This window comes from Thermobaculum sp. T2p (genome assembly GCF_059335935.1).
The window spans coordinates 173,015-215,204 of record NZ_JANZYQ010000010.1 but is presented as its reverse complement, the minus strand read 5'-3'; the positions used below and the strand labels follow the sequence as shown (position 1 = coordinate 215,204).

General features: G+C 45.5%; 41 protein-coding genes (1 of these 41 only partly in view). 26 read left to right on the top strand and 15 right to left on the bottom strand.

Features of this window, described 5'->3' with window-relative positions; translation table 11 throughout:
• The first annotated feature begins 77 nt into the window (after window positions 1–77).
• The 7 genes from N2245_RS06230 to N2245_RS06200 are packed head-to-tail and all read left to right on the top strand — an operon-like array spanning window position 78 to window position 4,442.
• Window positions 78–821, top strand: coding sequence for an ABC transporter ATP-binding protein (locus tag N2245_RS06230; RefSeq protein ID WP_494535863.1), 744 nt, complete (start codon window positions 78–80; stop codon window positions 819–821).
• On the top strand, window positions 818–1,489 hold the full coding sequence (locus N2245_RS06225; RefSeq protein ID WP_494535862.1) for a heme exporter protein CcmB: 672 nt from the start codon (window positions 818–820) through the stop codon (window positions 1,487–1,489). Before N2245_RS06230 ends, N2245_RS06225 begins: the two co-directional genes overlap by 4 nt.
• A gap of 4 nt (window positions 1,490–1,493) precedes the next feature.
• Window positions 1,494–2,213, top strand: coding sequence for a cytochrome c biogenesis protein CcsA (ccsA, locus tag N2245_RS06220; protein ID WP_494535861.1), 720 nt, complete (start codon window positions 1,494–1,496; stop codon window positions 2,211–2,213).
• Complete coding sequence (locus N2245_RS06215) at window positions 2,206–2,373, top strand: CcmD family protein (protein WP_494535860.1); 168 nt, start codon at window positions 2,206–2,208, stop codon at window positions 2,371–2,373. The genes ccsA and N2245_RS06215 overlap by 8 nt, the downstream gene beginning before the upstream one ends.
• Window positions 2,374–2,396: 23 nt before the next feature.
• Window positions 2,397–2,963, top strand: a complete 567-nt coding sequence (locus N2245_RS06210) for a peroxiredoxin family protein (protein WP_494535859.1) — start codon at window positions 2,397–2,399, stop codon at window positions 2,961–2,963.
• Between the two features lie 22 nt (window positions 2,964–2,985).
• On the top strand, window positions 2,986–3,918 hold the full coding sequence (locus tag N2245_RS06205) for a BtuF-related (seleno)protein (protein WP_494535858.1): 933 nt from the start codon (window positions 2,986–2,988) through the stop codon (window positions 3,916–3,918).
• Window positions 3,919–3,965: 47 nt separating this feature from the next.
• The gene (locus tag N2245_RS06200; RefSeq protein ID WP_494535857.1) at window positions 3,966–4,442 is read left to right on the top strand and encodes a hypothetical protein; all 477 of its coding nucleotides are present in this window, start codon (window positions 3,966–3,968) and stop codon (window positions 4,440–4,442) included.
• A 6-nt stretch (window positions 4,443–4,448) separates the two neighbouring features.
• Here the strand turns inward: N2245_RS06200 and N2245_RS06195 are convergent, their stop codons facing one another.
• Window positions 4,449–4,859, bottom strand: a complete 411-nt coding sequence (locus N2245_RS06195) for a sigma factor-like helix-turn-helix DNA-binding protein (RefSeq protein ID WP_494535856.1) — start codon at window positions 4,857–4,859, stop codon at window positions 4,449–4,451.
• 81 nt (window positions 4,860–4,940) lie between these two features.
• Here N2245_RS06195 and malQ point away from each other — a divergent pair, with 81 nt between their 5' ends.
• Window positions 4,941–6,440: a 4-alpha-glucanotransferase gene (gene malQ, locus N2245_RS06190; protein WP_494535855.1), complete on the top strand. Its 1,500-nt coding sequence runs from the start codon at window positions 4,941–4,943 to the stop codon at window positions 6,438–6,440.
• A gap of 7 nt (window positions 6,441–6,447) precedes the next feature.
• On the opposite strand, the gene N2245_RS06185 is transcribed toward malQ, so the two are convergent.
• Together N2245_RS06185 and N2245_RS06180 are read right to left on the bottom strand one after the other, a co-directional pair.
• Complete coding sequence (locus N2245_RS06185) at window positions 6,448–7,161, bottom strand: anti-sigma factor domain-containing protein (RefSeq protein WP_494535854.1); 714 nt, start codon at window positions 7,159–7,161, stop codon at window positions 6,448–6,450.
• The gene (locus N2245_RS06180; RefSeq protein ID WP_494535853.1) at window positions 7,158–7,772 is read right to left on the bottom strand and encodes a sigma-70 family RNA polymerase sigma factor; all 615 of its coding nucleotides are present in this window, start codon (window positions 7,770–7,772) and stop codon (window positions 7,158–7,160) included. Before N2245_RS06180 ends, N2245_RS06185 begins: the two co-directional genes overlap by 4 nt.
• A gap of 178 nt (window positions 7,773–7,950) precedes the next feature.
• On the opposite strand from N2245_RS06180, the gene N2245_RS06175 reads away from it, so the two are divergent.
• Complete coding sequence (locus N2245_RS06175; protein ID WP_494535852.1) at window positions 7,951–8,424, top strand: cupredoxin domain-containing protein; 474 nt, start codon at window positions 7,951–7,953, stop codon at window positions 8,422–8,424.
• A 19-nt stretch (window positions 8,425–8,443) separates the two neighbouring features.
• On the opposite strand, the gene N2245_RS06170 is transcribed toward N2245_RS06175, so the two are convergent.
• Together N2245_RS06170 and N2245_RS06165 are read right to left on the bottom strand one after the other, a co-directional pair.
• Window positions 8,444–10,339: a S9 family peptidase gene (locus N2245_RS06170; protein ID WP_494535851.1), complete on the bottom strand. Its 1,896-nt coding sequence runs from the start codon at window positions 10,337–10,339 to the stop codon at window positions 8,444–8,446.
• A 24-nt stretch (window positions 10,340–10,363) separates the two neighbouring features.
• Window positions 10,364–11,275, bottom strand: a complete 912-nt coding sequence (locus N2245_RS06165; RefSeq protein WP_494535850.1) for an NAD-dependent epimerase/dehydratase family protein — start codon at window positions 11,273–11,275, stop codon at window positions 10,364–10,366.
• 130 nt (window positions 11,276–11,405) lie between these two features.
• Between N2245_RS06165 and N2245_RS06160 the strand changes: the two genes are divergently transcribed.
• Together N2245_RS06160 and N2245_RS06155 are read left to right on the top strand one after the other, a co-directional pair.
• Window positions 11,406–12,560 carry a DUF429 domain-containing protein gene (locus N2245_RS06160; protein ID WP_494535849.1) on the top strand — a complete coding sequence of 385 codons (1,155 nt, stop codon included), beginning with the start codon at window positions 11,406–11,408 and terminating at the stop codon, window positions 12,558–12,560.
• Window positions 12,557–12,871, top strand: a complete 315-nt coding sequence (locus N2245_RS06155) for a hypothetical protein (RefSeq protein ID WP_494535848.1) — start codon at window positions 12,557–12,559, stop codon at window positions 12,869–12,871. The genes N2245_RS06160 and N2245_RS06155 overlap by 4 nt, the downstream gene beginning before the upstream one ends.
• A gap of 13 nt (window positions 12,872–12,884) precedes the next feature.
• Here N2245_RS06155 and N2245_RS06150 read toward each other — a convergent pair whose 3' ends face one another.
• The 4 genes from N2245_RS06150 to N2245_RS06135 form a co-directional block, all read right to left on the bottom strand.
• The gene (locus tag N2245_RS06150; protein ID WP_494535847.1) at window positions 12,885–13,418 is read right to left on the bottom strand and encodes a flavin reductase family protein; all 534 of its coding nucleotides are present in this window, start codon (window positions 13,416–13,418) and stop codon (window positions 12,885–12,887) included.
• 104 nt (window positions 13,419–13,522) lie between these two features.
• Window positions 13,523–14,608: a methyltransferase domain-containing protein gene (locus tag N2245_RS06145; protein ID WP_494535846.1), complete on the bottom strand. Its 1,086-nt coding sequence runs from the start codon at window positions 14,606–14,608 to the stop codon at window positions 13,523–13,525.
• Window positions 14,609–14,719: 111 nt separating this feature from the next.
• Complete coding sequence (locus N2245_RS06140; RefSeq protein ID WP_494535845.1) at window positions 14,720–15,232, bottom strand: ferritin-like domain-containing protein; 513 nt, start codon at window positions 15,230–15,232, stop codon at window positions 14,720–14,722.
• 60 nt (window positions 15,233–15,292) lie between these two features.
• Entirely contained in the window at window positions 15,293–16,501 is a 1,209-nt protein-coding gene (locus tag N2245_RS06135) for a M20/M25/M40 family metallo-hydrolase (protein ID WP_494535844.1), read from the bottom strand.
• Window positions 16,502–16,591: 90 nt separating this feature from the next.
• Between N2245_RS06135 and N2245_RS06130 the strand changes: the two genes are divergently transcribed.
• Together N2245_RS06130 and N2245_RS06125 are read left to right on the top strand one after the other, a co-directional pair.
• Complete coding sequence (locus tag N2245_RS06130) at window positions 16,592–17,752, top strand: pyridoxal phosphate-dependent aminotransferase (RefSeq protein WP_494535843.1); 1,161 nt, start codon at window positions 16,592–16,594, stop codon at window positions 17,750–17,752.
• Between the two features lie 103 nt (window positions 17,753–17,855).
• Entirely contained in the window at window positions 17,856–18,362 is a 507-nt protein-coding gene (locus N2245_RS06125) for an acyltransferase (protein WP_494535842.1), read from the top strand.
• A gap of 2 nt (window positions 18,363–18,364) precedes the next feature.
• Here N2245_RS06125 and N2245_RS06120 read toward each other — a convergent pair whose 3' ends face one another.
• Entirely contained in the window at window positions 18,365–20,089 is a 1,725-nt protein-coding gene (locus tag N2245_RS06120) for a cation:proton antiporter (RefSeq protein WP_494535841.1), read from the bottom strand.
• Window positions 20,090–20,124: 35 nt separating this feature from the next.
• Here N2245_RS06120 and N2245_RS06115 point away from each other — a divergent pair, with 35 nt between their 5' ends.
• The 8 genes from N2245_RS06115 to N2245_RS06080 all read left to right on the top strand — a co-directional run bounded on the left by N2245_RS06115 (window position 20,125) and on the right by N2245_RS06080 (window position 30,002).
• On the top strand, window positions 20,125–21,249 hold the full coding sequence (locus tag N2245_RS06115) for a site-2 protease family protein (RefSeq protein WP_494535840.1): 1,125 nt from the start codon (window positions 20,125–20,127) through the stop codon (window positions 21,247–21,249).
• A 62-nt stretch (window positions 21,250–21,311) separates the two neighbouring features.
• On the top strand, window positions 21,312–21,440 hold the full coding sequence (locus N2245_RS06110; protein WP_012874217.1) for a hypothetical protein: 129 nt from the start codon (window positions 21,312–21,314) through the stop codon (window positions 21,438–21,440).
• A gap of 163 nt (window positions 21,441–21,603) precedes the next feature.
• A complete protein-coding gene (locus N2245_RS06105; RefSeq protein ID WP_494535839.1) occupies window positions 21,604–22,770 on the top strand; it encodes a hypothetical protein in 1,167 nt (388 codons plus the stop codon).
• 188 nt (window positions 22,771–22,958) lie between these two features.
• Complete coding sequence (locus tag N2245_RS06100) at window positions 22,959–24,011, top strand: outer membrane protein assembly factor BamB family protein (protein ID WP_494535838.1); 1,053 nt, start codon at window positions 22,959–22,961, stop codon at window positions 24,009–24,011.
• A gap of 359 nt (window positions 24,012–24,370) precedes the next feature.
• Window positions 24,371–25,036 carry a carbohydrate ABC transporter permease gene (locus N2245_RS06095; RefSeq protein ID WP_494535837.1) on the top strand — a complete coding sequence of 222 codons (666 nt, stop codon included), beginning with the start codon at window positions 24,371–24,373 and terminating at the stop codon, window positions 25,034–25,036.
• A gap of 23 nt (window positions 25,037–25,059) precedes the next feature.
• Window positions 25,060–25,983, top strand: a complete 924-nt coding sequence (locus N2245_RS06090) for a carbohydrate ABC transporter permease (RefSeq protein ID WP_494535836.1) — start codon at window positions 25,060–25,062, stop codon at window positions 25,981–25,983.
• A gap of 128 nt (window positions 25,984–26,111) precedes the next feature.
• Window positions 26,112–27,656 carry an extracellular solute-binding protein gene (locus N2245_RS06085; RefSeq protein WP_494535835.1) on the top strand — a complete coding sequence of 515 codons (1,545 nt, stop codon included), beginning with the start codon at window positions 26,112–26,114 and terminating at the stop codon, window positions 27,654–27,656.
• 96 nt (window positions 27,657–27,752) lie between these two features.
• Complete coding sequence (locus N2245_RS06080) at window positions 27,753–30,002, top strand: spermidine synthase (RefSeq protein ID WP_494535834.1); 2,250 nt, start codon at window positions 27,753–27,755, stop codon at window positions 30,000–30,002.
• Window positions 30,003–30,086: 84 nt separating this feature from the next.
• Here the strand turns inward: N2245_RS06080 and N2245_RS06075 are convergent, their stop codons facing one another.
• Genes N2245_RS06075 through N2245_RS06055 form a run of 5 tightly spaced genes read right to left on the bottom strand, consistent with a single transcriptional unit; the run spans window position 30,087 to window position 35,211 of the window.
• Entirely contained in the window at window positions 30,087–31,403 is a 1,317-nt protein-coding gene (locus tag N2245_RS06075; RefSeq protein WP_494535833.1) for an L-fuconate dehydratase, read from the bottom strand.
• A 49-nt stretch (window positions 31,404–31,452) separates the two neighbouring features.
• On the bottom strand, window positions 31,453–32,205 hold the full coding sequence (locus N2245_RS06070) for an SDR family NAD(P)-dependent oxidoreductase (RefSeq protein ID WP_494535832.1): 753 nt from the start codon (window positions 32,203–32,205) through the stop codon (window positions 31,453–31,455).
• Between the two features lie 6 nt (window positions 32,206–32,211).
• A complete protein-coding gene (locus tag N2245_RS06065; RefSeq protein WP_494535831.1) occupies window positions 32,212–33,054 on the bottom strand; it encodes a fumarylacetoacetate hydrolase family protein in 843 nt (280 codons plus the stop codon).
• Between the two features lie 16 nt (window positions 33,055–33,070).
• Entirely contained in the window at window positions 33,071–34,045 is a 975-nt protein-coding gene (locus N2245_RS06060; protein ID WP_494535830.1) for a C-terminal binding protein, read from the bottom strand.
• Between the two features lie 2 nt (window positions 34,046–34,047).
• Complete coding sequence (locus tag N2245_RS06055) at window positions 34,048–35,211, bottom strand: extracellular solute-binding protein (protein ID WP_494535829.1); 1,164 nt, start codon at window positions 35,209–35,211, stop codon at window positions 34,048–34,050.
• 98 nt (window positions 35,212–35,309) lie between these two features.
• Here N2245_RS06055 and N2245_RS06050 point away from each other — a divergent pair, with 98 nt between their 5' ends.
• The 5 genes from N2245_RS06050 to N2245_RS06030 all read left to right on the top strand — a co-directional run.
• Window positions 35,310–36,278: an aldo/keto reductase gene (locus N2245_RS06050; protein WP_494535828.1), complete on the top strand. Its 969-nt coding sequence runs from the start codon at window positions 35,310–35,312 to the stop codon at window positions 36,276–36,278.
• 55 nt (window positions 36,279–36,333) lie between these two features.
• The gene (locus N2245_RS06045) at window positions 36,334–37,170 is read left to right on the top strand and encodes a sugar phosphate isomerase/epimerase family protein (protein WP_494535827.1); all 837 of its coding nucleotides are present in this window, start codon (window positions 36,334–36,336) and stop codon (window positions 37,168–37,170) included.
• A gap of 5 nt (window positions 37,171–37,175) precedes the next feature.
• Window positions 37,176–38,213: a Gfo/Idh/MocA family protein gene (locus N2245_RS06040; protein WP_494535826.1), complete on the top strand. Its 1,038-nt coding sequence runs from the start codon at window positions 37,176–37,178 to the stop codon at window positions 38,211–38,213.
• Between the two features lie 252 nt (window positions 38,214–38,465).
• Complete coding sequence (locus N2245_RS06035) at window positions 38,466–39,611, top strand: efflux RND transporter periplasmic adaptor subunit (RefSeq protein WP_494535825.1); 1,146 nt, start codon at window positions 38,466–38,468, stop codon at window positions 39,609–39,611.
• A gap of 27 nt (window positions 39,612–39,638) precedes the next feature.
• Window positions 39,639–42,190 carry the 5' portion of an ABC transporter permease gene (locus N2245_RS06030; protein ID WP_494535824.1) on the top strand. 340 nt of this gene lie beyond the right edge of the window, so the window shows 2,552 of its 2,892 coding nt (coding positions 1–2,552); its start codon is at window positions 39,639–39,641; its stop codon lies beyond the right edge, outside the window.

Here is a 42,190-nt window from a genome sequence, read left to right as displayed (position 1 = left end):
CAAGTTCCAGTCCAAATCATCCCAAGGAAATACACAGTGATTTCCATATCACATAGGGAAAAGCCTCCTGTACATGTATGTTTTCTACCAAAGCCTCACAATCTATGAGTGATCCCTTACCTGTTATAGAAGCCCAAGGTATAGGAAAGCTTTATAACCGTCGTTGGGCGCTAAGGAACATAAATATCAAAATCTTTGCGGGGGAGAGGGTTTTATTATGGGGACCAAATGGCTCCGGCAAAACCTCTCTATTGAGGATTTTAGCTACTCTGTCCAGAGCCAGCAGAGGAGAGCTAATGCTCTTTGGACTTGAAGCGATAAAGTACAAGCGTGACCTACGAAATAGGATAGGTTATCTAGGTCACAACCTCACCCTCTATGACGACCTCACTGCGAGGGAAAACCTTAACCTGTACTCGAAGCTGTACTCAGTAAAGGATCCTGAAAAATTCTACATGCCCTTGATATATACATTTGGCCTGGTATCTTTTCTGGATTCCAGAGTGCGCAATTACTCCCGAGGCATGCAACAGAAGCTAGCGATTATCAAGACCCTGATTCACCAACCAGAAATACTACTGCTGGACGAGCCCAGTACAGGACTCGATGCAGAGTCTACTCACAAACTGGAAGAGGTTCTTACCCAGTACGACGGCACGATAGTCTTCAGCAGCCACGACCGTGAATTTGGATTAAGGGTAGGTAATCGTGTGCTGGTATTATCTAATGGGAGCATAATAGCAGATAAGAACGTACAGGAGATTGATTCAATAGACCTACAGTATCCCGCGCAGAGCCATAAACTAACTATCCAACCATGAAATTTTGGCAACAAGTCATAGCTTTAGTTCACAAAGACCTGGTTCTCGAGATAAGACGAAGAGAAATCATTATCTCGATGTTCGTATTTGCCCTCCAGATACTTGTCATATTCAACTACGCTTTCGATCTTCGGGTAGAAAATGTAAAATCAATAGGACCTGGAATAATCTGGGTGTCAATATTTTTCAGTTGCGCGGTAAACGTGGGGCGCACTATATTTCTTGAGAAAGAACGCGGAGGTTGGGAAGGTCTTATAACGGCACCCCTAGAGCTGGGTGCTTTGTACATAGCAAAGCTTATAGGTAACATACTTTTCATGTTGTTTGCAGAAGCCCTGATACTACCAATGTTTGTGGTGCTGTTCAACCTGCAGATTATTACATTGCCCATAGTAGCTATCTTGATATTGGGTACTATAGGTTTTGCGTCAATCAGCACCATGTTCGCAGGACTTCTAGCCAGTACCAGAGCAAGAGAGATCATGCTGCCAGTACTTATATTTCCAATACTGTTGCCTGTAACCATAGCCACCGTGGAAGCCACAGCTAATCACTTGACTGGCACGACGGCTATGAACAGAGCTCCATGGACTGGCCTTCTAATAGCCTTCGATGCGCTATTCATATGCGCTGGGTACATCTTATTTGATCAAGTCTTAGAGGAGTAAGACCTTGGCACAACTAACAGCAACAGTACAATCTACACGTTCTTATGGCTGGGTGGACAAGCTAAGCCAAGTGCTAGCGTTTGTTACCTTGCCACTCATGGCACTAACTCTTTATATGACACTGCTATATGCTCCCACAGATGCCACGCAAGGTGACGTGCAACGTATCTTCTACTATCATGTTCCTACTGCATGGAATGGCTTCCTAGCATTTTTCTTAGTGTTCGTGGCTAGCGTCGTGTACCTCTTCAAGAGCAGCCGCTTTTGGGATGCGTTAGCGCGTGCTTCTGCGGAGGTAGGGCTTGTCTTTACAACCATCATGATCATCACTGGATCCCTTTGGGGCAAGCCAGTATGGGGCACATGGTGGAGTTGGGATCCAAGAATGACCACCACTCTAATCCTGTGGTTTATCTACCTTGGATACCTCATGCTAAGAGCTTATGCTCCTAGCAAGCAACAAGGCGCACGATATGCTGCAGTGCTAGGAATAGTTGGTTTCGTGGATGTACCTATAGTCTATATGTCCACTAAGTGGTGGAGAACCCTTCATCCACAACAGGTTGTAGAGCCCGGCCAGGTTAGCATGCCTCCTGAGATGCTGCAGGCATTTATGGTGTCTCTATTAGCTTTCACATTGCTCTTCATATGGATTCTTATTATAAGAACAAGAATAGCGATAATAGAGGATGAGTTAGAAATCAGGAGTATCGAAAATGGATAATTTTGGATTTCTTTTCGCTGCGTTACTTGTCGTATGGATAGGTATCTTCGTCTATATCTACTACATTGGGCAGAAACTCAACGACCTACGTCAGCAACTATCAGAAGTTGAAATTCGAGAAAACCAAAATACAGCGGTACAGAGTAAGGACGATCAGTAAAATTTGGAGTTATCTGAAGACCTATGAACGCTGCTAGGTGGCTGGTAGCTGGTATACTTGCCGGCGTCTTAGTACTACTAATATTGTTCGGCTATGGACTTGCTAAGCAGAGAGAAGGAGATACCCTCGAGCAAGGAGCGAGGATCGTATCTGTAGGTGGAGATGTGCCTATAAAGCCTCACCCAGCGCCAGACTTCACCCTAAAAGGGTTTGACGGGAAGCAGGTAAAGTTGTCTGATTATAAAGGTAAGGTCGTGATAGTTAACTTCTGGGCCTCCTGGTGTCCACCTTGTGCCGAAGAAGCTCCCACACTTGAGTCAGGTTGGCAAAAATTCAAAAATGAGGGTGTGGTTTTCCTCGGCGTTAACTTGTGGGATGACCCACAAAACGCTGAGCAGTTCATAGAAGATAATGACCTAACCTACATCAATGGCACTACTAAAACTGGTACAGCTACTGAGTACGGCCTGACCGGCATACCTGAAACCTATGTAATAGACAAAAATGGACAAGTGATACGTCGGTGGAGAGGCCCGCTAACAGATCACGAACTTGCAAACTTAGTTGAGGCTGGACTAAGCTCGAGATAGTTGTATTGTAAGGAGTACCAAAGTGCGTATAGTGTCCCTGCTACCAAGTGCTACCGAGATTGTTTGCTCTCTCGGGCTAATAGATAGCCTGGTGGGAGTGACACATGAATGCGACTACCCACCAGAAGTAAAGGGTAAGCCAGTCCTCACTAGATCATTGATTGATACTGCTCAAGATAGTTATTCAATAGATAGGCAAGTAGTAGAGAGCCTCCATGAACATCGAACACTATACGCACTAGACGAAGAACTACTTAGAGAGCTATCTCCAGATCTGATCCTGACTCAGGAGCTATGCGATGTATGCGCAGTGTCATATACGGTTGTGGAGAAAGCAGCACGCATACTCCCAGCTGAAACACCAGTAGTATCCCTAGAGCCTAACACCCTGTACGATATACTCGAGACCATCCTGCTTGTAGGTAGACTTACTGGCACAGAGGCAAGAGCGCAGAAGCTGATAGATGAAATGATAACGCGCATTAGAGCTGTAGAATCTAAGGCCTCATCGGTAGCCCACAAACCCAAGGTGTATTGTATGGAATGGGTAAACCCTCCCTATAAATCTGGCCATTGGATCCCCGAGATGGTTAGGCTGGCCGGGGGAGAAGAGATCTTTGATCTTGAGGGTGTACCTTCGAGCAGAGCTTCATGGGAAGAAATAGCTCAGGCTGCACCCGAAGTCATAGTAGTAATGGCCTGTGGGTTCGATGCCGATAGGACCGAGCGGGAGCTGATGCTAATCAATGAAAGGGAAGAATGGCAATTGCTACCTGCTGTTAGAAACGGTAACGTATGGGTATCCAATGGATCGGCTTACTTCGCGCGTCCTGGTCCAAGAATAGTGGACTCTCTTGAGATGCTCGCGCACGCCATACACCCAGAGTTGTTCCCGGAGCCAGACAGAAATCAATTTAGAAGATTTAGACCTCTGGCAGCCGCATCCCCAGCCTAGGCATAGAAAATGCGTTCACCTCCCTGAAAACAAGGGAGGTTATCACAATGAACAGAACCTACACAGCCTTAAAGTGGTTTACGATAGGCATTGTATTATCTATACTCTTTGCTCCAAGAAGCGGTAAAGAAACTAGATCAATCTTGCTTAGCAGATTAGGGCTGTACAGAACTGCATCCCAAATGAATGACACTCATGTGGTCGATAACCCTTTAGAGAATATACAGCAAGCTAATACCAATGAAAAGAAAGATCATAGAAGTATCACTAGAGACCCTGTAGCGCGGATCCAAGACACAGCTCAATCTGCACAAGAGCAACTTGAGAAACAGGTGAAGGAGAACGTAAGTCAAGCCATAGATCAGGCTACCAATAAGACCCAAGAGGAAGTTGCAGACAACCTGGAAAAATCAAGAAGGATCATAAAAACAGAAGAAGATTCTATACATGAGAAGCAAGAAAGTATCAGAAGCCAACTGAACCAGATGCCCAGACTGAAGGATGATCATGATGAACAAAGTTAGTATCTTCTAGGCATCCATAACATTTTTGTATTTATCCTCCTTGATGGAGGATCTCCAACGGTCTTTTCTTTCGAGTCCCTCTAGGGAATGAATAGCTCCACGGATAATCTTCTGTACAGTTAGTTTGCTAAGACCAAGAACCTGAGCGATCTCTTCGTATGTATACTCGCGGGATTCCTCATTGAGCCCATAACGCATCTCAAGAGCAAAGACCCATGTATCCTTCAGCTTGTCTTTGTATACAGGCAACAATCTACGTACCTTCTGCTTATTTTCCTCCGATATCTGTCTGGGATTTGCTTCAAGCCGAGGCATCTGCGAACTTATTTGGGTGGCTCCACATCTAAGACATCTCCAAACATTACCTCTAACATTGACCTTCTGCCATACATGACCTTTTGCCGACTTACACCCCATAACAAAACACCCCTTTCATAGGTATAAATTATCTATGCATCTTGGAGCAATTGCACAGCTAAGGGGTTTCAGGAGCAAGGAATGAATGATCACAGAAGAAGTGGTGTGTTACTTCACCTAACATCAATCCCCACCAAGTACTGTATAGGAGACATGGGGCCCAAAGCTTACGAATTTCTGGATTTTATTACAAGTAGCGGGCTAAGCATATGGCAAATTTTGCCAATAAGTCCAGTTGGAGAATCTAATTCTCCATACCAATCCTATTCAGCCTTTGCCGGCAACCACCTACTGATAAGCCCAGATCTGCTAATCGAGGAGGGAATACTGGCAACAACAGACTTACCAAGAGAGTCTAATCCCAAACATCAAGGAACAGATTATAACTTCGCAAGGAAGATAAAGTCACTTATCCTCCAGAAAGCTTTCTCAAGGTTTACCCCTACCAAGGATTTTGACTCCTTTTGCGAAGAACACAGCTATTGGCTAGATGATTATGCGATGTTCATGACACTCCTTGAGCTGAATAATGGTAGGTCCTGGAATCTTTGGCACACTGATATCTCAAGAAGAGACAAGGCTACTCTAGAAAGACTAAGTAGAGAGCATAAGCAAAAAATAATGTTCCACAAGTTCACCCAATATTTGTTCTTCAAGCAATGGTTTGAGCTAAAGAAGGCATGTAATTCTCGTGGTGTTATGATTCTAGGAGATCTGCCTATATTTGTTGCACATAACAGTGCTGACGTCTGGGCTCATCCAGAAATATTTAAGCTCAAACCAGATGGTAGCCCACGCGTGATAGCTGGTGTTCCACCAGATTATTTCAGCAGTACTGGGCAGCTATGGGGCAATCCAATCTATAATTGGCAGATATTAGAAGCTCAAAATTATTCTTGGTGGATAGATAGACTCAAGTGGTCACTTAAGCTCTTTGACCTGGTAAGGATAGACCATTTCAGAGGTTTCTGCGCTTGCTGGGAAGTACCATACGGAGAAACAACCGCAGTAAATGGTAGGTGGGTAAAGGGCCCTGGGGCAAAGCTCTTCAGAACAGCCATAAAAGCCTTAGGATCCATAGCTGTAATAGCTGAAGACTTAGGAATTATCACTCCAGAGGTAGAAGCTCTGCGTGATAAGTTTGGCTTCCCCGGCATGAAGGTGCTACAGTTTGCATTCACGAACCCGCAAAATCAGTACCTGCCTCACAACTACGCAACCTTCAACTGCGTAGTGTACACCGGCACACACGACAATAACACCACACTAGGTTGGTGGGAAGAGTTAGACAGTAAACACAAATCTGTAGTTAGAAGTTATGTAGGTAGAAAAACTGGAAAGGAATTAGTATGGGAGCTTATTAGAATGGGAATCTCCTCGACCGCAAAGTATGCAATTTTCCCGCTACAAGATTTTCTAACTCTCGGGTCAGAGGCGAGGATGAACATCCCTGGCACAGAGTTTGGAAACTGGGAATGGAGTTATCCTGAAAGTGCGCTATCTGAGGAAATTGCCGGCAGAATAAAGCATCTATGCGAGCTGTACAATAGGGTACCTCCAGACGAGAAAGAGCAAAAATAGTAATAGATTACAAGTCCCCAGTAATCACCTGGCGAGAAGAGCCTTGCACTACTATATCTATTCTCTGATATTTAGATAAGCCACCTTCAGGATCCAAGTATATTCTGGCAGTACCGTTAGATAGAGGAGTGAAGGTGGCTGCCATCACCCTGCCAGCAGAGCCAACAAGCCAAACCTCGTATGTACTGTCTGGAGTTAGATTGCTTACCATCAGGACTCCTTCGCGGCCGTCCTGACTCAAATATAGCTTGGCTCGCACATTGGCACTCTGAGCACGAAGGTCCAAAGTTTGCACATTATCGCTTGTCATGAGAGCTACCATGTGCTCATCATAGTTGTGCTGCTCTGCTAAGCTTTTCTCTAGAGTCCAAGCCCTGGCTCCTAAGAGGATAGCTACAAACAACAGCACTATAGCTACGCCCCAAGCGACCACGAGCTTTGAGGTAACGCTTGATTGCTGTACTTGCACAGTCTCTCCTTGTCTGTGGTTCTTTACAGCCTGAGGATTGATCCTCTTCATAAGCCTGCGATTGAAACCCGTCGGCAGATCAAACTCATCGACTGATAGATTTAACGCATCTAACACAGGTGTATATGAGAGTAATTCAGACCTACACTTGTTACATGCGAGTATATGAGCTTTGATCTCCTCAAGCTCGGAATTGTCCAGAGCCCCAAGGGCTAGAGCTGGGATTTTATCCTCTACAACTTCACAGTTCATTCGGAGGCCCCTGAGCTAGTTAATATCTGCCTAAGCTTCATCATACCCAAGCGCATTCTCGTCTTAATGGTCCCTGTCGAGGCGCCAGTAAGTCTAGCTATCTGCGATATAGTCATACCACCGTAGTATGCAAGCTCTATGACTTCCTTCTGCTCCCTAGGAATAAGGGCTAGTGCCCCTCTTACCTCCTCTGCTTGTAACTTTCTGGCAACATCCTCTGAAGGATCCTCATAACCATCAGGCAGGATATCAAACTTCTCGAAACCAACCTCATACTTTTGCTCGCTGCCATGTCTACCGCGCAGGTTGTCGATCGCGGCATTATGAGTAACACTCAGTAGCCAACGTCTAAAATCTCCCCGTTTGGGATTATACATGTCAGGTTTCTGCCACAACTTTACGAGCACATCTTGAAACACTTCCTCAGCCCATCCCTGGTCACCTAGTATACGCAGCGCCAGAGAATAAGCTAACCTACCATATCTATTGACGACTTCTGCCAAAGCCTGATGGTCTTGCGCTTTTATTAAATATAAAAGATGTTCGTCGTCGTAATCAGAGTAGCTATTGCTCTGGTTTGTAGAGTCTTCGTTGTCTATTAGTTTACGCAATTCTCTCTTCAATCAAGTCTTTGGTTTCAAACTTTCCTATGTATCTTACTCGCACATCAAGTGAGCTGACAAGGATAAAACCGTTCCCAATTTCGCGCTCGTATTAAGGAATGGAGGAGCTACAAACACCTAATTCATACAAGGCAGAAATTGAAAGTTCTTTTGCAGGAGGAGACATATGAAGACTTGGATTAAACCTCTTATAGCGCTTCTAATTCTATTGCTAGTCGCAATGCCTTCCAAAGTATCAGCTACCACAAATACTACTCATAAAGTGGAGGTTGATGACAACTACTTTGAACCTAAAACCATTACTATACGAGTAGGCGACACCGTCGAGTGGGAAAACGAAGGTCAGAATCCCCACACAGTAACTGCTGATGATGGAAGCTTCGACTCAGGAAATCTTAATTCAGGAGATAGCTTCAGCCATACATTCAATAAGGCTGGCACCTATGCTTACCACTGTAAGTACCACGGGGCAGCAGGCGGCGTAGGTATGGCGGGAACTGTTGTGGTAATGTCTGGGCCGGCCCAAACAGGGGCTGGTGGAATGGCTAACCGCGAGAGCTCACTCCCCGTTTTGTTGCTGATAGCAGGGGTAATCAGCCTCTACCTGGGAATGAGATTCAAATATAACCGCATATCATAATTTATTCTCTGGGGAGCGCCTATACTTTTAGGTGCTCCCCAAACCAATCCAGTATACGTTCGTACATATCCTGGACGTAGGATTTCTTATCGATGACGTGCCCTTGTCCCGGATAAACGACTAACTTAGCTGGCACTTGGTGATCTCTTAGAGCTCGGTACATCTCGTAAGCCTGCCCTACAGGCACACATGCATCCTTTTCTCCATGAAGTATCAGGGTAGGAGTCTTAACACTGCCAACCCAGTTAATAGGAGAGAATTTATCAAAGCGGCCACCTAGCCTATATGGATCATCTCTGTAGTAAAGCTTATCCCAGGTAGGAATATTGGTAACACCATGAAAACTCCTCCAGTTAGCAATACCAGCTCCCATGACAGCAGCTTTGAATATATCTGTTTGGGTGATCATCCAAGCTGTCATGAACCCACCATAACTCCACCCAGCTATGGCTAATCTGCTTGGATCGGCATATCCTAACTCTAGTAAATACTCCACACCTGAAATTATGTCTTCTTTATCCATTCCACCCATATCACCGAGGTTGGCCTCCGCAAAGGCAGTTCCCCAGCCATAGCTGCCTCTAGGATTAGGCAAGAAAACTGCATAACCATTCGAAACCAAGACAGGAGCCAGAAAGTAGCTACCCAAAAAGCTATGATGGTACATGGAGCTAGGTCCTCCATGTACAATGGTCACTAGGGGAGGTTTTTCCCCGCTAAAGCTTCTAGGTTGCAGAAATATCCCCTGTATATCTAAGCCGTCACTGCTTTTCCAGACTATAGTCTTGGGCTCCCCATTGTACTTAGCTCGTAGATCTGGAAAAACCTCCGTAATCTTTTCCCACTCACTAATATCACTATCAGAAAGGCCGAAATACCATACATCAGGAGGTGAAGAATGGGACTCTTTTATCATCACACCCAATCTCTTGGTCTTGTCTAGAGTGAATCGAGCGCACCATCGATGTGACACCATGGATTCTTCCAACCAAAGTCTGCGTTTATTACCATCGAGAGACAGCGACAGTAGGCACGCATTGCCGCTCTCGTAACCTATAGCAAGAAGATGAGAGGAATCTAACCAATGTACTGAGCAGAAACTTCCTGGGTAGTCCTTCGTAAGGGATCTACACATGCCATCGCGTAGATCAACTACACATACCTCACCACCAACGCTACCTCTGTCGCTGAAGGAGCCCTTTATAAAGGCCACATATCTCGAATCTGGAGAGGGCGATGGGCTTGCTATTTGCTTGTCTGGGGAGTATAGAACTTTATATTCGCTTGACGAAGCATCAATTAGAGCAAGAAAAGATTCATACCAGCTCCATTCATATGGATATCTTGAACATACAGCAACTAAGGCTGAAGAGTCCTCCAGCCACCCAAACTCCCATACATGCAGTCCTTCAGGTGATAGAGGTTCTGCATATCCACCTGATGAGTCTACCTTCCAGATTCGAGTCACCTGGTCTTTTTCTTCAAACACTATGGGTAAATCCTCATCAGGAGTCTTAATACCTTCCAATAACAAACCTATATATCTACCATCAGGAGACCATCTTAGGTCCAAAACTGAACCTTCCACGTCCGTCAGCTTGATAGCCTCACCACCATGAACATCTATGGTAAAGAGATCAAATCTAGCCTCTTCCTCTCTATCTGAGATAAAAGCTAGTTTATTGGAATCTGGACTCCAACGTGGGCAGGCATCCGCCCCAGGACCATTAGTAAACTGTTTTGATTCTCCAGTTGTTATGTCGGCCACATAAATGTGGGAAGATCTAACTCTTAACTCTTCTCTGTAAGCGTCTCTGATTACATAAGCCACATACTTACCGTCTTGAGATAGCTGCGCATCCTCAAGATGCCTTAACTCTAACACGTCCTCTATAGTCCAGTCAGCTTGCCCCATACAACAACACTCTCCTATAGGATACTAAGGCCAGGGAGGATTCTTAGGTGTCCTGTAATCTGGATGCTGCTCCAACTCTTGCAGCCACCAAGAGAAGTTATATTCTGGCCTGAAACCCAATTTCTCCCCTGCTTTACTTATTGGGATGAATTCGTGAATTGGATATAGTCTCTCAACTCCTCTCTCTTTCAACAGGTTGACAGCATCTTTGTAGTATTTATCAAGCACAGGCAAAGGATTCTTCCTAAGCTGAGGGCCATCTTCCTTAGTGAAAGGCACTTCTGAGGCTATATTTAGTACTTCCCACTTTATCTTGCTTGCTTCCATAGCCTGGATGGACTTGAGCACAGCCTGAGCAGCATCCCGAGGATCAACACCACCATAGAGTAAGCGAATACCGTGCCTGAAGAAAGGTTCTGGAGTGAACATACCTAATCTGAGCGCGACAGCTGCCACACCATAGCGACGCACATAATATCTAGACATCTCCTCTCCAAGAAACTTAGTTAATCCATAGATATCACTTGGGAGAAGAGGCATGTTCTCGCTTAAGGCAACCACAGCATCCTCCCTTGGAGGACGTCTACTTTCCCCATAAACAGATACAGAGCTACAGAATACAAACCCTTTGATTCCAGACTGGACGGCTGCTTCCCAAACATTAAAGGTGCCCGTTAAGTTTATAGAATAGAATTCTCTTGGACTACGAGTAGATAGATGTATACCATGCAAACCAGCAGCGTGGACTACAAAGTCCACGCCTTCCATAATAGGGCCTAGAGCATCTGCATCCAAGATATCTATTTGATGGAATTCATGTTCAGACTCAAGAGGTTGTACATCAACGAGTACCAGATGATACCCAGCACTCGCTATCACAGGGATCAATGCCTGTCCTAAAGTGCCAGCTGCCCCAGTAATTAGTACTTTAGACATGATTCGCTCATCCTAGTTCTCAGATATCGTTTGGTATAAAACAACTATCATGGAGTGTAATTTAGCAGCATTTACAATAATAAATCCAAAACCCATTCACCAATCTCTATTTGAGAATAAGGATAACAGCATGAGATTTATTGGTATAGACTTAGCGTGGAGCTTGATAAATGCTGATAGACCAGAAACAGGAGCAGCAGTTATAGATGAATCCGGCAATATTCTATCGCAGACCAACCTAACTACCGACGAATCAATAGTGGATTTTGTGCTCAGCAACATCGATCAAGAGGGTGCAATCGTAGCAATAGATGCTCCCATAGTTGTACCCAACCTTGAGGGATCGAGAAGATGTGAGATTGTGCTTCAGAGCATGAAGATACCAGTTTACCCATCAAACAGAAGCCTCCTTGAGAAAAATTTGGGGGGCATAAGAGGAGAGATCATCGCGCATAAGCTAGAGATTCATGGCTTCAGGATTCAAGATAGTATAAGTTCCCATGAACCTACAAAGGCAATAGTAGAGGTTTATCCGCGAGCCACTATTAGCAGACTGTTTGGCAAGGTACCTAGTTATAAGGGCTCCAAGGCCAAGAGATCAGTTCTAGTTCACGGAATACTACATCTCAACCGGCTGATACAGGAAGCGCTTGACCCACCAGTCAGGTGGATCCATCCTCCTATTGAGGATCCAGGGCGGCTTGAAACGCTCACTCCTAGACAACTAAAGCATATAGCAGATATCTTGGATGCGGTGCTAGCTGCCTATGTTAGCTATTTAGCCTGGAAGGAAGAGGGCAGAGTCGAAGTCATAGGCAATGTCCATGAAGGCTTTATTCTTATACCAACGACTTACGAGAGGTCGTCACAGCAGCCCCAGTTAGGAACTCCTAAATGGCTGGTATCCGAATACAAGCAACAAGCTATCAGGTTCTTCAGGGCATTACTTGATGCTGATATCGCAATCCTAGAAAGAATGCTACATCCAGACTATAAGGAGACCGAACTATCCAGCGGTAGAACTCTGAACGTAGAAGATACTTACAAGGCCGTTAGTAGCCTACGAGGACTAGGATTGCACCTAGATTTTGAAGACATAGTCGGGGAGGATTCAAAGATATGTGTGGTGTACCACGTATCCAATAGATCAACCGGCAAAGATGTAAGATGTATGTCACTATTACAATTTAGACAGGATAAGATCCAAAAGGCTTATCACAGTCACCAATTGAAGCACATCGCAGAGATACTTTTGGATAATCCTGCAGAGGAGGTTAACTCATGAAAGAGATAGTGCCAAGCATTAGTAACCAGAGTAAGGCTTTGATCCCAATCAAATCCGCCCTTAGGGCCAGTTCACGTGGACTACTTACCCGGCTGATATCAAGTAGAGTAGGTGTTCCAGCAGCCCTAATAGCAGGTGGAGCGATAGGCGGAGCCCTGGTCAGCAATACCTTAAGAAGATTAAACGAAAAGCAGCCCTCTACCCACGAGAAAGGGGCTTTTGTCATACAGATGACCAGACTTCGAGTGATAACACCAGGCATCGGGCATGAGACATTAACCTATAGGGTAGTAAGAACTGATGAAGAGTAAGTGCTGACAAACCTTACTCTTTGTTGCCTGGACGAGGTATAAATTCATCAAAGTTCGCCATGTCTGGAATAAGGCGGGCATAGGCACTATTGTAGTAAAGCAAGGGTTCACCTACAGATCCCAGCGATAGTTCCTGTACCTCACCAAAGAAGACTGTGTGATCTCCCTGCTCCACAAGATCTGTAACACGACAGTCTAGCCAGGCTAAACACTCTTCAAGAATAGGAGCACCAGTAGTGGCAACTTTCATGTCGATATCGGCAAACTGGTCAGGAGGCCTGTTTGAGCTTGCGAATCTCCTTGCTATCCATATTTGATCTGCCCTAAGAATATTGACCCCAAAAACTCGCGATCTCCTGACAGCATTATTAGTGGTCAAGCCACGTGTTATTGCTACCATCACGATAGGAGGATCTAATGATATGGATGTAAAAGAATTAGCTGTCATCGCCCAAGGCTTACCGTCTTCAAGCAGCGTGGTAACCAACGTAACTCCTGTGACAAACTGCCCCATTACCCGCCGAAATAGAAAGGGATCAATAGGCACTATCAACTCTCCTGAGTGTTTCTGACCAGACAGAACTTCAATTATCGTCTTAGATAAATCTTAGGTTGGGCTAACCAAAGTGTCAAATTAGTATCCAGCTTGCATTACAGGCGAGACAAAACGAATATCATAAGTCTTAGTTTATCCATCTCAAGCTTTACCTCTCCCTCCTGCCTCCATAGATGTTTGCATAGATCAATAACCCCTCTCATAAGGCGAATCTCGCTCGTGATAAATACTCCTCTAGCACCTTCATGAGCTATTCTAGCTGCCTCCTTCAAAGTGTCGGGATAGAGTTGAACGTTGTTAGCATGTGAACCCAAGATGTGGCCAAAGGGTAGATCAGCATAAATAACATCTGCGAAGCCGCTATTAAGTTCTGTACTCCGCATGTCACCGCGCACCAAATCTATTTTGCCGGTCAAACCAGCTGCGTCGACATTCCTACGAGCACATGCAATAGCATCCGCATCAATATCTATCCCTATTACTTCTTTAGCGGGGAGCATCTCCAATCTTTCTATGAGGATAGTACCCGAACCACATCCCAGGTTGACTATTACATCCTCGGCAGAAGGTTCAGATAGCCTGGCCATTACATGAGCAACAGTGCTATTGATAGCGCCAGGGAAATCACATACCCTCCAAGGACGTACAGAGAGGGGTCTAGGAGTCAGCCTAATGGATACCTCAAAGCCATCCCCACGGACTATAGGTTTACGCACTCTGAGGAACAAATCTCCATCCTGGGAAGGCATTAACCCTGTCGATAACTCTAGCTCCTTATATATTCTCCTAAAGACAGGAGAATCGCTACCTGCAGCGCTTATCCTAAAAGTTTTGAAACTCCCCTCAGGATGTAAGCTCAGCACACTCTCTATCATAGAGAGCAGCTGGCTGAAGTTTTGATGTCCTAATAGCGCTAGGGGTCTCGGCACCTCAAACAGCTTTACTACGAAGGCGCTACCAACTGAACGCAGCATCAATAGTTGCCTGGGATCGCCATAGATGTTGAACTGGAAATTGCCGCTTTTCACATAGGGATAGATCTCCCCTAGATTTACCAGCTTCTCGTGTAGCTCCTCGAGCACGAAAGGTTCCAGTCCTGGGACAAATTCCACCTCATAGAAGACGCCCTGAACAGGAACTTGCTTTAACTTAGAGACCTTAGAGCGCTCGCGCCTTAACATAGCACTCCGAGTGTATCAATAAGTTCGTTATAAAGAGCCTCACAGCAAAAATAATAGCAGGGTTAGAGGTCCAACCCTGCCTAGTAGAAAGCCCAGAAAGAATACTAATCTTTAGGCCTTTCCTTCCGCCTCATACTCTCGAAGAAAGCCCTCAAATAGCCTAAGATGTCCCTGCTCATCATGAAGTATATCTATGACCATATCTTGAGTTACCAGATCTACCTCTTCAGTCTCATGTAGGATCTGTGTGTAGAACTCTATGGCCCCCTTCTCAGCCTCTATCACCCCTTTGATGACATGGACGATATCTGTCTGGTTATCTGGAGGCTGTAGATAAGTCTGCTCAGGCTTGAAATCCATGGAGCCGGGGACCACTCCATACAACTCCTTTATTCTAGAAGCAAACATCTGCGCATGCCCGAGCTCTTCCTGTATATCTTGAGAAAGAGCTTCAGTGATCTCTCTTGCCCTCACACCGTCCGGGTTGACGGAGTTGGTTATGTAATTCATTACAGACTCAATCTCCATCCAATAAGCTTTGGTTAAGAGCTGGATTATCTTTTCTCTCTTAGCAGCATTTTCTTCGGCATATATGCTATGAGAAGATGTAGTGTGCATAGTCATGTGTAGCCCTCCTAATAGCCTCAAAGGCAAAAATTAATCTTCCGACTGTCGTAACAGCAATTATGATGCCCAGGCAACAGGATCAGTCAGCCTATGGCATAAAAGGGCATATCCTATAGATGCCTCAACCATCTCCTCAATCGATATCTTTTCTTGGTTAGTATGAGCCAAAGTCTCATCACCAGGGCCAAAACCAATACTTGGTATACCTGCAGCCATCAGGTGCCCTGCATCAGTCGCGAAATCCCAACGCTTTACCTCAACTTCTCTTGAAAAGGCCTCACTTAGAGCATCCTTAGACAGTTTTACAAGAGGATGTTCCTCACTTATCAAGAAAGAGGGGAAGTGTGCTGGAACATTACGAGTTGCCCCAGTATAAGTAGTAAGGGTAACATCTTTTATCCTAACCTCACCCCAAGCCCCATCCACTAGCGACTTTTCCAACAAGAAAGCAAGCATCTCTTTGATCTCATCAGTTGATCTCTGCGGTACTGTCCGCCAATCTATGTGCAGTCTTAGTTCAGACGGGACAACATTAGATGAAGTCTGATCTGTATAGACAAGCGTTGGGGTAAAAGTCTCAACCCCTAGAAAAGGATCTTTGACCCTATCTACATTCTTGAGAGCAGCAACAAAGTTAGCCATAGAGTAATGAGGGTTAATACCTCTATCCGGCATACTAGCGTGACAGGACCTACCTCTAAAGATAGCTACTATTTCTATACGACCTCTGTTCCCCCTTCTAAGAGTATTACTGCTAGGCTCGCCCACCACGGCACAATCCACATGTAAGGATTTGCCCAATTCTATCGATCCAAGCCCACCCACTTCCTCCTGTACAACACCAACAACATATACATCTCCATAGATTGGCAACCCTGCCTCCCTGGCAATGAAAGGGGCATATACCTGCGATGACGTGGGGCCTTTTATGTCCACGGCACCTCTACCACACACGTAACCATCACGTACCTCTCCGGAGTAGGGATCATACTCCCAACTAGATCTGTCCCCGACATCGACATGGTCCATATGTGTGTTCAACATCAAAGATTTCCCAGCTCTATCCCCCTTTATCAGACCGATCACATTACCGACCTCATCTTGCCACACGTCATCGTATCCCAAAGCCTTCATCTCGCTCATTATTAGCTCTGCAGCCTGCATCTCCTGACCAGGCAAGCTAGGAGTTTGAATAAGGCGCGAGCAGAAGTCAGCAATTCTATCTCGGTGGACGTCAGCAACTTCTCTTAGCCTATCAATAGTCATTTCTTACCCTCCTACTTGGGGTTGCAAACCGCTTGTCCCAAAGTGATACACTTTGAAAAAGATATTACATGATCTTTATAGGAGCTTCCCATGCGCAGTTTCATAGCTGAAAGGCTTCAACAAGTAAAGCCCTCTGCCACTATAAGCATTGCAGACAAGGCAAAGCAGCTTAAAGCAGAGGGCAAGGATGTGATAGATCTTTCTGGCGGTGATCCCCACTTCCCAACCCCACAGTACATAGTACAGGCTGCATTTGATGCTATAAACAGAGGGGAAACTCACTACGCTCCAAGCAGAGGTACTCCTAACCTGCTAAGGGCGATACAGAAGAAGTTCGCATCTGAAAATAGCCTAGAATACTCCCTAGAAGAGATAATAGTAACTCCTGGTGGAAAACATGCCATCTATGCCACACTTGTGGCTACGGTAAACGATGGAGATGAAGTACTACTACTATCACCTGCGTGGGTAAGCTATGAGCCGTCTGTATATCTAGCTGGGGGTAGACCAGTGTACATCCCCCTAGAGCCAGAAGACTACAGGATAACCCCAGAGATACTCCGCTCTGTGGAAGCCCCAAGAGCAAAAGTGCTTATATTCAACACCCCCAACAATCCTACCGGTAGAGTAGCTACTAAGGAAGAGATCGAAGCTGTAGCAGAATTTGCCATAGAAAGAGATCTGCTGGTGATATCCGATGAGCTCTACGAAAAAATTCTGTTTGATGGGCACGAACATATAAGTATAGCAACGTTACCTGGAATGCGAGAGCGGACAGTTACTATCAATGGAGTCTCCAAGAGCTACGCCATGACGGGGTGGCGATTGGGATATCTTGCGGCTCCCAGGCAGATAGCATCTCAAATACTCAAGGTACATCAGCACTCTGTTACTGCCGCAGCTACCTTTACACAGGAAGCAGCCGCTTGTGCCCTCGAGGGACCTCAGGAAGTAGTAGAATACATGGTAAAAGAATATGAAAAGAACAGAGCTCTCGTTGTAGAGGCTCTCAATACTATACCTGGGATCGAATGCAAAGCTCCGGAGGGAGCATTCTACGCATTCCCCAAAGTGAATGGGGACAGTATAAAATTCGCAGATGATATGCTCGAGAAGGCAGGCGTAGCCCTTACACCAGGCATCGCTTTCGGTCCCACAGGAGAAGGCCATGTAAGAATCTCCTTCGCGACTAATTACAACCTCCTAGAGAAAGCTTTCGACAGGATGAAGCAGGCTGTAGTTGGGCAATAAATCAAGGCCAATTTCTATATTCCATCCCAGCATAAACAAACCCCGATTCTACCCACTACTGCGCATATTTACCGAAATCATCCTCCTGAGATACAGATTAAAGATGCGCAGTAGGCTTAGGGTGGGACGGGGTTTTATATGCAATCAGCGTTTAAGAATATCAGGACCTGGGGAGATAGTGATAGGCGACTGGGTAAATGCCTGGGCTCACCATGAGCCTACTATGCTCATCACCACCGACAAGGATGCGAAGATAACAATTGGGAGCAACGTAAGGCTAAATGGTCCTACCATAATAGCTAGCCGACAGATAGAGATAGGGGATCTCTGCATTCTTGGATCAGCAGTGGTATTCGACACAGATTTCCACTCAGTTCATAGAGACAGAAGTACAAACCGAGAGGCACCAGTAAGAAAATCTCCTGTAAGGATAGGCAAAAACGTGTGGCTTGCAGGCCAGTGTGCGGTACTTCCTGGAGTAAGTATAGGCGATGATTCTGTAGTAGGATTCAGAGCTGTAGTCACTAAGGATGTACCAGCAGGGGTAATAGTAGCTGGTAACCCGGCGAGAATCGTAAGAGAGATCGACGAAGAAAGCAGACATTCATGAGATCATAGGTCGTATAGGCTACCTGATCCGAGTTCAGCCTCAGATCTTTCCCTCAGCCCTTGTAAGATAGCTTGCACTTCGCCTCCACTTACTCCAAATCTATGCAAAGTAAATCTTGTGATCTCAAGCGCAAGCTCCATCTCGCCAAGCACTACATGGGATACTCTTCTATGTCTAAGATAGTCTCTCTCCTTAGCACTTTGGGCACGAGCCACGATATCTATGTTCGGATTGAGAGTCTTGGCATTTTCGACTGCTATACGAGTAGCGACTACATCAGATATAGCTATTATCAATATACGTGCTGAATCCACATTGGCAGCGCTTAGCACACTCATGTTGGCTGCGTTTCCAATTATTGCCGGAACACCTCTTCTACGAAGCTCTTTGATAACCCTAGGATCTTCCTCTATAACAACGAAGGGGAACCCTCTTCTCCTTAATGCAGCTCCAACTACTGCTCCAACCCTGCCATAACCACATAGCACGGCGTGACGCCTATCTGGGAGGTCAACGTCAGGTGTTGCATCCTGAGTGGGTTGCGGAATGTTATTGGCAGATACCAAATTGCTAGCAAAACTTACAATTGGCGTTCTGAGCCTATAAATAAATGGATTAATTATGACGCTGATGGCAGTAGTGGATAACATCAATCTAAAGGAGTTCTCGGAAAGAAGTTCTAGATCACGACCTATAGACGCCAGCAGGAATGAGAACTCCGCACATTGTGCCAACAGCAAACCCACCGACACAGAGGTCTTTACAGCATAACCCATGGCGAGCATGATACCTGTAGATATCAACAACTTAACAATCAAGATCAATACTAACCCCAGGAATACCAGGTGCCAGTCAGAGATGATCATCCTCGGATCAAGTAGCATGCCTATGGAAACAAAGAAGAGCGCTGAAAAAACATCCCTTATCGGGACTATATCTCCAAGTATTTGGTGAGAGATATCAGACTCACTAACTATCAGCCCAGCGACAAAGGCCCCCAGGGCTACTGAGAGTCCAAACATAGATGCTCCTACCGCAGCAACCAAAGCAACAGCCGCTGTAGCCAACAATAAAACCTCTCTGTTACGGGTTAGAGCCAACTTATCCATCACCCAAGGCAGAGCAAATAATCCGATGCCAAAAGCTAATACAACAAAAGCAAATGTCTTAAGTAAAGACATGTATATTGAGCTATTGCCTGCACTTGCAGATGGAGATAACAAGGGCATGATAGCCACCATTATTATGGTGATAATATCTTGTACAGCACTCCAAGCCAGAGCTATTCCTGCATGTTCAGTAGAGCCCTCACTGTAATCCTCAAGCACTTTGCTTATCACAACGCTCGATGAAATAGCCACTACGAATCCCAAGACAAGTGAAGCACCAACGTCCAAACCGATAATACGACCAATTCCCAATGCTATAGGTAACATAGCTATTACCTGTAAGGGAGCTCCGACCAGAACTAACCTACCATAACTTAGTATTTCCTTGATAGATACCTGTACACCAACAGCAAACATAAGAAAAATTACTCCTATATCTGCTAACTCGCTAATAATCCCCACATCACTTACCGGACCCGGAGTGAAAGGACTAATTATTATCCCTGCAATCAAATACCCAATTATGGGGCTCTGTCTAAGTAAAGTAGCTACTAAACCACCAATCGCAGCTACGGATAAAGCTAGTACTAGGTTGGTCAGCAAGTCAGCCTCATGCATATATAAGCTTTTCCTCTCCGCTGGGCTATACTTGTATGAGTATGAATCCTCTGAGCGGATTTAGACTATGTAAGATATTCGGCATACCTATTTATGTGAATCCCACCTGGTTTCTGGTGTTTGCCCTAATCGTCTACTCACTGGCAAGCGACAGATTACCGGAGTTCATACCAGGATCGAGTAATCTATTTTACTGGTTGGCAGCTATAGTATGCACCCTGCTATTCTTCCTGTCTCTTACTGCCCACGAGCTGGGTCACAGCTTGGTGTCAAAAAGTTTTGGCATCCCCGTCAGGTCCATTACACTCCACATGTTTGGTGGTATAGCCCAGCTTGGGAGTGAGGTTAGAAGGGCAAGAGAGGAATTTTGGATAGCTATAGCTGGTCCGGTAGTAAGCTTCACGCTATTCCTGGCTTTTTGGGGATTGTCAGAAATTATTGCATCAAGCATGCCCACAATAGGTTCCTTTCTAAGCCTACTAGCAGTGCTAAATGTAGGGGTGGCTGTATTCAATCTGTTTCCTGGGTTTCCTTTAGATGGAGGGAGGATACTTAGGTCAATTGTATGGGGTATAAGCGGCAACTATATCCGTGCTACGAGGATCTCAGCTCTAGGAGGCCAATTATTTGGTTACCTGCTTATAACTGCTGGGGTTCTATTGGCCATTCTAGATAGATATCTAGGATACCTATGGATGGTCCTTCTAGGAGCTTTCGTTATTATTCTAGCCAGACAAAGCTACAGGCAATCACTAACTTATCACAAATTGTCCAACATCAAGCTAGTGGACGTGTACATACCGCTCGTCCATGTTGAAGAAGACACTCTAGTAAGCGATCTCTTTGCAGACTATATAAGGTCTTCTGGAAGACAGTTTTTTATAGTGGACTTTCATGGTGAACCTGTAGGCTTACTTACACCTTACGAGATACTCCGATTACCACAGCCCTTCTGGCATATCACACCAGTAAGATCTATCATGATAAACCTAGCTTCTGTGGGCAGGTTGCCTGCCGATTTATCCTTGTTTGATGCTATGAACTTGTTCGAGAGAACAGGGCATAATCTCTTCTTAGTGATTGATGATGACCAAATAGAGGGGATAGTCACAAGAGACACTGTTGTGCATGTTCTAGGCAGAACAGCATCGAGGGTATAATGGGGTCAAATAACAATAAGAGGTAGAGATCTAGCCATAAGCAAAGAAATGGAGGTTTTCTCATGGAAGAAGATGTGAGAAGGAGGCTATTGAAGGGACTTCTGGGCCTAGTATTGGGGATCGTTGCAACCTGGTTAGCTGCATATATAACCGATCTGATACTCGGACCTGAAGGTGAAACTAAATCCTAGTAAGGCACCCCTTACTACACTTACCACTTAATAGAAGTTTCTAATCATGACTTCTGAGTTTAGAACCAAGAGCACATCTAAATCTAGATGTGCTCTTAACTTTATATAGATCTACAAGTAAAATCTGATAACCTTCTACACCATCAGCTGGAGCCAGAAGCTAATGAGCGGTATACGATTAACCTCATATCAGGGGGTAGATCCAAGGAGATTTATTGCTGGCTTTTTGGCAGGAATAAGTATCGTATTATTCCTGCTACTCATCTTTGCACTACTGGTATTTACTGGCGGCTTTTGGGAGACACTTAGAGATGTCTCCTTTCAAATAAGGAGCGGACACTCATTTTGGAGCTTACTCCTCCAGTCACTTAAGGAAACCTTATTATCATTCCCATCTTACCTTTGGAGCGCCAGAACTGGCTTCTTTGTAATGGGAATATTAGGCATTATGCTCGCTTTCATAGATGAGATAGGGAATAGATTGAGGCTATTATGGGCTGAAAATCTGGGGTTGGTTGTATTAGTCGCAATTTTATCCTTCTCTGCAACTACTGGCGCTTTTATCTGGCAGGAAAAGGCTGTAGAGAGACTAGCCAGCAATCCTGGCCTATTCTACGACCTGCGCAGCCTACTAGTATCGAACACTACTTGGTTATTTATGGCTATCCTTACATCTTTGGCATTTTCCTATCTAATATGGATATCTTGGATATGGTGGCAAGATTTCTGGTGTAGGGTTTTCGGTACATATAGACCTACGGAGGAGATTACCACAGCAACATCAGTCGACACCTCAACTTACTCAAAGGGCAATAGTAGTTCAAAGATTGGTATAGCGCTTGTCTTGTTTGCTGCTATAGCAACTATAGCCCTTTTGAAAGCTTACTCTTATCATTCTTCTAAGCTAATCACCTCAGAACTGTGGATCACGAAGGACTCTCTAAGAGGAGAAATTTTATTTAGTTTCAAGCAAAATCCTGAATTTGTAGTAGCTTCCAACATTGCAGGAAAAGGCAATGTTAATCTCGATGTCTTGAATAAGACTCAAAACTTGATAATCCAAAATAACACAATGAAATTATCCGAAAGTCCTAATAGCTATAGCAGTGTAAAGCTGCCCCTAGAAGGCAATGCTCCTGGTGATTTCTTGGTAAAAACATCTTTGATATCCGGAGAAGGCGGACTCATCAGGTTCGTAGCAGTGGATGGTAGCACCAGCTTGGCATTGGTATTAGCAGTTTTGATTGGTTTTTCTGTTTCACTAGCGATGACTTCGTTGCTGGTGGCCTTTTTATCTTACAGAGCAAGAGAATCTAAACACGCTTTATAAGGGAATGTTACTGAACAATGATAGGCAAATTTGTTAGGTCTGCATATTCGCACACTAAGCTGATTTCGTTCGGCCTTATAGCTGTAGTTGCCTTTCTATATGCAATCCTAAGGCCTGGATTGAGCTTTACCTTACCCCATACCCTAACAGACGAGAAAAGCAAAATAACTTCTAATAGATCCTGGCCAATGGAAGGACTCAACCCGGCTAGAACAAGAAGCGTAGACTATGAATTATCTCCGCCACTTAGACAGAGTAAAGTAATATCATTGAGAGATGATGTTGGAACAGGATCTCCACCAGCTATAGCGAACAACACTTTATTCATCGACTCTAACAAATCACTGCGAGCTATACACGAAAGGGAAGCCAGAGAGCTATGGGCCTTGCCTTTAGCAGGAGAATATCTATCACCTGCAGTATACAAAGGGTTAGTGATAATTAGATCTGAGAGTGCAAATCAAGGCCAAGTATTGGCCTTGGATATGCAAACTGGGAGAATTAGATGGGCGTTTCAACCTCGTAGAATAAGCAGCGCAAGTAATGACTACTGGGGAGGGCACATTACATCTCCAGTAATAGTGGATGACGAGGTCTTTATAGGGGCGGGGAAAGAACTCTACGCGCTAGATGCAGGCACCGGCGCAGTCTTATGGGAATACGATATGGCAGACTATGTATCTTCATCTGCTGCAGTGGACGAAAACAAAGTCGTAATATCAGATGCCCAGTACTTATACGCAATAGATAAAAACAATGGCAAGCTGATTTGGAAGACACCTATCAAGTTCTCAGTATTCTTTTCACCAGTAATCGCTGAAGGGTATATCCTAGCAACCAGTGACAAATCCATAATTGCAGTTGACCTACAGAATGGCAAATACGTGTGGACCAAAGCAATTACAGGCGAAACACTGATACCAGTTGGAACAGATGGTAAATTAGCTTTTGCTAAATCCTCTTGGACCCTGCGAGCTTTCGATTTGAAAACAGGAAGGGAACTTTGGGTATATAAAGATGGCAACTTTGTCTCTATGCCTGTTATAATCAACAGTAATATCTTTGTTATAAGCGGAGTATCCAGGCAAACTCACATAAGGTGCTTGGAGAAAAGCACGGGCAAAGTTCTGTGGAGCCTCTCCTATCCAGATCTATCGAACGCTTCTCCTGTGTTGTCGGACGGCAAATTATACGTAAGAACCTCGAAAGGGCAGATAATAATTTTCTCTCCCCAAGGGTAAAACCCCCCCTACTAAGGTCTTGACAAGAGAAAAGAGTGGGCTTATATTCTGCTTCATCCAAAGGGTCTAAAATTAGACCCAAAGCTGGAAATAGAAATCGCTGAGGGTTAGGGTAGTATGGCTATGCTAGGTATATTGCCAAAAGGCAAACTTGCTCGTCGAGAAGCTCTCTGGTTTTGGTTCTTTATATCTCCATGGGTATTTGGGTACTTAGTGTTTACTCTAGGTCCCATACTAGCATCCTTTTACTTAAGCCTTACCAGATACAATATTGCTTCTCCGCCCAAGTTTATTGGTCTAGCTAATTATCAGCTTATTACACTTTCTTGAGCGTACCGCTAGGAATATTCTTCTCTCTAATGCTGGCAGTGCTACTAAACCAAAAAGTGCCAGCATTAGGTGTATTTAGAACTTTATTCTACTTGCCTGCAATTCTGCCCGCTGTAGCAGCCACACTATTATTTGTTTGGCTACTCAACCCTGATTTCGGAATCGTAAATTATGTCATAAGATCACTATTTGGCACTAATGGTTTGATCCCAATTGGATGGAATGGACCAGATTGGCTAGGGGATCCTAAATGGGTCATACCTTCCTTCACGCTAATATCGCTATGGGACTTCGGTGGCCCTATGCTTATCTACTTATCCGCGCTTCAAGGAGTTCCCACGCAGCTCTATGAAGCCGCCATTATAGATGGTGCAGGTAGAATCAAGCGTTTCTGGCACATAACTATTCCCATGATATCCCCAGTGATTTTGTTTACCTTCATTACTGGGATTATAGGATCCTTCCAGGTGTTTACACAGGCTTGGGTAGTCAATGGAGGTACGGGAGCACCAGACTATTGGTCAATGTTCTATGTATTGTATCTCTTCCTTAATGCCTTCCGTAGATATAGGATGGGCACTGCAGCTGCACAAGCATGGCTGCTCTTCCTAGTAATATTTGCACTAACTATTTTGTTCCTATGGGCTTCTAGGCGATTTGTCTACTACGAGACTTCTGAAGGTGGAAGGTTCTAAGTCCGTCGGAGGGGTAAAAAGCTATGGCAGAAATAACTACCAGACCAACAGTTGCTAGACCACAGATAAACTTCTGGCAGAACAAGAAATTTCAAGATAGAGCCATCACTATAGGAGCTACTGTTCTTTGTATAATCGGAGTTATCATAATTCTGTTCCCTGTTGCATGGATGCTATCAACCGCTCTAAAGACCAGAGCGGAAGTAGCCAGGTTCCCACCTACATGGATACCAGCGGATCCACAGTGGATAAACTTTAAGGATGCTCTCTTCTCTACCGAGAACCCATTCCCTACATACTTCAAGAACACTATGTTCTACGCCTTAATGGCTATGATTGGAGAAACGCTCTCCTGCGCCTTCATAGCGTATGGATTCGCACGACTTAGAGCCCCCGGGAAGGATATACTCTTCCTGCTGGTACTAGCTACTATGATGTTGCCTTGGCAGGTAACTCTGATCCCGCAATATATTATGTTCGTAAAACTTGACCGCATGCACTTTCTCGGACTTGACTGGATAAATAGTTACGCGCCCCTGATCGTGCCCAAATTCTTTGGTAGCTCCTATCTGATATTTATGTTGAGACAATTTTATAGGGGCCTGCCTAAGGATTATGAAGAAGCTGCCATTATGGATGGAGCAAACTACTTAAATATATGGGCTAGAATCATACTGCCTCTCTCTAAACCTGCGCTTGGGGCTGTGGCCATCCTAAGCTTCATGTATCACTACAACGACTTCATGGGACCGTTGCTTTATATAAATGACAATGCAAAGTACCCCGTATCTTTAGGTTTACAACAGTTCCGAGCACCTTTTGGAGGAACAGCTTGGCATCTATTAATGGCTGCTTCTCTTGTAACTGTGTTACCTCCAGTAATAGTCTTCTTTGTGGCTCAAAGGTACTTTATACAGGGCATAGTCATCAGCGGAGTGAAGGGCTAACACTTCGCTAGAGGCTTGAGAAGGGGGTGATCGATCGGGTTGCCTTCTGTTATGTACATCAAAAGAAAGTGACAACTACGTTCTATAAACTATAAGCCTTCTAATTATTCGAAGGAGGGGTAGTGTTAATGCCGAGAATTACTAACTGGTATACCAAGCACAAACTTCCAATCTTGTTTGTATACCTGATGATAGTAGCGTTGGTCATTGCTGCATGCGGCGGGGGGGCTGGGTCCAATACCCCCACTGCATCACAACCAGCATCCAACACTGGTGGGATGGGAGGTGAGACCGGAGCCAGCAATACCCCAGTTCCGACCATAGTTGCTACACCACCTGCCATCGCAAGACAGGCCACAGGGGTTCCTGATATACAATGCAAGCCCGATCAAAAGCAACTAGTGTGGATGGTTCGTAATGGTCCAGTAGAGAACCAGTGGGAGGCCAACATAGTTCGTCCCGAGTTCCAGAAAGCTCATCCTGAGATATGTCTGAAGATTCTTAGCATAAATCAGGATGATATAGCCGTTAAGCGCCAAGCGATGATCGCGGCTGGTGAACCTCTACATGTTTGGTCGCCTAACTGGGGTGGTGATGGTTTTGCAAGTGACCGCATCCGTGGTCTAATAGCTGATCTCACCCCTTTGATTCAAAGGGATAATTTTGATCTTAGTGTGTTTGATCCAAACGTACTTAAGATCTACCAGATAGATGGAAAGACCTGGGCACTGCCATTCTTGACTACAGGATCTTTTGTCTACTACAACAAGGAACTCTTTGATAAAGCTGGAGTACCATATCCGCCTACTAGTTGGGATGATACGAGCTGGACTTGGGACAAGTTCATTGCTACCGCCAAGAAGCTTACCAAGAACACCAACAACCTGAACAAAGCGCAGTTTGGTGCAGCTAATGGTTTGTGGCCACCTGTTGATGCTATAGGAGCCCTATGGGGCTATTGGATTATCCCAGACGAAGCTCAACAGACTGGTTTCTCTGATGGTGTACAGGTCGTCAACGACAGGACCATAAAGGCCTTCCAAGCGATGCATGACCTGGTATACAAGGATAAGGTTGCTCCCAACAATGCTGCTGTGTCTGCTCTTACACAGTTAGGTGGAGTGTTTGAGTCTGGACGAGTAGCCATGTTCATGACTGGTGGTTGGGGTCACTGGTCGTATCATCCGTTGATAGATGACCCGAATGGCTTCTGTTGGGGCGCAGCGCCTCTTCCAATGGGCACTCCTGATGCCAAGAGAAGAGCCGTGCTCTTCACGGATCCGTGGGTCATAACAGCTAACCTCTCCCCAGAGGAACAGGATCTTGCCTGGACCTTCATCAAGTTCCTAGTGAGTGAAGATCAGGCTCGTAAGTACATGGAAGCTACTGGCACTCCCCCAACACAAACCAAGCTCATGCAGGAGTACTATAAGCAGTTCTCCAAGTGCATGAAGCCTGAGGATATGAAGGAGGTGTTTGAGGGTGCATTCTCTCATGGCAGAGAGTCTTCTAACCACTTGCTGGTCAAGTTCGATGAGCTAAACCAGATCTGGGACAACGGTCTGGCAACTTTCTGGAACAATCCAAATGCCAAGGCCGAAGATGTCCTGAAGAAGATAGAGCCTCAGTTCAATAGCGCCCTCAAACGCATCAAGGCTGAAGAAGGGCAGTAGTGTTAGCTGTACTCTGACAAACCATGTAGTGAGGAGGGATAATTGGAGCGTATCCCTCCTCACTACCCTTTAAGGCGTAATTTAGAAAGGGGCAGTATGAGCATAAAGGTCCGTGGAATCATATTGATAATGTTTTTTATGTCGGGAGTTACCTCGCTAATCTATGAGGTAAGCTGGTTTCGGCAACTCAGCTTGACCCTTGGAGTTAGCGCCTATTCGGCAGCGGCAGTGGTAAGTGCATTTATGGGAGGTCTAGCGTTAGGAGGCTGGTTAGGAAGCAAGATCATAAAGAGGGTCGACGCAATCAAATTTTATGCGTGCTTACAATTACTAATAGCTTGTTGTGCTTTCCTTACACCTATTGTTTTTAGGTTCATGCCTTCTATATACACCAGCCTATACAACGAGTACAATCCAGATTTCTACTCATTCAATCTTCTTAGATTTGGGCTAGCGTGTATGGTCCTTCTTTGGCCGACTACACTTATAGGAATGACCTTCCCAGCAGTTAGTCAGGCTTATACTATATACGACCAACGCGGTAAAGATCTGGGAAGTCTTTATTCAGTCAACGCTATAGGATCAGTACTAGGAGCCCTATTATCTGGACTAGTACTTATAAGGCTTTTAGGCACTAGAGAGACCATTTTGATTTCGGGAATCATAGATCTTGTGATCGCTGTGCTGGCTTTCGCTATTTCCTCTAGGATCGTGAAACAGAGCAAGGATCTAAGAATACTCCAAACTAATCCGCAAAATATAGATCTATATCCAAAGAGATTGGTCAATATAGCTTTTTGGGGATTTGCATTATCTGGATTCGTATCCCTTGGCTACGAAGTAGTATGGTTTAGGATACTATCCAACTTCACACTCAACTCTGTGTATTCATTCACCGTCCTTCTCTCAATATTCATTCTGGGGCTATCGATAGGTAGTTTTCTATCTTCAAGACTAGTAGATTCTGCTAAGTCACCAATATCTGCTTTTGCAATTATTCAGCTTGGCATAGGAGTATCAGCAGTTTTGTCTCTCTATGTATTCCACAGATTACCAACTATCCTACTTAGGATAGGGTTACCTTCCAGTGCCTTACAGGAGATAGCCGTAGAAGTTATAGCGGCCGCGCTTACTATATTTGTACCCACGGTTCTTATTGGTGCAACTTTTCCCTTGGCAGCCAAGATCTATACCAATAACGATGTGTATAAGATAGGTAATCCTGCCGGTAAGTTGTATGGAGCTAATACCGTATTTTCAATGATAGGCTCCCTAGTAGCAGGTTTCTTACTCATACCTACCATGGGCTTACAAAAATCTGTGCTGATACTAGCCCTAGTAAATATCCTCATAGGTATAACAGCATTATTGCAAATAGGTGATCCTCCCAAAATAGAAGCTTATGCTTTGTTAGGAACAGCAGCCATAGGAGCCCTACTTCTACCTCAGGGAGTTTTTCTAGGATTTAGAGAAGGCACTAACCCTTACCTCGTGTACTACAAGGAAGGTGTAGATGCCAACGTATCAGTATTCATTGTACCTAACCCACCGCTGAAGATCTCGTTTGTCAATGGTAGAAACGAAGTGCCGACAGATAGATATAGTATGAGAGCTTTCTACCTCATGGGACACTTACCTGCATTACTCAAACCAGACGCCAAATCTGCTCTAGTATTAAGCTTCGGCAACGGCATAGCAACAGGGGCTCTATCCAGACACAAAATACAGCACATAGATGCTGTCGAGATAGTCGAACAACAAGTAGAAGCAGCCAAATTCTATCAACCTGAGAACAGAAACGTGCTGTCATATCCTGGCCTGAAGATAACAATAGAGGATGCTCGCAATTATCTACTCAGGTCAGATAAAAAGTACGACATAATAACTGCAGATGCTACTCATCCTACAAACAGTAGTAGCTGGGCCATGTTCACGCAAGAGTTCTATAAGCTGGCTAGATCTCACTTATCACCGGATGGCGTTATGGTGCAGTGGTTACCTATCCACGATATATCCAAAGAAGACTACATAAGTATAATCAAAACATTTCAAAGTGTTTTTCCACACACAACTCTATGGTACGTGGGTGGTACGCATACGCTACTTGTGGCAACTCCTCATACTTTATCCACAGAGGATGTCCTATCCCTTGATTCGTTGATAGATAAAAGAGGCCTAAGAGATGATTTGATAGACTCTAGAACTCTTGTTAGCAATTACCTAATGAACGAAGATCAAGTTAGAAAGTACAGCTCATCAGGTAATATAGTCACTGATGATAAAGCCTTCTTCTTGCCAGCAATGGACGACGGGGTCATATTGCAAAGTTTTCAATTAGAGAAATAGCTATTATTCAAGATCGGCCTATAGGACCTTTCTAGGTGATAAAAGGTCCTATAGGCTACACAAGTAGAGGACTATATAGTCTTTCTAGACTGAGGATTCGCTTAGAGACCAAACTATTCCCGTGGGATATTGATATTGCTCCAGTGATTCCTTCTTCATGGTTATGCTGTATCCTGGCGACGTAGGAGGCATGTAATTGCCATTTCTGATAACTACCGGATCGACAAAATGCTCGTGAAGATGGTCAACATATTCGAGCACTCTGTTCTCAAGTGAAGCGCTCACGTATATGTAATCAAATATTGATATATGTTGAACATACTCGCACAAGCCCACTCCACCAGCATGAGGACAAACAGGAATTCCAAACTTGGCTGCCATAAGTAGCACAGCCAGCACCTCGTTCACTCCTCCAAGCCGACAGGCATCTACTTGACAGTAATTAATAGCGTTAGCCTGCATGAATTGCTTGAACATAACTCTATTGTGACAATGCTCACCAGTGGCCACACCCACAGGTGCTATCTCTCTTGCTATCCTGGCATGGCCAAGAATATCGTCTGGGCTAGTGGGCTCTTCGATCCATACTGGATCGAATTTGGAAAGCTCTTTCATCCAACTTATTGCTTGATCGACATCCCAAACCTGATTGGCGTCCATCATTAGTGCACAATCATAGCCTATTATGTCCCTAATTAGGGAAGCACGTCTTATGTCGTCCTCAAGATTAGCACCCACCTTCATCTTGAAGTGCGACCATCCTTCTGCTACGCACCTCCTGCAGAGAGCCGCAAGTTTATCATCAGAGTAGCCCAACCAGCCCGCGGAAGTAGTGTAAGCTGGAAAGCCTCTCTCAAGCATCTCGCGTTCCCTTATGTGCTTAGTGGGTTCGTTAGACTTGAGTATTTCAAGAGCTTCCTGAGGAGTGAGAACATCTCTGATATACCTAAAGGGAACACAGGACACTATTTGTTCTGGGGACATGTCAACTAACAATTTCCAAAGGGGTTTACCCTCAGCCTTTGCATATAAGTCCCAAACGGCATTCACCAGTGCAGCAAGTCCCAGATGTATAGCCCCTTTCTCGGGCCCTATCCAACGTAGCTGGCTATCACCAACCAACCTGTACCAGAAGGTCCCCATATCTGAAGTTATGGATTCCAGAGTTAACCCACGTATCAGGTAGCTGAGTGCTTGAATAGCGCTTACCACTATCTCATTACCTCTACCTATGGTAAACGCTAACCCGTGTCCCTCCAGACCATCAGGGCTATCGGTTTTCAATATCACATAAGCTGCCGAATAATCTGGAGAGGGGTTCATAGCATCAGAACCGTCAAGATTTCTAGACGTAGGGAACCTGATATCATAAGTCTCTATATCAGTTATCGTGACGGACACTTGCGGCACCTTCCTTACAAAGTGGATTGCAAAATTATATATGATCAGCCTATTTAGCCGTCATTCCACCATCAACTACCATGGCCGCACCTACGATCGATCCGGCCTCATCAGAAGCCAGGAAGGCTGCCATGGCAGCTATCTCCTCGGGCATCACAAACCTGCCATGAGGCTGCCGTGCTTCCATAGCAGCTCTCGCAGCCTCGGGATCAGGGTAGTTAGCCGTTATGCGCTCAATCCAAGGCGTCAGAACAGTGCCCGGACAGATGCAATTTATACGTACGCCTTCAGATATATGATCTATAGCAGCTGCTCTAGTAAGAGCCACTATACCTCCCTTAGATGCGCAATAAGCAGCCCTCTCCGGGACACCTACAAGGCCAGCCACAGAGGCAATATTTATTATGGAACCACCACCAGAATTCCGTATAGCTGGAATCGCGTACTTCATGCCAAGGAAGGTTCCTTTGAGATTTATGGCTATTATGCGGTCAAAGTCTTCTTCAGAAGTCTCGGGGGTGGTCGCAGCTACGCCCACTCCAGCATTGTTGACCATTATATCTAATCCCCCCCATTCATTCACGACATGATTTATAAGTTCATACACTTCTTCTGCTTTACTCACATCAACCCTATAGGGTTTTGTGTTATCACCGAGCTCTTTGGCAACTATTTCTGCAGCTTCCGGATCTATATCAGCTATGACTACTCGTGCTCCTTCCTGAGCGAATCTGCTAGCAATAGCCTTACCTATCCCTGATCCAGCCCCTGTGACTATAGCCCTCTTACCTTCAAGCCTCATGGCTTATCACCTCATCAAACTAGTTCTATCTGGTATAGTTATGACTCTATTGGTTAGCTGTAGCTCTCCTACTCTTACATGAACCTCATCGCCTTCTAGCAGCGTAAAGTCCTCATCAGGAACGATCCCTGTACCGGTCATTAGAAACACGCCGTTGGGAAACGACATAGATTTACTCAGATAGTCCACCAATTCTCTAAGGGTTCTTTTCATCTGAGCAGTATTAGTCTCGGCATCAAACACACAGCTACCACCTCTGTATATAGTGAGGCGTATATCAATGCTGCTGATCTCTTCTTCAGGGCATATTTTGATCCCCCTGCCTATCGCACACGATCTCTCATAAACCTTGGCTTGTGGAAGATACAGGGGATTACTTCCTTCTATATCTCTCGACGACATGTCATTACCCGCAGTGTATCCCACTACCTCCATACGGCTATTGATCAACAGTACCAATTCGGGTTCGGGAACATTCCAAGCGCTGTCAGATCTTATACCAACATCGCCCCCATCACCAACTACCCTCCAGCCGATGGCCTTGAAGAACAGTTCAGGTCTTTCCGCATCGTATACGTCGTCGTATATATCACCCCTCTCGGACTCAGCCTTTCTTGCCTCGCGGCTTCTTAGGTAAGTCACCCCACTGGCCCAGACTTCTTGACTGGGTTCTATAGGTGCCAATATGTGCCCATTAGCTTCTTGATCTGTGGACAAGCAGGAAAGCACCTCTTGTACGCTGGGGGCAGGAACCTGCAAGAGCATCTCTAGTTTGAATGCTCTGGGCATATAATATCCATCAAGGGCCCACCTAGGACCGTCATTATCCCAATGTCGTGTAAGGATCATAATTAATCTCCTATATTTAGCTTGATCTTTCCGCTGGCATCACTACTGGGTATAAAGGTCTGCCATACTTCAGAAAGGCTACTACATTCATGGCCCATTTATTTCTTAGTTCCTTCTCAGACTCCTCAGAGTACCAAGCCACGTGAGGAGTGATTATGACCTTTGGGTGATGGATAACGGGATCTCCAGCTACAGGAGGCTCCTTAGGTAGCACATCTAGAGCTGCACCTGCCAAATGACCATTATCCAGAAAGTATATTAGATCCTCCATATTCACCAGCCCACCGCGAGCAGTATTTACGAGGTAGCTTCCAACAGGCATCACGGCAAAAAGCTCTCTGTTGACAATGTTGCTCGTTTCTTCCGTTAGCGGTAGGTGTAGAGATACCACGTTACTCTTCATGAATAGATCTCTTAGCTCCACTCTATCAACGCTCTCTGGCCAAGCGCTGGCAGGCAGATATGGATCATAACCTATGACTCTTCCAAAAACATGCACCATCATGTTAGCCAGAGTTCTACCTATTCTGCCCAGGCCGACGACACCCAAAGTTAGACCGCTTATTCTGTGAACCTCCCCGGTCGAAAGGTAGTGCCATACCCCTTCCCTAACCTTCCTATCCAGGAAGCATACATGCCGTAGCAGGGACAAAATCATTGCTGCCGCATGCGACGCCACCTCGTGCACACCATAATCAGGTACATTGGCCACCCACACACCTTTTTCCCTAGCTGCATCCAGATCAACACTATCCACTCCTACCCCTGCCCTGCTTATTAGCTTCAAATTAGGTAGGGCGTGGATGACATCAGAAGTTATCGGAGCGTACTGTACCATTAGCGCAAAAGCATCTCCAGCAGCTAGAATGACTTCCTCCGGTGATCTGCACTGAGCAATGGATACCTGGCACCCTGCTTCTTCCAGCAAGCGCTGTTCGTCCGATAGGTCTGGATATTCTGCATCTGTTATAAGAACCTTATAGCCAGACATCCTCAAGACTTTCCTCTGGCCGCAGCTGATCCCTCTTTGTTTATGTTTTCAAGAGCTTGGTCTACATCTATACTCCCAATAAGCGCCTGTCTGATATTCTGCCAGATAACGTCTTCAACAAATGGATAGTTCTTGTGTTTAGGCGGTAACAAAGCAAATTTGCTAGTTTCTTCTAATAATGACCATCTCCTGCTTTGTAAGGTACCGGGTTCGCATTCACTCTCAGCATCTTCAAGAGAATCCTGCCTCGCAGGCAAAGTCCCAAATCTAGCCTCAAAAGCCTGCGACTCTCGAGATGTTAGAAAACGCAAGAGCTCGACGGCAGCTGCTCTATCCTTTACTGTAATAGGTATGGCAAAGGTATGGCTGCTAGAATACACCTTGCGTCCAGCTACGCCTTGAGGATACATGGATAGGTCATACTTGCCTACTATCTTGCTCAGTTTGGGATCTTCGTAAGTATAAAAGCCACCAGGCCAGTCGGTACTCATCGCCGCTCGTCCCTCTCGAAAGCACTGGGCTACTTCGTCGTAATGCCAGTCTGGAGTTTGTGGTGGAGCAGCTCGTGTGTAAAGATTCTTCAGCAAAGTGATCGCCCATTTGGAAGCATCAGTAGCAGCGTCCGGTTCTGGTAGTTCAGGATTAGGGAAAAGATTACCTCCAGCCATCGCAGTCAACTCGAAAAAGTGGCCGAACAACCCAGATTCCTTCCCAGGGAAGACAAAGCCATAGAAATCATCCTTTCTAAGCGCTACTGCAAGCTCGTACAACTCTTCCCATGTTCTAGGAGGGGTACTTATTATGTCCGATCTGTAGTGTAGTAACTTGACATCAAGATTTCTGGGTATGCCATAAAGCTCCCCATTAATTCGTGCTAACTCGAGGGTCATTGGGTTGAACTTAGAGAGTTCATCTATAGACCATACATCATCCACTGGAGTAAGCCACTGCATCTGACTTGGAGCGTATTTAGTGTGGGTAGATATCAGATCATAATCTGCAGTACCCTCACTGAACTCCTTAGCGATCGTCCTGTTAAGCTCTGGATGGATAAGGGTGGCTACTACCTCTACTTTGATGTTGTGAGCCTCTTCGAACTCCTTAAGGCGTGTGTAAAGAGGATCATACATGGGCCCACCCACAAACAAGGCTCTCAAGGTCTGCATTTTCCCCTCCCTAACTTATCTCTAGATATATTCCCGCTAATTGGATTATCTTATTGATTGTCCGGTTTCTGGTCAAATTCTAAAACGGAGGCAATGCGTTGGAGAATCAGCAGACACTCCCCCTAAGGCCGTTGGGTAGCACAGGATTACAGGTTACACCAATATGCGTAGGATGTGCTGAGCTAGGCAACATGCCGGAGACTTTTGCCTATTCTGTAGAAGAAGAAATAGCCCTACAAACCATTAGAGAAGCATTCAAAAGCCCAATAAATTTCATGGATACGGCTGCAGCCTATGGAGACGGTGAGAGCGAACGACGTATAGGAATCGTTATAAAAGAGATGGGTGGACTTCCACCAAACTACGTACTGGCAACCAAGGCAGATCGTAACCTACAGACAGGAGACTTTAGTGGAGAGCAGATCAAGAAATCTATAGAGAGAAGCCTAAACTTATTGGGACTGGACAGACTCCAGCTCGTATACCTGCACGATCCTGAGCACTCTACGTTCGAATACATAACGTCAAAAGGCGGAGCTGTTGATACCCTAGTAGCTTATAAAGATCAAGGCGTCATTGAACATATAGGTATAGCTGGCGGACCTATCGACATGATGATACGTTACGTAGAACTAGATGTGTTTGAAGCTGTAATAACTCACAACAGATATACTTTGATCAACAGAAGTGCTGAACCATTGATAGACCTTGCCTATAAGAAGGGGTTGGCAGTTGTAAACGCCGCTCCCTATGGCAGCGGTATACTTGCCAAAGGGCCAGATGCCTATCCTAGATACGCCTACCAGGAAGCCACTGACAAGATATTGAATAGAGTAAGAGTTATAGATGAAGTTTGTAAGAGGTATGACGTACCAATAGCTGCTGTGGCTCTTCACTTCTCCCTAAGAGATCCAAGAATAACATCTACCATCGTTGGCATGAGCAAGCCCGAAAGAATCAGGCAAACTATAGATCTGGTAAACACTCATGTGCCTGCAGAGGTCTGGGAAGAACTTGAATCTCTGGAGTATGATACGGAGGATCCTGAGGCAAATAGATGGAAGTAATCTCATACAGGGTACCTAAAATTTGTAAATCAAATATCGAGAAAGGTGGAATATGATGAACAATCGGATATCCTGCCATCTCATCACTTGGGGCAATGACCTGCTAAAGGGCATGAAGGAGGCCTCAGAGTTGGGGTTTCAAGCATGCGAGACCTTCACACACCAGGCGCTGGAATATGAAAATAGGGTCGAGGAATTCAGGGAGCTGTTAGCATCATACGACCTGGAGCTCTCTGCCCTATATGGGGGAGGCAGATTCAGCGATCCATCCAAAGAAGAAGATGTTATTGCGTATAACACTCGAGTAGCTCAGTTTCTCTCAAAGCTGGGAGTCGACCGTATTGTGTTTGGCCCGGGAGGCCCTAGGGAAGGCAAGACTAGCCCTGAAGGACTGAAGCAAATGGCAAAGACAATTAACGAAGCTGCCAAGAGAACGTACGACTTAGGGGTGCTTGCATGTGTGCACCCTCATTTAGGCACTGAGCTTCAGGACGAAGATGAGCTCGATGCCGTAATGGAGATGACAGACGATAGATACGTCTTCTTCTGTCCTGACACAGCTCACCTGACAGCCGCGGGTATGAATGCTGCAGAGATCATAAGAAGATACGGGAGCAGGATGAGATACATGCATCTTAAGGACCTGACACCAGAGAATCCTGACCCGAGCGTATTCACAGCTTTCTCTGGGACAGAGGCCTTGCCTATATTTTGTGAGCTAGGGCTTGGGAAGATCGATTTTGTCCCCATAATGCAGGCGCTGCAGGACGTAGGATACGACGGATGGCTCACTGTAGAGATCGACCAGTCGACCAGTACTCCCTACCAGAGTCTGAAGCAGTGTAGAGACTTCGTGCAAGATAAACTCGGAATATCTATAAGGTATAGGTGATCGATATGAGCTTCAAGATAGGCATAGTAGGTTGTGGCAGGATCGTAGAGGAGGGACACGCACCAGCACTAAGTAAGATGAGGCATATTGCTGAAGTGATAGCTCTGGCGGATCCTAGCCCGGAGAGACGAACAACCATAGAACGCACCCTCAACTATAAAGTAGGCGGGCAGTACGAATCTTGGAAAGATTTATTGGAGAACACGCCAAATCTGGATGCGGTACTTATAGCCCTCCCGCATCACCTCCATGAACCGGCTATCACAGATGCAGCTAAATTTGGTGTGAATGTGATATCTGAGAAACCCTTGGCTGCTACGCTGGAAGAGGTTGATCGCATAGGAGCAGTCATAAAGGAACATAACGTAAAGTTGGCAATTATCCATAATTACACCTACAGTCGCCCCATGAGGTATGCGCTGAGGGCAATTCAGGAAGGCCGTGTAGGAGAGGTTTTTCTTGTGAGGAGCGAGGGCCTTGCTGGCAGTCACTACAAGGGCAAGGACCCTTCTAACCCCGACTGGAGAACGCAGTCCACAAGAGGTGGTGGTGGCGTCCTCCTGGACAATGGCTACCATAACATGTACGTGGCAGAAGCAGAAGCTCAGAGCCCGGTAATAAAGGTCTACGCAAGAGTTGGGCGTTATGTACGAGAGCAAGATGTGGACGATCTTGCTGTAGTGGTGCTCACACATGAGAACGGGGCTACTACCATAGTTGAAGTGGCCTGGGCGGTCAATGGAGGTGGAGCATTTGTCCATGAAGTACATGGAAAGCTTGGCAGTATAAGATTCAAGATCGAAGCACCATTTGTCGAGATATATGAAAACAAGATAGGGCAATGGCTTCCTCTAAGCTATGATGACGATAACTTCCAAGAGGGCTTCCTAGGAGTACTTCAAGATATCTTCGAAGCATGGGCACGAGGCGTTGATGCTCCCACAAACCTAGCCAAGGCAAGGCATAATCTAGCTATCCTTAGGGCTGCATACCTATCTGCTCAACAGGGAACTGTTGTAGATCTCAAAAACGTAGAGAGTTAGAACTTCTTAGGATGGCTGGGAGATTTGACATTTATCTCCCAGCCATCTTGGGCATATAGCAAGATTCGCCTCTATCAAACTATTAAAGTTTATCATAAATCGATTTATAATATCCCCACGATTGTGTCGCATCTCGTAAGGTTTGCCATAATTAGCAGATAAGATATACAAAATTTATGTTAGATGATAAAATAACGGCCAAAATCAGCTACAGCTTGATGCCTGGGACTATTAGAAGATGAAAGGGGAGCTATGTTCAAGGGAGCAGGAAAGAGCCTGAGAGTAGCTATTTATCTTACAGCGTTCTCAATATTCTGTTTCGTTTTATCTGGATGTAGTGTTCCGGGAGTCGCGCAAGTACCACCTACTCCGACCCCGCTACCTCCACAGCCAGAGGTCGAGAAACCAATCTACACCGTCAAGCGAGGAGATATAGTCGAGCTTCTTAGGCTTACTGGCAGGGTCTCAGCAGTAAACGAGAAGGATCTACAGTTTACGAAGTCGGGCAACGTACTGAAAGTCAACGTTGAAGTAGGAGACAAAGTACGTAAGGGACAGCTACTTGCGGAGCTAGACCAGTCGGACCTTGTAAAGCAACTGGAGCAAGCACAGCTTGAGTTGGATCAAGCAAACCTAGCACTACAACAGTATCAAAATCAACACCAGACGGACGTAGCTCTGGCCGAGCTAGACCTACAAGAGGCACAACTTAAGCTGGACGCAGCTACAAATGAGCTAGACAGAAAACTTGCTGAGATAGCCGTAAAGAGAGCACAAATCAAGCTAGATCAGATAAAGAAAGCTACCAACGAGGAGCTTCAAAAGCAGGTAGCTCAGGCCAGGTTAAACTACGAAAGGATAAAAGACCAAATAGATGCCGGAAGGATCTATGCTCCCTTCAACGGTGTTGTCGAGATCGTGAATATAAAGCCAGGAGATCCCGTGCAGCCATTTCAGTCAGTCATGACCATAATGGACCCTGGGGAGAAGGAGATACGAGTAGACAACACTACTAGCGCTGAGCTCTCTCAGCTTAGTCCCCACCAGAAGGTACAGATAAGGTTTCTACGCTATTCTGACAAAGTAGTAAGTGGTGAAATCAGAATGCTACCCACAGGTGATCAGGGCAGTGGTGGAGCAATACGTATAAGCTACGACCCAGATGGACTAGACGTAGATATCGGCGACATAGCAAATATCACCGTCATATTACAGCAGAAACGCAACGTACTGTGGCTTCCTCCACAGGCTATTAGGACATTCCAAGGTAGGCAGTTTGTGGTAGTGCAAGAAGGAGACCGTCAACGGAGAGTAGATGTGGAGCTAGGTATACAAAGCCAGGATAAAGTTGAGATAACAAGTGGTCTGAAGGAAGGCCAAAAAGTGGTGGGACAGTAGAGCTAACCCAAGAGGAGAGGGGTGTCTGTGTACTGGCTGCTTAACTTACTAGGTATCGTCAAGATAGCCTTCCTGAGACAAAAAAGTTATCTCGGGCTTGTGCTTGCTCTGCTTGCAGGTTTCGTAGTTGCCATCACCTTAGTGGTAAGCATCCCTCTATATGCTGATGCGGTAGGTTACAGAATCCTGCGCACAGAGCTTCTGGAAGAACAGGAAGGTAACCTAAGACCCCCGTTCTCCTACATGTTCATGGCTGTAGCTTCAAACGAGCAAAGAGTGCCACTATCTGGATTTAGAAGCGCCGATGAGTACTTTACTAAGTATGGAGCCCGAGATTTGGGCTTGCCACCGCTGGTTTATGTAAGATACGTTACCACCGATAAGATACGCCTACTTGCCCCTGAAGGTACAGCCTATAAAGAGGAAAAGGGCGAAGAGCAACTTGAGTGGGTAAGCGTGGGCTTTGCCAGCGGCCTGGAAAAGAAAGTTAGGATCGTAGAGGGAAGATGGCCCAAGATTGCAAGTAACGATAGCAATAGCCCAGTAGAGGTTCTAGTACATGAAGGTTTGGCTGATAAGCTAGGCCTGCATGTTGGCGAGAACTACATAGTAATGGAAAAAGGTGTTGGGGATAATTTGCTTAGGCTGCCCATAAAGATATCTGGTATCTGGGAGCCTATAGACCCTTCTGACTCATATTGGTTTATTCGTCCTCAGTCACTGCAGGACGTGCTCATGGTCCCAGAGCAAACCTTCTCACAGAGGATACTTCGCACCCATCCAAACGATGGTATATACATGGCATTGTGGTACTACGTACTAGATGGAACCTCAGTTCGTAGTAGACATGCCCAGGAGTTAATTGGCCGTATGCAAGGGGTAGAGCGTCACGCTGCGACCCTTCTGCCCGCAGTTGAACTTAGGGTATCCCCGGAAGATGCTCTTACTGAGCAACATACGCAAGTAAGGTTCCTTACTTTAAGTCTAATAGTATTCAGCATACCGATACTTGGGCTTATAGCCTATTTCATCATAATGATCACCAGTATGGCGGTACAGAGACAGCAAAATGAGATCGCAGTACTACGTAGTAGGGGTATATCGAGGTCGGGCATATTAGGTATTTTCTTGTTGGAAAGCTTAGGGCTTGGAATACTGGCACTAGTTCTTGGAATTGGCCTTGGGCAGTACACAGCACTGGCAATGGGATGGACCAGATCTTTTCTCGACTTCATACCTAGGTATGATTTCCCTGTGGAGCTATCCCCAGAGAGCATAAGGGCTGGTACTTGGGTCATGGTATTGACACTAATAGCCAGCGTGGTTCCTGCAGTAGGTGCAGCGGGCCATACTATAATCTCGTACAAGAGAGAGCGCGCTAGGTCACTTGGAGCCCCGTTTTGGCAGAAAATATATTTAGATATTCTGTTGCTCATACCCGCCTGGTATGGCTATCAACAGCTCAAGCAGAGGGGCACCATCTCCTTCCTAGGAGAAGGACTACCTTCTGACGATCCATTCAAGAATCCATTACTTATACTCACTCCCGTGCTCTGGCTTCTAGCATTAGGCCTCCTTAGCATGCGTATTCTACCGATTGTGTTGGGGTTCATCGCCCAGCTTATCGGAAGGTTAAAGGGTATCTCCAGTGTTATGGCCCTTAGGTACCTGACACGCACCCCTAGGGCGTATTCCGGACCTGTCATGCTTATAGTTCTGACTCTTAGCCTAGCTACTTTCACCGCCTCTATGGCTAAGACCCTAGATCGACATACTTACGATCGCGTCTACTACGATATAGGCGCCGATATGAGATTGGCAGATCTGGGGCAGAGCACTGAACCATCTACAGCAGGACCTGGGAGCGGCTCATCACAACAACAGGCTGAACAGCAAGACGAAAGCACTCCCAAATGGCTATTTCTGCCAGTGACCGAGTATCTGAAAGTACCTGGGGTCGAGAATGCCATGAGGGTAACCAGAAGCGATACGGAGGCAGTCGTTGGCAACTCACGTCAGCGTGGCACATTACTAGGTATAGATAGAATGGAATTCCCCAAGATTGCCTATTGGAGAGATGACTATGCCACTTATCCTCTGGGATATCTAATGAATGCTTTGGGCACGTTCGAGGACGGATTATTGGTCAGCCGAGACTTCATGCGAGAGCAAGGACTAAGCATAGGATCTAAGATCACACTTAACCTTTGGGATGTAGACGAGTCTAAGCCAGTCCCATTTACCATAGTGGGTGAGCTAAATTACTTCCCAACGCTTTATCCTGAGGATGGGCCCTTCTTTGTAGGAAACATTGACTACATATTTCAAAGAGAAGGAGGAGAATTTCCTTACGAAGTATGGTTGAAGGTAAAGCCGGGTACTACCAAAGAACAGATCGAGCTATCCACAACCAAACTTGGGTTCCGAAGCATAGTAACGGATGTGGCTCAGCCTGAGATAGAATCAGATCAAGGGAGGCCGGAACGTCAGGGTTTGTACGGATTGTTATCGGTGGGATTCCTTGCCTCAGCAATACTTACAGGGCTTGGCTTTCTTTTCTACTCGATAGTCTCCTTCAG

Excerpts from the sequence above, each read along its gene's own strand:
- N2245_RS06230 (WP_494535863.1), top strand. The coding sequence starts at position 78 with ATGTTTTCTACCAAAGCCTCACAATCTATGAGTGATCCCTTACCTGTT.
- N2245_RS06225 (WP_494535862.1), top strand. The coding sequence starts at position 818 with ATGAAATTTTGGCAACAAGTCATAGCTTTAGTTCACAAAGACCTGGTT.
- N2245_RS06215 (WP_494535860.1), top strand. The coding sequence starts at position 2,206 with ATGGATAATTTTGGATTTCTTTTCGCTGCGTTACTTGTCGTATGGATA.
- N2245_RS06210 (WP_494535859.1), top strand. The coding sequence starts at position 2,397 with ATGAACGCTGCTAGGTGGCTGGTAGCTGGTATACTTGCCGGCGTCTTA.
- N2245_RS06200 (WP_494535857.1), top strand. The coding sequence starts at position 3,966 with ATGAACAGAACCTACACAGCCTTAAAGTGGTTTACGATAGGCATTGTA.
- N2245_RS06195 (WP_494535856.1), bottom strand. The coding sequence starts at position 4,859 with ATGGGGTGTAAGTCGGCAAAAGGTCATGTATGGCAGAAGGTCAATGTT.
- malQ (WP_494535855.1), top strand. The coding sequence starts at position 4,941 with ATGAATGATCACAGAAGAAGTGGTGTGTTACTTCACCTAACATCAATC.
- N2245_RS06185 (WP_494535854.1), bottom strand. The coding sequence starts at position 7,161 with ATGAACTGTGAAGTTGTAGAGGATAAAATCCCAGCTCTAGCCCTTGGG.
- N2245_RS06175 (WP_494535852.1), top strand. The coding sequence starts at position 7,951 with ATGAAGACTTGGATTAAACCTCTTATAGCGCTTCTAATTCTATTGCTA.
- N2245_RS06170 (WP_494535851.1), bottom strand. The coding sequence starts at position 10,339 with ATGGGGCAAGCTGACTGGACTATAGAGGACGTGTTAGAGTTAAGGCAT.
- N2245_RS06165 (WP_494535850.1), bottom strand. The coding sequence starts at position 11,275 with ATGTCTAAAGTACTAATTACTGGGGCAGCTGGCACTTTAGGACAGGCA.
- N2245_RS06160 (WP_494535849.1), top strand. The coding sequence starts at position 11,406 with ATGAGATTTATTGGTATAGACTTAGCGTGGAGCTTGATAAATGCTGAT.
- N2245_RS06155 (WP_494535848.1), top strand. The coding sequence starts at position 12,557 with ATGAAAGAGATAGTGCCAAGCATTAGTAACCAGAGTAAGGCTTTGATC.
- N2245_RS06145 (WP_494535846.1), bottom strand. The coding sequence starts at position 14,608 with ATGTTAAGGCGCGAGCGCTCTAAGGTCTCTAAGTTAAAGCAAGTTCCT.
- N2245_RS06140 (WP_494535845.1), bottom strand. The coding sequence starts at position 15,232 with ATGACTATGCACACTACATCTTCTCATAGCATATATGCCGAAGAAAAT.
- N2245_RS06135 (WP_494535844.1), bottom strand. The coding sequence starts at position 16,501 with ATGACTATTGATAGGCTAAGAGAAGTTGCTGACGTCCACCGAGATAGA.
- N2245_RS06130 (WP_494535843.1), top strand. The coding sequence starts at position 16,592 with ATGCGCAGTTTCATAGCTGAAAGGCTTCAACAAGTAAAGCCCTCTGCC.
- N2245_RS06125 (WP_494535842.1), top strand. The coding sequence starts at position 17,856 with ATGCGCAGTAGGCTTAGGGTGGGACGGGGTTTTATATGCAATCAGCGT.
- N2245_RS06120 (WP_494535841.1), bottom strand. The coding sequence starts at position 20,089 with ATGCATGAGGCTGACTTGCTGACCAACCTAGTACTAGCTTTATCCGTA.
- N2245_RS06115 (WP_494535840.1), top strand. The coding sequence starts at position 20,125 with ATGAGTATGAATCCTCTGAGCGGATTTAGACTATGTAAGATATTCGGC.
- N2245_RS06110 (WP_012874217.1), top strand. The coding sequence starts at position 21,312 with ATGGAAGAAGATGTGAGAAGGAGGCTATTGAAGGGACTTCTGGGCCTA.
- N2245_RS06105 (WP_494535839.1), top strand. The coding sequence starts at position 21,604 with ATGAGCGGTATACGATTAACCTCATATCAGGGGGTAGATCCAAGGAGA.
- N2245_RS06100 (WP_494535838.1), top strand. The coding sequence starts at position 22,959 with ATGGAAGGACTCAACCCGGCTAGAACAAGAAGCGTAGACTATGAATTA.
- N2245_RS06095 (WP_494535837.1), top strand. The coding sequence starts at position 24,371 with ATGCTGGCAGTGCTACTAAACCAAAAAGTGCCAGCATTAGGTGTATTT.
- N2245_RS06090 (WP_494535836.1), top strand. The coding sequence starts at position 25,060 with ATGGCAGAAATAACTACCAGACCAACAGTTGCTAGACCACAGATAAAC.
- N2245_RS06085 (WP_494535835.1), top strand. The coding sequence starts at position 26,112 with ATGCCGAGAATTACTAACTGGTATACCAAGCACAAACTTCCAATCTTG.
- N2245_RS06080 (WP_494535834.1), top strand. The coding sequence starts at position 27,753 with ATGAGCATAAAGGTCCGTGGAATCATATTGATAATGTTTTTTATGTCG.
- N2245_RS06070 (WP_494535832.1), bottom strand. The coding sequence starts at position 32,205 with ATGAGGCTTGAAGGTAAGAGGGCTATAGTCACAGGGGCTGGATCAGGG.
- N2245_RS06065 (WP_494535831.1), bottom strand. The coding sequence starts at position 33,054 with ATGATCCTTACACGACATTGGGATAATGACGGTCCTAGGTGGGCCCTT.
- N2245_RS06060 (WP_494535830.1), bottom strand. The coding sequence starts at position 34,045 with ATGTCTGGCTATAAGGTTCTTATAACAGATGCAGAATATCCAGACCTA.
- N2245_RS06055 (WP_494535829.1), bottom strand. The coding sequence starts at position 35,211 with ATGCAGACCTTGAGAGCCTTGTTTGTGGGTGGGCCCATGTATGATCCT.
- N2245_RS06045 (WP_494535827.1), top strand. The coding sequence starts at position 36,334 with ATGAACAATCGGATATCCTGCCATCTCATCACTTGGGGCAATGACCTG.
- N2245_RS06040 (WP_494535826.1), top strand. The coding sequence starts at position 37,176 with ATGAGCTTCAAGATAGGCATAGTAGGTTGTGGCAGGATCGTAGAGGAG.
- N2245_RS06035 (WP_494535825.1), top strand. The coding sequence starts at position 38,466 with ATGTTCAAGGGAGCAGGAAAGAGCCTGAGAGTAGCTATTTATCTTACA.